This window comes from Mesorhizobium sp. B2-7-1 (assembly GCF_006440735.1).
Taxonomy (GTDB): domain Bacteria; phylum Pseudomonadota; class Alphaproteobacteria; order Rhizobiales; family Rhizobiaceae; genus Mesorhizobium.
This window is the reverse complement of sequence record NZ_VFUA01000002.1, coordinates 114,048-165,533: the sequence shown is the minus strand read 5'-3', so window position 1 is coordinate 165,533 and position 51,486 is coordinate 114,048. Positions and strand designations below refer to the sequence as shown.

Here is a 51,486-nt window from a genome sequence, read left to right as displayed (position 1 = left end):
GCCTCGCCGAAGGAATAGTTCAGGATCGAGCCGCCAGAGAGTGAGAGGTCGCCCGCTATGGCGAGCGTGCCCGGCGTACCGTCGGCCGATCCCGGCGATAGCGTGCCGCCGTCGGCGATCACGACGTTGCCGCCGATCTTCCCCTTGCCGCCGAGCGTGGCGCCGATCTGCACCGAGGTCAGTCCGGTGACAGCACTCTGGTCGCCGTCGACATAGAGGCTACCTGCCGCAACCGTGGTCGGCCCGGCATAGCTGTTGGTGCCCGTCAGCGTCAGCGCCGCGATGCCCGTCTTGGTCAAGCCGCCAGCGCCGCCGACCAGGCCGGACAGCGTGAGATCGGCGTCGGTCTGCAAGGTGCCGCCGCCCGCATTGAGCGTGACGTCGCGTGCCGAGCCGAAGGCTGCGGTGTTTTGCAGTGTGGCGCCATTGTCGAGAGACAACGCACCCGCCGCATCGCCAAGGTTGGCATCGCCCGAGACCTGCAGCGCGCCGCCCTCGATTGCCGTGCCGCCGGTGTAGGTGTTGGTGCCGGCAAGCACGAGCGTGCCGAGATCGGTCTTGACCAGTTGCGAGCTGCCCTGAAGCACGGAGGCGATCGTCGCCGTGTAGCCCGCACCCGGCAAAGTGCCGTCGCCGACCCGGATCGTCGATTGCGGTCCGAGGAGTTCGATGTTCTGTCCCTGGATGAGATAGCCGTCGGTGGCGAACTGCATGCCAGCGGCCTGGACCTGGCCGTTGGTGTTGTCGACGCTGACCATACCGGCAGCGCCAGCGAAAATAGCAAAACTGCCGTTCGAGAAGGCGGCGTTGATGTCGCCGGCCGGCCCGGTCCAGTTGTCGTCGCCCGCCGCCCGCCAGGTGCCGTTGCCGCCATTGACGGCGTTGTTGCTCTTCGGGCCGGCGTCGCCGTCCCAGAAGTTGAGCGTCATGGCGCTGATATCGACGAGGTTCACCTGGCCGGCTATCGAGGTCTGGACGACGTGACTGGGCGAGTTGCTGTCGAGCCCGTTGTCGGTCAGGGCGCCGTCATAGCTGATGACGCGATAGATGCCGGGGCCAAAATTGCCGCCAGGCGTTTCGGTGACATTGATCGAGCCGTCCAGCGTGAGAGCGCCATGCACGACCGTGAGGTCATTGTAGGCGCCGCCAACGACGCCGGCCTGGCCGAACGAATAGTCAAGGTTGGAGCCGTCGGCCAGTTCGAGGTTGCCAATGATGGTGAGCGTGCCCGGCGTGGTGCCCAGGCCACCGGGAGACAGCCGGCCGGTGGCGTCCACGAAGACGTCGCCGCCGATGGTGCCGTTGCCGCCAAGCGTGCCGAAATTGACGTTGGTCAATCCGGTCGCGGCGCTCTGGTCGCCATTGATGTAGAGCCGGCCGCCCCCGGCAACCAGCGTCGTGCCCGTGTAAGTGTTGTCGGCCGTGAGCACGGTCGCGCCGGTGCCGTCCTGGCTCACGCCGCCACTGCCGGAGATCGTGCCGTCAAACGTGTACAAGTCGGAGCGATTGAAGCTGAGCGTGCCGTTGTCGACAACGTCGCCCAGGATGGAGCCCGTCGTGCCGCCGATGCCCAGCATCAGGAGGCCGCTCGAGATCGTTGTGCCGCCGGCATAGTTGTTGTCGGCGGAGAGGATCAGCACGCCGGCGCCGGTCTTGGTGAGCGCACCCGCGCCGTCGACGGAACCTTCCCATACCACCGCGCTGTCGGTCTGGAACGTTCCGCCGCCCGCCTGAAGCGTTGCAGTGCGGCTAATGACGATGCTGGTCGGGCCTTGCTGGTAGAGCGTGCCGCCATCGAAGGTGACCTTGCCGGTCGCATTGCCGAGATTGGCATCGGCCGTGATCTGGACCGTGCCGCCATTGATGAAAGTACCGCCCTGGTAGCTGTTGGTGCCGGCCAAGGCGAGCGTCCCGCCGCCTTCCTTGGTCAAGGCCCCGGCGCCGCTTATAGTGCTGTTCAGCGCTAGGCTGGTCGCGGCGTCGGTGTCGAAAGTGCCGCCGCCCACATTGAGCGTCACGGCGCGCGCGGAATTAATGGTGGCGGTGGTGTGCAGCGTGCCGCCGTCGAGCGACAGGCCGCCGGAAGCGTTGCCGAGATTGCCGTCTGCCGAAATCTGAACCGTGCCGCCGTTGACGGCCGTGCCGCCAGAGTAGCTGTTGGTCCCAGACAGCACCAGCGTGCCGGCATCGGTCTTCACCAGTTGGCTGCTGCCCGTCAGGTTGGACGCAATGGTCGCGACATAGCCAGCGCCGGCCAGCGTGCCGTCGCCGACGCGAATGATCGACTGCGGGCCGACCAGCCCGATAGCTGCTCCCTGGATGAGGTAGCCATCGGTGACGAACTGCATGCCCGCGGCCTGCACCGCGCCATTTGTGTTGTCGACCGTAACTGTGCCCGGAGCACTCTGGAAAATGGCGAAGCTGGCATTGGCGAAGGGCGCGGCGAACAGGCCGCTGCTGTCGGTCCAGTTCTGGTCGCCGCCCGCCCGCCAGGTGCCGTTGCCGCCATTGACCGCGCCGTTGGAATGCGGGCCGTTGCCGTCCCAGTAGCTCAGCGTCAGGCCCGCCGAATTGACCAGGTTGACCTGGTTGGCGACGGACGTCTGCACGGCATAGTTCGAATCCGTGACGGCGAGCCCGTTGTCCGAAAGCGAGCCGTTGTAGTTGATGATGCGGTAGACGCCGGGCCCGAAATTGCCGCTCGCGCTTTGGCTGACGTTGAGCGTGCCGTCCAGCGTCAGGTTGCCGCCGACATTGATGAGGTCGTTGAACGCGCCGCCCGGCACATTCGCCTCGCCGAAATTGACGTTGACCGCCGAAGTGGCGCCGAGACTAAGATTGCCGTTGATGGTGAGCATCCCCGGCACGTTGCCAGTGCCGCCTGGGCTCACGGTGCCGCCGTTAGCCACGTTAACGTTGCCGCCGATGGTGCCGATACCGCCCAGCGTCGTGCCGTTCCCAACGGTGGTCTGTCCGGTGGCCGCCGACTGGTCGCCATTGATGAGCAAGGTGCCGCCAAGGATGCTGGTAGGTCCGAGGTAGCCGTTGGCGCCGGTGAGCGTCATGACGCCCGTGCCGAGCTTCATCAGTCGGCCGGCACCAGAGATTGTCGCGCCGAATGTGTAATTGCTGTTCAGGTTGAACGCTAGCGCGCCGTTATCCACCACCGTCGGGGTCGTCAGAGCGCCATCCGTAACGCCGTTGCCGACCTCCAGCGTGCCCGTGCCGATCGTCACGCCGGCGCTGTAGCTGTGATTGCCGGTCAGGAATAATGTGTTGGTGCCCTGTTTGTTGAGGCTCTCGAAGCCAGTGACGTTCGCCCCATCCAATGTACGGGGCAGATTGTTGACCACCTGCAGCGTATCCCCGGCCCCTGTCTCACCGCCGGTGCCGGCATTGACAGTTCCGGAGATCGCGGCGCCATCATTGAGAACTAGTGTATCGTTGCCCGTGCCTAGGTTGAGCGCTCCGGCACCGGTGTTCAACGTCCCTGTCAGATTAAGGATATCGCTGCCGCCGCCGAGATCTCCATTGCCGCGCAGAACTCCGCCGGAGGCGATGGTGATGGTGCTCGCTCCGGCGTCGCCGGTCATGGCCACCGGCGTCGCCCCGACCGCTTGCACGGTGCCACTGACAGTCAATGTCGAGCCGGCGTTCATCGCAATCGTCGGCGTCGTCAGCGTCTTGCCAGCGTCGACCTGCAGCGTGCCCCCGTTCACGGTCGTCGCCCCGCTGGTAAGGTTGCTGGCAAGCTCTAGCATGCCGGCATCGACCCGGGTCGTGCCGCCGATGGTGCTGTCGATCGCCGAGGTGAGCCGCGTGGTTCCAGTACCGATCTGGGCGATGTTGCCCGCGCCGCTCAGATTGCCCGCGAAGGCGAACGTGTCGCTGCGGTTGAACGACAATGTCGAGGTCGCGTTGGCGACAATGACATTGCCGGCGCCGGCATTGCCCGACGTGCCGCCATTGCCGATCATCAGGTTGCCATCATTGATGACGGTGTTGCCGGTGAAGCTGTTGTTGCCGGTGAGCACCCAGGTACCGGAGTCATTCTTGGCGAGCGTGGTCGTACCGCCGGGACCATCGATGATGGTGCCGCCCATCGTATTGAGGTCGGTGTTGGTGCCACCCAGCGCGAGCGTGCGGTTGCCAACTCCGGTGTAGGCGGCCGACCCCGTATTGCTGAAAACGACCGCGCCGGTGCCGGACGATTCGATGAAGCTGACGCCGGTCTGCAAGGTGAAGAGACGGTCAGTCGTGTCGCCGCCGCCCGTATAGCGCAGCGTCGAGCCGCTGCCGATCACGAGATTGGAGGCCAAGTTCGTCGACTGGCCGATCGAACTCGCATGGCCGCCATCGGCGAGCTTGTCGACGGCGAGCACGCCGCCGGTGATCGTCGTAACGCCGGTATAAGTGCTCCCCGCATTCTGCAGTACCCAGGTGCCGGTGCCGCTCTTGGTCAGCGCAGTGGCTGCGCCGGCCGGGTTGTCGATGCGGGCCGCAAGCGTATTGTTGGCCGTATTGGTGCCGGTCAGCGTCAGCGTGCGACTGCCAGCGCCCGAGAGGGTGACGGCCGCCGTGCTGGTGAAATTGATCGCGCCGCTGCCCGAAGCGTCAAGGCTGCCACCGCCGCTGCCCAGCGTGAACTGCCGGTTCGTGCTGCCGACCGCCCCGATATATTGCAGCGTGCCACCGTCGAGCACCAAGTTGGTTGCCGCAGCGCTGGAATCACCGATTGAGCTCGCGACGCCGCCATTGTTCAGGCAGGTGACCGCAAGCACGCCCCCGTTGATCGTTGTACTGCCGTCATAGCTGCTGCTACAGCCCGACAACGTCTGCGTGCCAAGCCCGCTCTTGACCAGGCCGCCGCCGCCAGCGATCGAGCCGCTGAAGCTCAAGCCATTGCTAAGGGTGAGCGTGCCAGACCCAAGAGCCACGCTCCCGGCACCCGCGAGGCCGCCAACAGTATTGCTCCGGTCATTAAGATCCAGAGTTGCGCCGGCGTTTACAGTCATGCCGCCCGTGCCAAATGCGCTGGTCGAGCCGGCGCGCAGGGCGCCCGCAGTCACGATTGTTCCACCGGTATAGATATTGTTGCCGGACAGAACCAACGTCCCCGCACCATCCTTGCGCAGGACGCCGCCCCCGATGACCTGGCCGCCAAACGTCAACGTCGTCGCCGCATTCGCCACGCCGACGGCCCCGGTACCGCCCAAAAGCTGGAATCCGCGATCGGTCGTCACGGTGCCGCCAGTGTAGTTCAGTGCGCCGGTGTTAAAGACAAGATTGGTCGAGGCGTTGTTTGAGGTGCCGATGTCGCTTGGCTGCCCGCCATTGGCCAAGCAACCGACGTTCAATACGCTGCTGCCTTGCAGGACTGTGGAACCACTATAGGTGTTGTTGCATCCGCTGAACGTCTGCGTCCCCGCGGTCAACGTCACGCCGCCTGCAGAGGCGCCGCTGATTATACCGCTAAACGTGGCGCCATTGCCGATGATCGTAAGCCGCGCCGTGCCCAAGGTCACATTGCCCGTGCCACCGAGCGCGCCGACGGTGTTGCTGAAGTTGTTAAGGTCGAGCGTTGCGCCGGTGGCCACGTCCACAGGGCCGGAGCCGAAAGCGCTGGTCGAGCCCGCCCGCAGGATGCCGGCGGTAACGGAGTTGCCGCCGGTGTAGTCGTTGGTGCCTGCAAGGACCAGCGTGCCTGCACCCGTCTTCGTGAGACGGCCGGGACCTGTAGCCGCGCCCCCTAGCGTCAGCGTGGTGGAGGCATTGCTTACCCCGATCCCCCCCGCAGAAGCCAGCGTGAAGCCTCGATTGCTTGTCGCTGTCGCACCGAGATAATCCAGCTTGCCGCCGTTCTGCAGGACAAGGTTCGCGGAGGCACTGGTGGAGGCGCCGATGGAGCTGTTGACGCCGCCGTTGGCGAGCGAGGTGACGCCAAGTGTGCCACTGTTGACTGTGGTAGTGCCGGTATAGCTGCTGTTGCTTCCAGCAAGCGTCAGTGTGCCCGCGCCGTCCTTGACGAAGTTGGCGCCGTCGGGGCTCACCACCTGTCCGGAGAAGGTCAAGTTGCTGGCAGCGTTGGTGACCGAGATCGTGCCCGAGGTAGCAGCGCCCGATCGGGCGATAGTGAAGCCGCTGTCGGTGGAGGTCGTCCCGCCGGTATATTCCAGCGTCGCGCCCTGGATTACCAGGTTGGACGAATTTGCCGAGGCAGCGCCGATCGCGCTGGCAGATCCGGCATTGGCAACCGAATTAATCGAGAGTGTGCCCTGACTAACGGTGGTGGCGCCGGTATAGGTGTTGCTGCCAGTGAGCGCCACTTTGCCGGTCCCAGCCTTGCTGAATCCGACAGCACCCGTGTTGTCGACAATGGTGGAGGCGATGGTGAAGGTGCCGCCACCGTTCTGCTGGATACCCAGCACGCCGCCGCCAAGCGTACCTGTCATCGATCCGCCGGTGATCGTCTGGCTTCCGCCGGTTACAGAAGGGGCGACGATGATCGTGCCGTCTATCCCAAGGGTCTGGCCGGCCGCTACGGTGACCGTGGAATTCGCCGCTGCCGTATACTGCAGGCCGCCGATCTGGATGCTGGACCCTACGGTGTTGAAGAAGGGCGTGTTTGCGCCGTCGGCATCACTCAGGATCTGATTGGCCTGCCATTGGCTCGCATCATCCTGATTGACATAGTCGCCGGCCGTGAACGCCACGATGTTGCCGCCGACCACCTTGGCGTAATCCGACCCGTTGACGGTCGCCCAGCCGCCGAGCGCTCGATCCGGTCCGGCCGCGGTGATCGCACCCGCATTGGGCAGCACGAAATTGGCAAGGCCGCCCGTGCGGGTGATGGCACCGAGATTGACGGTCATGCTGCCGCCGGATCCGGAAGTGGCGCTCACCGTATTGTTGCCCGTCGTAACCGTGACGCCATTGAAACTCTGGACGTTGTTTTCGCCCGCCGCGCCCGTGATCTTGACCGTTCCGCCGTTCATGACCAGGGCTGAAGAAGCCGAGATGATGTTGCTGGTCGGCCCTGCCGCCGGTGAGAAGTCGAGAGCCAGCGTGCCACCGCCGACTGTCGTCGCGCCCGTATAGCTGCTGGCTCCGGTCAGGGTTAGCGTGCCGGCGCCCATTTTGGTCAGGCTGGCGCCGGTACCAGCGATGCTGCCGCCGTAGCTGTTGTTGACGCCCGAGCCCAGATTGAGGGTGAGATTGGCGTTCCCCATCGCCACCGTGCCGCCGGTGCCGCTGAGCGAGACGGGCGCCAGGTTGTTCCCGTTGAGATCCAAAGTGCCGCCGTTGACCGTGACGTTGGTCACTGTGCCGAAGGCCGAAGCACTGCCCGCGCGCAGCGTGCCGCCATTCACGGTGATGGCGCCGCTGCGGGTATTCGCGCCGGTCAGCACCCAGGTGGCATCGCCGCTGCTGACCAAGGTGCCGCTGCCGGAGACAGTTCCGGAGATCGTGTTGTCCGCACCGGTATAGCTGCCGCCGAACGTCAAGGTGCCCGCGAGGGACGTAGCTCCGCTGAACGCCAGTGCTCCGGAGCCATCGTTGCGGATCGCGCTTGTCGTGCCGCCGATGGACAAAGTGCGGTTGCTGGTTGCGCCCGTACCCGTATAGCTCAGGGTTCCGTTCGAGAACGCAATGCTGGTACCTGCGCCAAGGGAACTGTTCGCCCCTCCAGCGGCCAAAGTGCCGACCTTGACGGTGCCGCCTTCGATCGAAGCAGCACCGGTGAAGCTGTTGGCATCGCCGAGCGTTATCGTGCCATTGCTGCTGGCGATGAACCTGAATGTGTTGGTCGTCGAGCTGCTGAGAACACCCAGCGCCTGCAAATCAGCGTTGGCGGCCGACAACGCGACAGAAACATTCCCCGTCGCGGCCATATTGCCGGTCAGCGTCAAAGTCCCGCTACCGAGGTTCTGGATCAAGGCAGTCGGCGATCCGATGCCCGTGGTAATCTGCCAGTTCCGGTTGGAAGTATCCCCGGTTCCGGTGTAATTGAGCGCCGATACACCCGAGTTGGCCTGGAGACTGATCGTATCCCCGGCACCCAGCGCGCTGGCTTCTCCGATGTTGCCTATCGACGTGAACGAGGCCGCCGCTGCACTATTTACTCCAAAGCTTACAGCACCGGTAAAATTGTTGGTGTTGTCGCTCAGAGTGATCGAGCCGGTGCTGCCCACGGCGGCGACGCTGAGGCCGCCGCTTCCGGTGAAGTGGGCGGAGCCCGTGCCGGCAACACTCACAGCTCCTTGACCGCCATTGAGATTGACCGTGCGTCCGGTCAGCGATCCGCTGGAACTCAGAGATGCTCCGTTGGCCAGGTTGACGACGTTGCTCGTATCGCCCAGCGCCGCATTCGCGTTGACGGATAGCGATCCAGAATTGATGTTGACGTTGCCAGTGAAGGTGTTGCTCCCGGACAAGGTCAATGTACCTCCACCAGCCTTGGTGAGGCCCGCCGTGCCGGCGATGATCGCGCTGACCGTGGCAGCGCCGGTAATGGTGGGAGACGCACCGGCCAGGGTGAGCGTGTTACCGCCGGTTCCGGCAATGGTGTAGCCGGCGGTATTAAAGGTGAGGTTGTGCACCATGATCGGCGCACCGAGCGTCACCGTACCGCCGACTGTTCCTTGGAAGATGGCGTCGTCTAGTGCCGCGTTGTTCCAGATCGTGAATGGCCCGGCCACGCCATTGCCGGTCGTGTTCCATGAGGAAGAGGTCGTGTCCCACGTTCCGGGCCCGCCGAGGCCGACGCCGGTATTGTTGAAGTCCCAATAGAGGTCCGCGGCCGCCGCTTGACCTGTAGCCATCCCCAGAAGCACTGTAGACAAGAGCACTATGGCAGAGACGAGGTGCACCAAATTTGGCGCAAAGCTCGCCGCTTGGCCCTTCCACTTGGTCATGCGGCCGCCGCGCAGGAAATGCGAGAAGGCGGCCGCCGGCCGACAGTCTGGCGCTTTGCCGTCCCCTTCACTTTTCTTCGACTGGCGCTGGTTTCCGCTTGCCTCGTGCCGGGTTGCCTGCTGCATGATCAATCGCCCCCGCTGGCCTCAAGGTCCAATCGGGCTCCACGTGAGAATGATGTTTGCTGACTCGTCATCACCGGGACGGCATTCTGTCCGGATGAGGCAAGGGTTGAGCGATGGATGATAGAACATGAGGTGCTGCGGGACGCTTGTCCCACTTGCAACGGCAGATTCGCCCTGTCGCATGCGCCCCCCGATTCAACCCTGAAGACAGGGTTACCGTAAGGAAACTAAATATCAATGAAAAAAATGCTGGCAGGCGACGTGTTTAGTAAGCGTATCCATAACGCCACAGTATCCCTTTTAGCTAATTCACGCTCTGACCACAGGGAGCAACTAAAGCTCCTGCAGCCGGTTGGCGGCGACGCGCTCAAACGGAATACTTCGCCCATAATATTTCAACTCGCTAATATACATGAAGGCGGGCTTGGTGCCACGGGACGATCAGAAATGCCGAATTAGGGTTGCTTCGACAGCCTCGGGTGCCATACTCGACACGGATTTGCTTGCCGCATCCATCCGAATGGCATGCGAGCGCGGCTGTGATCATTCTGCCAGTTTTATATGCCACGCCAATGCGTCCGATCCTTTGAATAATTGAGTTCACGGACAGCCTTCATGAAAGGGCAGGCAACAGCGGGTTGCCGACGCGGAAGCAGTCAGGAAAAACATTGCGCGGCTTGAACAAGAGCTGATTGCGACGGGCACCAACAAACGCGCAAAGCTCCATGAGATCGGCCTTCAACTGCGGTCTCGCAAGTCCCGGTTCCGGCAGCCACCTTTCGGTGGCGAATATCGGAAGACTTCGAAGGTACCTCCTCATGCTCTCGCTTCGAAAATAGCGTCGCGTCAGCATTCGCTTCTCTTCGTCGTCCAGCTTCTCGGGCATTGCGTTGCTTACTCGCTCGGTGCTGCATCGAAAACAACCGGCCTACGGACTGGTTCCTTCCGACGGAGAGTTTCGCCGATCGCTCGGAACCACGACCAAGTCGCGGCATTGAGGACTCATCAACCTCACTTCCAAATGCCGAGGGCAAGCCGATGACCACGAGTCAAAACAATCGCGAGACTGGCGCCATGAAATATCCAGCCCGCCAAGGCAGAGACCCATCCGCCGATTTTTCGCAGGATGCTGCTGAAAACAAGAAGCCGAAGGGTGGAACCGGGCTGTCGAGGCCGCCCGGCGAGGTCGACGACAGAACTCATCAGTCGGACGGTCAAAACCCGAGCCGTACGACCAAGTCATCGCCTGCCACTCAAATGACGGCAGGCGCCGGCCCGGCCATCGCCGATCGTTCGAAGGACGCGAGGGCGCCGAAGGACGGCCGCCAGTCTGACCGGGCAGCCAAGGACTGAACCATGTCATTCATGCCGGCTTATCCGATCCTGGAGCTAGCAGCCCTCGAACCCGAGGCGATGCCTGGTCGCTCACCGCCATCAGAACCACAACCGGCGCCCGTCGCCGATGACGTGGTCGACCGAAATTGGTGTATGGAGATGCTGGAGTCACGCGCTCGCAAGTTCGAGAAGCAGAAGCTCTTCCACATAGCCCGGGCGTTGTCGTCAATCGCTGCCGAAATCTCGAGCCATTGAAAATCTTCCGGGCTTCCGGGTAGCGACGAAGGATTTGGGGCTCGGAACAAACACCGCAGTCATGGAGGTCATCGCGCCGAAGGTCAGCGGTGTGGAGGCCGCATTCCGCTGAAGGTCCTGGTCATCAAGAACAACATGCTGAACCAGATCGCTTGGGACCAGATGATGTTCCTCGGCAACCCGCAATTCGGCTGCGAATTGCAGCCGATCGATTTCGCCAAGGCAGCGGAGGCTATGGGTGGGAAAGGCTTCAGCATCGAGCGGGCCGACGAGCTAGAGCATGTCCTCGACCAGGCTTTCGCTACCGACAGACCGGTCATCATCGAGGCGTTCGTCGATGCCTATGAGCCGATGATGCCCCCCAAAATGCCGCCCGACTACGCGAAGAATTTCTGTAAAGCGCTGCCCCAGACGCCCGGACACGAGCAGATCGAGGAAAACGTATCGCGAAATCCCGCTAAGATGATGATGGATGCGGGCGAGTAGAACAAGGGCCGGATATTGCACGGCGCTCGATAGTGAACGTCGAATAACTTTGGCATTTAGTTAGGCTTCCCATTTAGTTAGGCTTCCAATGAACACGCGGAGAAATCCCTGGTTCGGGTCGCATCGCAACGAAGCGACCACAGGGAGATTTTCTTCTCATGATCAAACTGATTTCGGCATCCGCCATCGTGCTGGCTTTGGCCACATCGGCATGGCTCAGTCCAGCGGTTCCCGCAACGGTAGCGGCAATAACGGCACAGGCGCCGCCACTGGCACCGACAATGGCGCTGGGACAAACAGCGGTAACACTGGAACAATCAGAACGGCAGAATGCCACGACGCAGCAGCCCACAAGCGCGGGCGGCGCCGGCGACCGTGCAAGGATGCCGCCGGCAACGACACCGACAATACGGCAAGCGGCAACACCACTTCCAACATGCAGAACTGCAACAATAAATCCTCCCCTCGATAACAAGGCCCGCCTTGGAAGAGGCGGGCCAACGGATTCGCACGGGGCTGCTCTTTTCGCTCGCTCATCCCGGGGAACCAACGCCAAGGCACCCGGTTAGGCGCGGGCAAAGTGCCAGCCGGCGCAAGAGGAGACCAGCATGGACAGGGAAGAGCGCATCAAGCAACGCGCTCCCGAAATCTGGGAGCGGGAAGGCCGTCCGGACGGACGCCAGCAGGAGCATTGGGATCAGGCCGTGAAGGAGATCGAGTCGGAAGGTTCGGAAGCCGAACGCGGGCCTGTGACGCCGGATCCCTTGGTGGGAGCAGGCCTCAGATCCGGCCTCCAACATGCCAGGTGGGTAGCAGCCTCGAAATGTTCGAGATATGGCCCGTCTGTGGCGGGCCGTGTCATCGGGATTTCAATGCATAAGACTGCTTCTGAGCCAGGCTAGGATCTTGTTGCCGGTCATGATCCGGCGCACACGTCCGGCAACCCAGCTTGCCTGCATGATCGTGCCGGCATGACAGCTGCAGACGACTTCGTGCAACTGCCAATCCGATAGTTCGAATGAGCGCTTGGCCTCCCTGTAGGTGTCCGACTGCAATTCGGCCGCACGCAACAGCGGGTCCTCGAACGCGACCGTAAGCGGGGGTCCTGCCGCCCGTGCTCCCTGTCGAACTTCGGGATCGACATATTCGGTGCCTGTGAGTGCAGCCAGCCACCGAAGGCGTGTTCTTTCGAGCGGTTCCGCCCACCGCTCTATCGCTGCTTTCTCGTCGCAGAGGGATCAATCCAAGCCGATCAATGACGGCAACCGGTTCGAGTTCATATGGTGTCTGATGCTTCATTGCTGTTCCTGTTGTTGTCGCGGCGGCACAACGGCCGTGGCCGAGCCGGAAGCCCGCACCTGTGAGGGACGGGCCGGGCCGATCAGGTGTTGCTCACCGATCTTCGACAGACGCTCGGCACGTCTGAAACCAATCCGAACTGCCAGCGATGAGCTATATTCCAGCGACTCTCGCCAAGGGATTCGATAACGAGGTCCAGGCCAAGCGGGTTAGCCCTTCCCGAGCAGCCGCGCCTCGCGAAGGAGCGGGCTTGCATCTTTCCGGATCATGTCGATTATCGGCTCATCGAGGCGCCAGGCATTGCGCTTGGGAAGTATCTGACAAATTCCTGACTTTAGTCCACGCCGGCTCTCGGCGCCTGAAGCGGCAATTGATCTAAGCCCCGTTCGAACGTTGGAGCGGTGCGACCGCTGCCTTGCTCGGGCAAAGCCCCAGCTCGGGATCGATCTTATGACAACGGCCTGACCGACATGTCGCTATGTAGGGCGATCTGAACCTCGTCGAAGAAGCGACGGACTTCTGCGCGCGCGTCGTTAGCGTTCTGCCCGCGTTCGATTGCGACTGAAAGCAGGTGCGTAGCAGTCTCTCGCCAAAGCTGAGCAGCCGCCTCGTTCGGAAGCCGTGCGATCGCGTCGGCCACGATCCGAATGGCGAGAAGCTCTCCACTGATTGGATAGGCGTGCACTGACATGGACGGGCAACCTGAAACGCTCCATGCCATACCTACCGCTTGAAAAGGAAATAGAGGCTTAAGGAGAACCAAGCGGACCGGCTAGGAAAAAGGACACACCTCAGTTTGAGCGAAGTGGCCCGTCGGCCTTGGCCGGCGTGTTTCTTTTTGACGATTCGGAACAAGCAATCGTCCGCGATGTTGAACCTCGTCTGCGATTGTCCCCCTCAAACGGTCGCAGAAATGGTGGAAACACCGGCCCGCGTCCTTGCCGAGGGGCGCGGGTTTCCGTTTGGCAATCATCGGAAACCAGCGGAGAACGAATATGCTTAGATTATTGATTGGCCTCGGGGCAATTTATGCTGCGTTCAAGTTTGGCAGGGACGTCGGTCAGGTGAGGCAGACTTTGCTCAATGGCCCGGTCGATTACGAGCGCCGCCCGCTAGCACCGGACTACAAGGATTTCGGCCTTGAGCCACCCGGGGAATGACCCACCGGACGGCGTCCTTACCCGATAAACGCAGCAACAGAGACCGGACGGCCGAACACCTGTTGTCTGTCAGGCCAGCGTTCCGATGGAAGAGACAGCAAAGCCCGCCCGGATTAGAGCGGGCTGTCAGGTGCTACCCCAACGGCGGCACGCTAAGTAATTTGTTCCAGTCCTACCCATGTGCCGCGAACTTCAACGATGACGCTCTGCTGATGTTTCTCTGTGAATCTCCGACCAAGGTCCGGGCGGCGCTGACCAGAAGAGAGCGTCTCTTACCGACCACCTTCAATCTAACGGCGCAGACCGAAGAAGCTCAAGACTGCGAGAATCACGACTACAAGGCCTACAATGTAGATGATACTGTGCATTGCAAATATCCTTCCATTGAAACACTCCCGCCGGCTCGGCAGGCAGGAATGGTCACTCAAAGGTCAATCCAGGACCTTGACGATCGTGTGGGTATCGGGATCGACAACGACGGTTCGATTGTCAATGACGGTGTAGCGATACTTGACGTTCGGAACCTGATGAAGCTCGACCTTCTCGGACAGCTTGGATCCGACATTGAGCTCGACGCCAGGCAGCTTAACCGACGCTAGAGGTTCCTTCTTCACGTATGTGCGAATGGTAGTTTCCTGGTCGGGCGAGAGGACAATTTCGTCGGCGGCTGCCGCGCCGATGCCGGCCAGCAGGACCAGTGCAGCTAGCGAATTGCTGATGATGGTTTTCATAAGATGACTCCGCATTGTTTCCGATGACCGCTCGATGCCACAAAAGCTGGCGGTGGAATTGCAATGCGTTTCGTCGTTGAATGTTTCGTAGAAACCACGCGGTAGGCCTTAATTACCAAGTGGCGCGGCTCTAAAGTCGTAAGCCCTCGTCAGACTTTTGCTGCAGCCGGCCGTGATCGAGAGAGAGCTCTCGCGTCATCAGCAAAAAGGGCGGCCGGCGCCTTCCGTTGGGTGGAATTGCCTGAAAGCGGGCGCCGGCCTTGCGAATCAAAAGTCCGCCGCACATCCTAATTAGCTAAAATAAGCCTCCGGGACATAGCGTGATCACACAAGATCGAAATTCGATGAGGGGAACCTAGATCGGTTATCTGCCTTAAGCAGGATGAGCACGCGCGGGCTGAACTTCTTCGACAAATGGATGGCGGAGCATCTGCCCAACGCGATGACGAATGATCCCCTCGCCGTCAGTGATCTAGCCGATGAATTGATGAAAGCCGCCGCGGCCGAAAGAATCTCAGCCGACGAGATCAACGAGGAGGTCGCGAGTGTTTATGCGGTGATCTTCGAGGCGATGCATCATCGCGAAGGCAATTTAGCCGATGACGATTTAAGCGAATTCGATCTTCTGGCAGGGAGGCTAGCGCGAGAGGGAAACATCACCGAGACCCAGGCCCGTGATCTGGTCGAGCGGATCGGCACTGACTGGGAAACGCTTCTCAACGAAGCTCATTTCGTGAAAGAGCTCGAGGGTAAGCTTGGCAAGGTGTAGTTCCCGAAATTCAGCCTCCCGGCCACGTTTGCCGCGCCATGGGTTTGAACCCACTCGTAAGGAGGCTCTATTGGAGTGAAGTCTATGGTTGGAGCAAAGCGCCGCCGAATTGGGCCCAGAGGCGAATCGCAGTCCCATTTCTTCAGGCTTGGCGTTCCCGGCAACAGAAGTGAGCTACCAACTTCGACGTGCGGAATTTGTCCCGCGTAATCCGGCTCTCATTTGATATCGCGCCTTAGATCGGCCGTAGGGTAAGCAGGCGGCACGCACACCGCCTTATTCAGGCATATCAGTGCGAATTGGATCGGCGGCTCGGTAACTTAACATTCGTTAAGTGCAGGCCTCGCGCGGCGCACAATATCGCTCATCCCGTCAGCCGCCGACAGCGAGTCAATTATCAGGTCGTTTTGTCGATGTGCGACGTCTTCCGCTTAGGTAGCGCCACTAGCTCGATCGGCTGCCCGTTCGCCACTTGAGCCATCTCGCGGATCGAGTGGTGATTGTAGGTCGGGACCGAAACGCTCAGCCGGTACGCCGTGACGCGCCGGCGCACAGTCGGCGGATGGCGACTTCCTCGCCAATTCTGGAGCGAGCGCCGGATTAGTCAAGCAATCGCTAATGGAATATCGACCAAGGGTGAAGTTGATCAAACAGGCGGCGCGCGGGCTGAGCTGCTTTTAGCCGCGCGCCACGTCGGGCGGGTGTCTTCGCAACCACACTGGAAATGCGAATCCGCAGAGAGGCCGGATAAAGAGCCCGTCTGGCACCCATGGCAGGCGGCCTCTTTCACAACGGCTCAATAGATCATCGCAGGTAGTGCAATCGCGGTGGTAGACTGCTGAGCAAGCCGGATCGCCGTTGCCCGCTCGTCAGCTTCAATCACGACCATATCAAGTAGATAGGTCAGAAGTGCCTCGCCCGATGCGTCCAACCTACTGCGGACCTCCTTCAGCATTGAGCGGGCAAACTGCAGGTTCTCAAGCCTAGTGGGGTGATGCATCTCGGCCTCCCGTAAACAGCGGCTGAGGCTAGGTTATTAGCTGAAGCTTGTGCGAACGTTAATCCTGGAACTTGTGGTGTCGGGGTGGGCTGACTGTCGACGGGCTGCGGCCGCGAGTGCTTCGAGCGCTTTTACATCTTCCGTATAGGACGGTGCATGCGCGGGATACCGCTGCATTTGCTGGCTATAGAAATTCAGCCACTTCGGCAAGTGGGTCAGCGGGAACGCCCCCTTGCAGATACCTTTCTCGATCGTGAATGTGCCCTCTACCGAATCGTAAGTCGCTTTCGCCTGCATGGTTGCCTGATCGCATTGGTTGGATAGGGAACCATGCTCAGCGCCAACTGTTCCTTGTGATTGGATCGATGAGGAACAACATATGGCGGCGCCACGCGCGGTTTGGAAGGGTTTCCTCAAGGTGGGGTCGGTCGCTTGCGTGGTCAAGCCGGTGGGCGCGACCACAGAGGCCGGGAAGGCCCATTTCAAGATACTCCACCGCGACGACGGCCTGCCAGTCAAAAGCGCCAATATCCATGAAGAGACTGGGTTGGTCCCTCTCGGAGGACCAGATCAAGGGCTACGGGGCGGAGCAGGGCGACTCCTCGAGATCGAACCGGACGAGATCAAGAAGCTGAAGCTCACGTCGCGACATACGCTGGACGTGGAAGGCTTCGTCGCCATCGACTAAATCGGCACGCGCTATCTCGAAAAGCCCTATTACGTCATTCCCCACGGCGCGCTGTCGAGGCGTTTTCGGTGTTGCGCGGAGCCATGGCCAAGAAGCCGGTCGCGGCGCCATCCTGCGTTGTTCTTTACCAGAGCGGCCGGGAGGTTATCATCCAGCCTTTCGGCAAAGGGATGCTGTTGACCGAGTTGCGCACCCAGAACGAGATGGTCTCGGAGCGCAGCGATTTAACGACCTGAAAAACCCGAAATGCGACAAGGATCTGCTCGAAATTGCGGGGCCTGCTTATCGACAAAAAGGTTAAAGGCAGAAGCTTCTCGCTCTGTCGCAAACTGGTGAGCTGTTGCAGACCCATCTGGTTTTAAGATGACGGCAAGGAACGGGAGATCCTTCGAAGGCGGGGGATAGATCACGAACGCAGGCTTTTTGCTTATCCATTTTTCTAGCATGCTCTGTTCGGCACCGCCTACCGGGGCGAGCTGCGAGGACCGAGCAAACTGAAAGCAGAACAGCGCTGCGGCCGGCGGGGCCGTCGCCATTGAGCCGACCTCTAGCCCCGACACCGGTGATCACACCAAGCGAATTCGAGCAGCTTCGTTGAGGTGCTAATCGCTGGCAAAGGAGGAGGCGAGATCGGCTTACGCAGCGCGAAGATCCTGCCTCGCCAAGTTGGCTTTAGCCGGCTTTCCGGCTTCAACCCACCTGGGGCGCTCGAAAAGACGGTCGTCTTTCCGGTGATGCCGTCCGGCCTCATGCAAAGGTGGCGGAATCCACCTGCCGAGCGCGTTGTACGACGAAGAACAAATAGCCGCTGCCACCACAATCAGCGGCACGAAAGAGCGGTTCAGCAGACGAACGGCGGCGCTTCATCCGGTTCCATTCGATTGGGACCGAAAAGCCGAGGTCGGTGCGGCCAGAAAGTTCCGTTGGCTCCGGCACTCTGAGACCGGACCCATTCGGCTTGCGCCGCGTTATGCCGCAGAACCAGGAAGGGTACGCGTGGACGCCATCAAGAGAGAAGTTAACGCTGATGAACGCCGCGACCGTCGTAAGCTGCGCAGGGAGAAGCAGCGGACCGAAAACATCGGGCGCGCCAAGAAAATGCATCTCGCGCGGTTGGAGGCTGTGACGGAAAGCGGGTTTGCCCCACCGCCCCTCGAGCACTCTGTCTATGTTGGCTGCTCTGGATGGTTCTACTGGAAATGGCGAGGGCAGTTTTATCCGGGCGAGCTGCCAACCGCTGCCTGGTTCACCCACTACACCGACCATTTCGACACTGTCGAGATAAACGCTTCCTTCTATTCGTGGCCAACTCTGTCGAACGTCAAAGCGTGGCGCCGTCAGCCCATCGATCGCAAGTTCATTTACACGGTCAAAGTCTGCGAACTGATAACCCACATCAAGAAGTTCAGCGGCACGGCAACCCTCGTCAAAGATTTCGGGCTGATCGCCGATATCCTCGGCGATCGGATGGGATGCTTTCTGTTTCAGCTACCTCCCAGCTACCATTTCACGAAGGCAAGACTGAAGGGCATTCTAGGTCAGCTTGATCCAGCCCGACGTAACGTTGTGGAGTTTCGTCACGCCAGCTGGTGGAATGAGACGGTATACGCGGCATTTCGCGATAGCGGCGCAATCTTCTGCTCGTGCAGTGGGCCTCGTCTCCCTGATGTCTTGGTGCACACTGCCGATGAGATCTACGTGCGATTTCATGGCCCGAAGCGATGGTACCGGCATGACTATTCGCATAGCGAGCTGGCGGTTTGGGCGGACAGAATTCGCGGCAGCGGTGCAAGCAGAGCGTGGCTCTATTTCAACAACGACTATAACAGCTTTGCGCCGAAGAATGCCTTGACAATGCGGCAGTTACTGGAGCCACGCGCAGGCCATACGTCGATGGCCGGCCCCAGGAGGGTGGCTAGCAGTTGAGGCCGGCAGTTCCTAAGGGCCCGAAACTTGCCGTTCGCCCGTTGGTCGCAACCGCGACGATTCGCTTGGCAGTTCAATGGCCCGCGAATCTGACCTGGGTCCTTACGGGCGCCTGTGCCGTCTTTCCGAATTTCACAGCGGCGTCACATCATCTTACGCCGATCGCCTTCCCTGATCGGATGGATCGACCGGATTGAAGGTGAAAACGGACTGTCGACCGGGAACTTGCACGGGGGTCGCACATTCTTGGGGTTAGTATTTGCCAGAACCGGCGGCAGGGCGAGAAACGTGAAGTCCCCAGACTTTAAAACGCTATGGGCCGACAGCGAGTCGCTTGTGGCCAAGCGCAGGTTCGGACTTTGGCTCCGCATCCTCACACACGCCGCAGTCGCCATTGCGGCAGCCGCCGTCACTCTGGCCGCGGTGAATCTGGCCCCAGAGCCGGGCCTAATCCGCTCGATCGTTCCACACCGGTTCGACGCGACCGATCCACAATTCGCGCGCAGCATGAGCAACTACTCGCAGGGCCAGATGTTCAGCCAAAACGCCGTGCAGACCTTGGTCAACGGCGACGAAATTTTCCCGGCCATGTTGCAAGCGATCGGCTCGGCCCAATCCAGCATTGATATGGAAACCTATATCTATTGGTCTGGATCTGTCGGCTACAAGTTCGCCAATGCGTTGGCAGCGAAGGCCCGCCAAGGCGTAGAGGTTCGCGTGCTGGTCGACTGGCTCGGCAGCCTGCCTTTCGATGAAGACCTATTCCACATCATGACCGGTGCCGGGGTGCGGTTCCAACGTTATCGGCCGATCCATTGGTACACGCTCGATCGGGTCAACAACCGGACGCACCGCAAGCTGCTCATCGTGGACGGACAAGTCGCATTTACAGGCGGTGTTGGCATAGCGGACAACTGGTTAGGAGACGCCCGCAATCCGAGTGAGTGGCGGGATACCCACTACCAGATTGAAGGGCCTTCGGTCAGCGCCTTTCAGGCGGCGTTCGCCAAAAACTGGCTGGAGACAACGGGCGAGACCTTGCAGGGTGAGAAGTTTTATCCTCCCCTCAAGGGCGCTGGGCAGCTCGATGCTCAACTGATCATTTCATCACACCCGAACGGCTCCGAGGATATGGAGTTGATGATGCTGGCCGCAATCGCCGCGGCTAAGGACCACTTGCGCATCGGCATGGCCTATTTCGTGCCGGATGAAATCGCGCTGCAGCAGATCCTCGACGCCAGGAAGCGAGGGGTAGCAGTCGACATCATCGTGCCCAATTCGCTAACCGATGTCCCAACCGTTCGCAAAGCCTCACGCCACTTCTGGGGCCAGTTGCTCGAAGCCGGCGTGCGCATCTATGAGTTCCAGCCGACGATGTATCATCCCAAGCTTCTGATCGTCGACGACGTTTGGGCGAGCTTCGGGTCCACCAATCTCGACGAGCGATCTTTGCGGTTGAACGACGAAGCCTCACTGAACGTTTACGGCAGGGATTTTGCGCTGACGCAAATCGACTTGTTCAACCATGATCTTGAGCGGTCCAGACAGATCAGCCTGGCAGAGTGGCAGGCGCCCCCGCTGAGCGAGAAGATTACCGACTGGCTGGCCAGCAGGCTTCACACGCAGCTATAGCGTGGCAAGCGCTCGACGCTGGCAGCGCACCTTCGCGCCATATGGGCCGCCGGTCGACGCGATCCATGCGTTGAAGCTGGATCAGCGCCGTGCCACTAGCAAAGGCCGTTGAACGTTCAGGGCCGAGCTACCGCAACAAGGCGGCGGGCTTGGTTCGCCCGAGGACCTGGTGAAATGCCAACTCATCGGCATGAACCAAACCTGGGAATGTTGGTATTCCATGGAGCTGTCGTACGCTAGAAACGCGTGGCGCCGGCTACAATCTGGGTAGCGTGTAGAATCGAGGCAGCGATCCGGCCACGCCATGATCCTCATGGGCCGCGGCAGATCGGACTGCTCGTTTTATGGACACAAAATCAGCACAAACATTAAACGTCTCTCACGCTGAATGCTCGCTGGCCCAGCAAAACATTGCGGAGCGCCAGTTAAAAAACACCGGCCGAGTCCGCCGCAGGTAACGATTCATCCTTCGTTCACCATATGAGCGCACGCTAACGTAAGGTCATGCCGGTACAGCGTTCATGCCTAGGCCCCGGTGCCGTTTCACCCCCGCGCCCGGGGCCGCTTCTCCAGTTGGTTCTGAGCGGTAGCTCCGATTTGTCAGGCGGCAAATCCCCTTGACGACGAAAATCGACCAGCTTCACGCCGCAGGAGACCGATCCAACCTTCAGGAAGCCCTTCCAAACCGCACGTGGCGCCGCCATGTCACCTTCATGCAAACTCCGATCAACATGAACACCGTGGAGGCAACTGGAGTTCCAGATTGCCGCTCCTCTCGTGGAACACAAAATGAAGGCCGCCGTTTCCATGGGCCAATCAGGAGCGATTCGATGTTCAACCCGTGGATCGATCTGTCCCTTTCCGTGCTGGAGGCCCAGCAGGTCATTTTGCTTCGAACCATACGACTTGCCGAAGGTGGCAAGCGAGCCGAGCTGGAGGCAAAGCGCATGATGAGCGAAAAAATTGAAGCTGCGGGTCGTGCCGGAGCCATGATCGCCATCGGGGCTTCCGCAGACCGGATTGCTCGCTTCTATGGAAACAAAATCCGCGCAAACAGGAGGCGTCTATCGCGCTGACCGACAAGGGGTCGATCAGCAACCCAGTGGAACCTTGTCGACCGGCACCGCATTGATGAGCGTTTTCAACCGAGGGCAACCCCATGTCTATCATCGATAGCATCACCGGTTTTTTTCCTCGAAAGAGGAGCCCAAGAAGACTCCTGCAAACAAGGCGGCTTCCAGCAAGGCGCAGCCGAAGAAGGCGACCCACCGCCGTCAAGAAGACTGGCGCTGCTCCCGCGATGGCATCTCAATCAAGGGATAGCGCTGCAAAGGGAAAATCGGGGCAGCCCAAGGGCCCGGCGAAGAAGAAAGCATCTCGCTAACGCAGACTGTTTTTCTGCTCGGCGCAAACCCAAATCCCCGACGAGCCTCCTAAACAATACCAGTCCCGCCATTGGCTCCGAAACCGCTGCCATGGGTGAAGCTGAGATCGTTTGAGGCCAAGGCAACGTAGATCGGGCCAAGCTCCGCAGGCTGTCCCGCCCGGCCAAGCGGGGTATCCTGGCCGAACTGTCGAGCTTGCCGGGGAGTTGGCCGGCCGCGACCTGGAGCGGCGTCCAGACCGGACCGGGCGCGACGGCGTTCAGGCGAATTCCCTTCTTGGCCAGTTTGCTTCGCCAATCCCTTCGTGAAGATCGCTATGCCGCCCTTGGTCGTGGCATAGTCGAGCAGCTCCTCGCCAGGATTGAAGGAGTTGACCGAGGCGGTGTTGAAAATGGCTGCTCCAGACTTCATGTAGCCAAGTGCCGCCTTGGTGATCCAGAACATCGCATAAAGATTGGTTTTGACCGTCCTGTCGAACTGTTCGGGTGTAATTTCGTCGATCGATTTCTTAGACTGCTGATAGGCAGCGTTGTTGACGAGTATGTCGAGCCCGCCGAGCTCGCCCGCCGCCGTCTCAACGAGTTCGTTGCAAAAGTCCTGCTCGGTGATATCGCCTGGTATCAGGACCAGCTTGCTCCCGTCGTTTTTCGCCAGTTTCGCCAGGTCCTCGGCATCGGGCTCTTCTGTCGGGAAGTAATTGATCGCGACATCCGCGCCTTCACGCAGAAAGGCAATCATCGCCGCCCGGCCGATCCGGAATCACCGCCCGTCACGAGCGCTTTGCGGCCGTTGAGCTTGCCGGACCCGCGATAGCTTTCTTCGCCACAGTCAGGCACGGGCTTCATCTCCCGCTGCAGCGCCGGCCAGGCCTGCTTCTGTTCCGGGAAAGGGTTGCTGGTGCTGTGTGGCGACTATAATGTCGTTCCAGCCGAGGTTGACGCCGTAGTTCCGCGGCGTTGGTTAGGCGATGCAGTCTTCTTCCCGGAAAGCAGGACAGCTTACGCGAACATGCTGTCGCTGGGTTGGGTCGACGCGGTGCGACGGATGCATCCCGGCAAGGGCATCTACACCTACTGGAATTTTTCGTACCGCGGAGGCTACGACCGAAGTCCGGCTTGCGCATGGATCACTTGCTTGCAAGCCCATTGCTGGCCGCCAACAGTCGAGATGCCGGTGTTGATGTCGAAACCCGAGGCTGGGAGAAGCCGAGTGATCACGCACCGGCCTGGGTTGACTTCGGCGAATAGGGTTTTCCGCGATCGACAGCGCCGGCGAAGGCAAGCAATTTAAAGCGCTGATCTCCGTTCGAGATGCCCAAATCTGTTTCGCGACGGAACAAAGAGTTCACGCTCATGTTAGCCGCTAGCACGATTTGTTGCTCGCGAGGATCTGAACCATGAAAATCCGTTTGATATCCGCAGCGCTGTGGGCCTCCGTAGCGCTTGGCTTCACCTACCCCGCAATCAGCGCCGAGACGGCGCAGGATTTCGTCAACAAGGCCGCGGCAGGTGGCATCTTCGAAGTCGAATCTAGCAAGGCCGTTCAGGGCAAAGCGCAGGACAAGGCGATCAATGAATTCGCCCAGAAGATGATCGACGATCACGGCGCAGCCAACGCCAAGCTGCAGACGATCGCCGGTGAGCAAAAACTGCAGGTCCCAACAGAGACGGACGCGAAACACAAGAGTGACCTTGAGGCTTTGAAGAGCGCGAACGGGTCGGTCGACCAGCCGTACGTGAAGATGCAGCAAGAGGCGCACACTGAGGCCGTCAAGCTGTTTCAGGATTATGCGGCCGACGGGGACAACGCGGAACTGAAGACGTTTGCTCAGCAGACGCTGCCGACACTCAAGATGCACCAGGAGATGATCGAGAAGATCGCTTCAACCAAGACTGACGGCTCCGCCACAACCAGTACCGCTCCTGCGGCGACGAGCAGTGATCAGTCGAGTGCATCGGCACCGGTTCCGGGAGCCAACAGCTTCACGGAAGCGCAAGCCAAAAGCCGGATCGAGGACGCCGGCTTCTCGAACGTGAGCGCGTTGACGAAGGACGCCAAGGGCATCTGGCGCGGGACCGCCGACAAGGACGGCAAGCAGACGGCCGTCGCTCTGGACTTACAAGGCAACGTGGTTGCCGGCGCACAGTAACCCGAACCCAAACAATTGGAGTTGAAAATGACAACCGTGACCGGACTTTTCGATGATTATCAGGACGCCGCCGACGCCGTCAGTGAGTTGGAAGCGATTGGCGTGCCACGGGATGATATCAGCATCGTGGCGAACAATTCCGCCAATTGGTATCAGGCGGATGCGGCTTCGGAAACGGGCGAAGACGCAGCGGCCGGCGCGGGCGCGGGGGCTCTTGTCGGCGGCGCCGGTGGCCTTCTCGCCGGCTTGGGCATTATGGCGATACCCGGCATTGGGCCTGTGGTGGCAGCGGGCTGGCTTGCGGCCACGGCAGTCGGCGCCGTTGGGGGCGCAGCTGTAGGCGGAGCCGCCGGCGGAATTGTCGGTGCGCTGACGGAGTCCGGCGTCTCGGAACGAGATGCCCACACATATGCTGAGGGCGTCCGCCGCGGCAGCACTTTGGTAACTGCCAAAGTCGACGATCGGATCACCGGCGAGGCTGAACGCATCCTGCACGGAACACATTCGGTGAACCTCGACGAACGGCGTAGCGCTTATGAGGGAAGCGGATGGACAGGTTTCGACGCAAATGCCGAGCCTTATGACGATATCGAAGCTGAACGGGATCGCGTTCGTCGAACTACTCCCCTCTAACTAATTTGGCCCCGTCGAACTCCAGTCGGCGGGGCCGAAGCTAAAATATCTGACGTTCCACTATCGCCATGGTATTCTCTCTTCTGGGCGCTGTCCCTGTTTGGGATCCCGCCACGTGGTGGCGCCTGCCCGGCGTAGGAGTCCGCAAAAAATGGCCTTCACTGTCATATGGTACGGACGCAATGGCATCATCGACAAGGTAACGTTCGACGCCGAAAAGAGTGCTAAGGAACACGTAGTTGCTATGTTCCAGACCCGCAAGGGTGACGATGGTATCGTCTCAGTGGAGGTTCGCAAGGACAGCGGCGCCGTAGTCTTCAGCCATGCCGAAAACTAGAACGACCACGCGTCGCCCGGCCTCCTGGTCCTAGGCCTTCCAGACACAAGGCACGCGATCCAGCGCAACTTTCGGGGAAACCCTTGATCCTGCTTTTTCCACAAGGCAGCCGCGATCGGCTGCCGGTGCGCATCTTCATTCACGGCGGCTACTAGCGCATGTTCTCGAGAAAGGATTATTCCTACGTCGCCGAGACTGTAACCAAGGCAGGAGCCATTGCGGTCATCCTAGGCTACGCGCAGATGCCGGCGGTGAGGATGGCTACCATCGTCGACCAGTACGCCGGGCCAGGCTCTGGGTGATGAAAATATCGCAAGCCACGGCGGCGATCCCGGCATGTTGACCGTCAGCGGCCATTCCCGGCGCGCATCTCGCGACGTCGCTTTTCGACGATAACAGCCGACCATCAGGCATCAAGGGCGCGCTCCTGCTCGGCGGCATCTACGATCTGAGGCCGTTGCAGACATCGTTCCTGACCCGTGAGATCGCGATCACTGACGAAGAGGTGGAGCGATTCCCCGATCAATCATAGCTTCGATCCAACGGTGTACGTCGCGCTTGCGGTCGGGCGAAAGAAACGCCCCCTTCACGACCAAGCCAACTTTCGAAGATAAGCTCGAACAACAGGGGCTAGTCGTCTCTCGCACCAATCTCGCGGCGACCAATCATATGAGCAGCGTCCGTGACCTTGGTGTGGTTGGCAGCGAGGCTGAGGCGTTGCTGGGTAGTTTGCGGGGTATCCGCCAAGGTCTAAAATGAATCTTGGAGCGGCAGCTTTCGATGAGGGCTACGCCCACGGGCAAAGAGCGCACGCAACACTTGCTCGATATGACAACCGGCCCGCCGTGAGGTCGGACTCGACGCGGACCGACACATAGGCAGGCGGACGACCCGATAGCAGCAGGCGAACAGGCTACCATTTGCGATGACTGCTGCAGTTGAGCGATCACAAACAGTGGCAAGTCCTCACTAGGAAAAACACGCCCACTCCATAAAGGACGACGAGAATTCCGAGGGCGATCCAATAGCCCGGCTGCGCCATAGCCGCTAAATCTGAACGAAGCTGTTCCATTCCTACCAAACCATGCGCAAATATCGTTGTTCCAAGGGGCAACACTCCGCGCGGCACATGGCCTTCGGGAGTTCGAGCCTGGTGGTGACGGCGACGCGCTACTGTCGCTGGCAAACACGTCGCCGACGAGAATTGCAGCGAGTTTCATTTGCTCGCGTTCGTCGAGAGTAGGCGGTGCAGACGAAGGCTGACCGTAGGGTGACTCAGTTCCGGTACTTGCCAAACGACACCCGTCAAGATTTCGCAAATCCTCCCCATGCTTTGTGAGGGCCAGTCGATCCGCGCCATCACGGCCGTCATGGCATGAGCAAGAATACAGTCGCCAAGCTCCTTTCGGACGCTGGCGCTGTGTGTGCCGAGGATCAGGACAACGCCCTTCGCAACTTGACCAGCAAGCGGGTTCAGGTAGATGAAATCTGGAGCTTCACCTACGCCAAGGAAAAGAACGTGCGGGCCGCCAAGGCTGCGCCGGAATGGGCCGACGACACTTGGACCTGGACCGCTATCGATGCCGATACCACGCTTGTCATGTCTTGGCTGGTCGGCGGCCGTGACAGTGAATATGCGATGGCGTTCATGGATGATCTTTTCCGCCGCCTCGCCAATCGCGTCCAGCTGACCAGCGACGGCCACAGGGCTTACCTCGAAGCGGTTGAAGGCGCTTTCGGCGCAGATGTCGATTACGCGATGCTGATCAAGATTTATGGCACGTCGCCGGACAGCGCCAAAGGCCGCTATAGCCCCGCCGAATGCACCGGTGCCAGGAAAGAGCGGATCGAAGGAAACCCCGACATCAAGCATGTCAGCACGTCATTTGCGGAACGCCAGAACCTGACCATGCGGATGCACATGCGCCGCTTCACACGCCTCACCAACGGCTTTTCCAAAAAGGTAGAGGCCCACGCCAACGCGGTGGCGCTGCATTTCATGTACTACAATTCGTGCGCATCCATGCTTCACTGCGCATGACCCCGGCGATGGCCGCAGGCGTCACTGACAAGCTTTGGGAGATCGCGGATATCGTTGCCCTGATCGAAGCCGAGGAAGCCGAAAAGTCTATGGTTCGCGGCCCCTATAGAAGCAAGCCTATGGTGTCAGAAGATCCCCGTGGCAATGACTAGGATAATCCCGATAACCGCCAAGGCCATGACCACGACCATGGCGATCTCGAACTGACCGCCGCCGTTCCTCACGTGTTCAGTCATTTTCGCGCTCCCCAGTGCGCCCCGCCTCGTTCCCGATCAAGACCACATTCGCCTCCAGCGGAATCACCAATGTTAACGGCGAGTAAATAAATCCTCCTAAGAGCCTGGCTGAGGCGTATGCTCTCCCGGGAGGACGGCGGGTACGCTCGGGCCATAATCGCTGGCGCTGACAAAGACAGAGCGCGCCGGGAAGCGATGCTTTGCAGCATTCAATCGTAACAAGTCGGCGCGCGCTTGAGGAGACCCGGAAGCTCCTACGGCGGGTAAGGGAGCGTCAAGGGTCTCGAGAAGTTTAACGCGGCTAAGGGGCTGGCCGGTGCAGTGGTGATTTGGGGATGCGCCGCACCGGCCAATGCGGGGATAGGCGACAACAATCCGGTCCCGCGCTGATTGATTTATGGCGTGTTAGAAATTTCTCAATTAGGACTGAGTGTCCTAGATCGCTCGGGCCTAAAGACGCTTAAGACCGCGCCCTGTCCCTGGAAATTTCAAACTGACCCGCTACCCAAGATCGTCATCTTTGAAGTCAGGACCGATGAGATCAACCTACTCGAGTGGCGTGACCGCCGCATGGCTCTGCGCGATGAACGGACACCCGGGTGTTTTGAGGGCGAATCGTGATTTACCCGTCGGAGTCGTCATAGTGGAAGAGCCCGCCGGAGGGGACTGGCGGGCTCTTCGTCGGGACATGGACATCCCGACCGCGGCGGGAGCGCAGCAGCCAAGATTTTAGCCCGCCGCGCTCTGAACTGCGTTGGTGACGCGAAGTTCCAAATCTTCAGTTCGCTTCGTCTGGGAATCCTCGGGCGAGCGCGCTGTAGCTTTTCCTCGCCGCGATAAATCTCACAGGCCCACAGACTGGCTTGAGCCACTCGACCTACCCTGCAGCGATCCCATAGCGCCTGTGGTTGTGTGTATCGCCGTCCCACCGCCAGCGCGTTTGCAGTGCTCGGCTGGGCCACCCGTGGGCAGTGTAGAGCTTGGCTGAGACGACGCCCGACGTGGGACGGTCCTCGCCAATCGCATAGCGGCAGGTGCGCAGGATGCGGCGCTCACTTACAAGGAGGAACAAAGAACCCGACTGTCAGTTGGGAGTCATCCAACAGAATGTGTCGAGACCATGCGCCGTTGTCAGCTTACGTCACCAGCCCTTGGATTCCTTGTCTTGGTGTTCGGCTCGATGCAACAGGGTGCCGCTCACGCGCAAGCGCCCTGCCCGGCCAATCACGACAAGCTGCTCTCGGCATTGAAGTCCAATGTCAAGGCGAGCGGCGGTCCGCCGAATGGCGGCTTCGAGACCAATGAATGGGCGGCCGTCGTCGCCCGCGACGGCGCTGTCTGCGCCGTTGCCTTCAGTGGGCCGACGCCCGATGCGCAGTGGCCCGGCAGCCGGCTGATCGCGGCCGAGAAGGCCAACACGGCCAATGGGCTCAGCCTGGCGAACATGGCGCTTTCGACAGCCAATCTTTATGCCGGAGCGCAGCCGGGCGGTTCGCTGTTCGGCCTGCAGGCTACCAACCCCGTCAACCAGGCCGCAGCTTACGCAGGCGATCCCAGGACGTTTGGCAGCGCCAACGATCCGCTGATCGGCAAGCCGATCGGAGGCGTCGTCGTCTTCGGCGGAGGCTTGGCCCTTTACGACGGCAAGGCAATTGTCGGTGGCCTCGGCATCAGCGGCGATTCCTCCTGCGCCGACCACAATGTCGCCTGGCGTGTTCGCGCAGCCCTCGGCCTTGACAAGGTTCCGGCGGGTGTCAATCCCAACCGCAAGGATGCCATCATCTACGATCTCGATCCCGGCGGGAAAAGCGCCTCCGGCTGGGGTCACCCGCTTTGTGCCGGGCACGAGGCCGACATTGCGGCGGAACTCGGTTCCGGTGTCGAAGGCGTGGTGCCAAAATGAAGCAAGCAACGCAACCCGCAGCATCCAGTAGTGACCCGGCACGTACCGTCCGGCCGGCGGCATCGCGAAAACATTTTGTGGGCGTTCTCACAGCGATGCTGGTCTGCGCCCCCTTGATGGCAGCCGCCTCGGAAGCTCCGCCGGCGCCCGCGATCTCTCCGCCTGCCGCAGCCGCGCCGCCCGATGACGGGCAATGGACGATGCCGGCCAAGAACTATGCGTCGACGCGCTATAGCGAACTTGCGGAAATCAACGAAGGCAACGTCAAGAACCTGCAGATCGCCTTCACCTTTTCGACCGGGGTGAACAAGGGCCAGGAAGCAGCGCCGCTGGTGGTCGGCAGCACGATGTACATCGTGACGCCGTTTCCCAACATTGTCTACGCGCTCGACCTCTCCAAGCCCGGCGCGCCGATGAAATGGAAATACGAGCCCAACCCCGAGCCGGCCGCGCAAGGGGTTGCCTGCTGTGACGTGGTCACCCGTGGCGCGGCTTTCGCGGACGGGCGCATCTTCTTCAACACGCTCGACGGCCACACCATCGCGCTCGATGCGAACAGCGGCCAGCCGATCTGGAACGCCCATATCGGCAACATCAATATCGGCGAGACCATCACCATGGCGCCGCTGGTCGTGAAAGGCAAAGTTCTGGTCGGCAATTCCGGCGGCGAGATGGGCGTTCGCGGCTGGGTGAAGGCGCTCGACGCCGGTGACGGTCATGTGGTTTGGACCGCCTACGGCACCGGGCCAGATAAGGACGTGCTGATCGGTCCCGACTTCAAGCCGCATTACGATGTGGACAAGGGCAAGGATCTCGGCGTGACGACATGGCCGCCCGAAGCCTGGAAGACTGGCGGCGGCAACATGTGGGGCTGGATTTCCTATGATCCGGATCTCAACCTGATCTATCACGGCACCGGAAATCCCGGGCCATGGAACCCGGACTTGCGGCCCGGCGACAACAAATGGACCTCCGGCATCTTTGCCCGCGACCCCGATACTGGAGCGGCAAAATGGTTCTATCAATGGAGTCCGCACGACCTCCACGACTATGACGGAATCAACGAGCAGATCCTGCTCGACATGGACTGGCAAGGCAAGCAGCGCAAGGTCCTGGTCCGCCCCGAGCGCAACGGTTACCTCTACGTTCTCGATCGGACCACCGGCGAAGTTCTGTCCGCCAAGCCGTTCGGTCCCGTCAATTCCAGCAAGGGTGTCGACCTCAAGACCGGTCGGCTGATCGAAAACCCGGACAAGCAGACGGGCACCGGCAAGGTCGTGCGCGACATCTGTCCGACAGCGTCGGGTCTCAAGGACTGGCAACCTTCGGCGTTCTCGCCGAAAACCGGCCTTCTTTACATCCCGCACAACAATCTGTGCATGGATGAAGAAGGCGTCGAGGTGAACTACATCGCCGGCACCCCCTATGTCGGGATGAATGTCCGCATGATCCCCGGGCCGGGCGGCAACCGAGGCGCCTTCACCGCCTGGGATATCGCCGCCGAGAAACCCGCCTGGAGCCTCAAGGAGAACTTCCCCGTGTGGAGCGGCGCGGTGGTGACCGCCGGCGACGTGGTTTTCTATGGAACGATGGAAGGCTGGTTCAAGGCGGTGAGCGCGAAGACCGGCGACTTGCTTTGGCAGTTCAAGACCTCATCCGGCATCATCGGCCAGCCGATCACCTATCGTGGCCCGGACGGTCACCAATATGTCGCTATATTGTCCGGCGTCGGCGGCTGGGCCGGCGCCATCGTCTCGGGCGATCTTGACCCGCGCGATGCCACCGCCGCGCTCGGTTTCGTCAATGCGATGAAAGACCTGAAGAACGCGACCACGGCGGGAGGCACGCTTTATGTGTTCCGTCTGCCCTGATGTATTCGGCTTGATCCAACGTCTGGCACGGAAGGTGTTCGCGCGGACCGCGCTCGCCTTCGCCGCGCTCGTCTTGCTGCTCCTGTCGGCGACCGCCGGCGCCCGTGAACTCAGGGTCTGCGCCGACCCGAACAACCTGCCCTTTTCCAATGCGGCCGGTCAGGGTTTCGAAAACAGGATCGCCGAAATCATCGCCGGCGATCTCGGCGCCAAGCTGACCTACACCTGGTGGGCGCAACGCCGCGGCTTCGTGCGCAACACGCTGAAGGCGGGACTTTGCGATCTCGTGCCAGGCACGCCGGCCAATCTGGAAATGCTGCGCACCACAAAGCCCTACTACCGCTCCTCTTATGTCTTCGTGACCCGCCAGAACAGTCCGGATGTGACCTCTTTCAACGACCCGCGCCTGCGCGATCTGCGGATCGGCGTTCAGCTCATCGGCGACGACGGCGCCAACTCGCCGCCTGTCCAGGCGCTCGGCCGCCGCGGCATCGTCGGGCATCTCATCGGCTACCCCGTCTATGGCGATTACTCCGCTCCCAATCCTCCGGCGCGCATCGTCGAGGCGGTGGCGAGCGGCGAGATCGACCTCGCGGTGGTCTGGGGTCCCCTCGCCGGCTACTTCGCCCAGAAGCAGAAGGTGCCGCTGCGGATCACGCCGGTCACGCCTCGTATCGATGGACCGCAATTGCCGCTGATGTACGACATCTCGATGGGCGTTCGGCGCGAGGATGATGCGCTGCGCAGCGAAGTGAACAGCGCGCTTGCCAAACACAGGGCCGAGATCGACGCGGTTCTGACGCAATATGGCGTGCCGCGTCTCGACATGGCCGGGAGTCCGGTGCGATGAGACCGGCGGTCGTCATGCTTCTCTTGGCGGGTTTGGCGCTGGCGGCATGCCAGCGCGAGGAGCGGGACACGCGCCCGCAGTCGGCGCTCGGCTCCGGCGAGCAGCCGACGCCGGTGACAACCCTGGAACCCGGCGGGCAGCGGCCGTCCCCCTCGGACAACAAGGCGGCGAGCTTCGAGGCCAATGCTTTTCATCTGAGCGAAGGCAAGCGCCTGTTCGGCTGGTTCAACTGTTCGGGATGCCATGCCAATGGCGGCGGCGGCATGGGCCCGGCTCTGATGGACGAAAAGTGGATCTATGGCAGCTCCATGGAAAGCATTCACGCCACGATCCGCGACGGCCGTCCGAACGGCATGCCGAGCTTCCGCGACATGATTCCCGACGACCAGATCTGGGAGCTTGCGGCTTTCGTTCGCTCGTTGAGCGGCAATGCGCCCTCGGCCGCCGCGCCGTCGCGCGACGACGACATGATGGCGCATCCGTCGGAAAACCGCATGCCGAATGCCGCCACGCTGGGGAAGTCGCCGTGAAACGCTTCGCCTCGATTGCATTCGGTACGGCAACCGCCCTGTTTCTCCAGGGTTGCGCAGGCTGGCAATCGGCTCTCGACCCGAAAGGCCCGGCCGCTAGCGAGCTCGCATGGCTGATCTGGTTCTTCGCCGGGCTGTGCGCAGTGGTCTGGGTGCTGGTGATGATCGCCCTTGCAATGCCATTGATGATGCGGCCGCGCGAGCCCGCTGAACCGCTCGTGCTCGACGCCGGCGCCGACAATCGCAAGCTGCGCGTGGTGATGACCGCCGTCGGGCTGACCGCCGTGATCCTGATCGGGCTCACCTTGCTCAGCTTCTTCGCCAACAGGACCCTTGCCGCGATCGGCTCGGATGCCGCGCTGACCATTCGCGTCACAGGCCATCAGTGGTGGTGGGAGGTGCGATATGAGGACGCCACGCCGAGCCGCATCTTGACCACGGCGAACGAGATCCATATTCCCGCCGGCGAACCTGTGCGGCTTCTTCTCACCTCGACCGACGTTATCCACTCCTTCTGGGTTCCAAGTCTTTCCGGCAAGCTCGATCTCATTCCCGGCCACATGAACGTGCTCGATATCAAGGCGGACAAGCCCGGCGTCTATCGCGGGCAATGCGCCGAGTTCTGCGGCGCGCAGCATGCCAACATGGGCACCTTCATCATCGCCGAGCCGCGCGCAAAGTTCGACGCCTGGTGGAACGACCAGTTGCAGCCGGCCGCCGCGCCAATGAGCGGCGAGGCCAAGGCCGGCGAGGACCTCTTCCTGAATCGTCCCTGCGTGATGTGCCATAAGATCGGCGGCACGCCCGCGGGCGGAACGGTCGCGCCCGATCTCACCCATGTTGCCAGCCGGCAGACGCTGGCGGCCGGAACATTGACGATGAGCCGCGGCAATCTCGCAGCCTGGATAGCCGACCCGCAAGGCGTGAAACCTGGTTCGCATATGCCGGTGGTCGATCTGAGCGGCGACGAGCTCAACGCCATCGTCGCTTACCTCGAGGGGCTGAAATGAGCAGCGCGGATCTCACCAGCGAACGCGATCTGCCGCCGGAGCGCGAGGCGACGACCAGAGGCGATCTCGTACCGGAGCGTGACGGACCGCGCGACACCGGCATGGACGATGCCAGCCTGCATCGTTGGCTGGCGCGGACATGGCGCACGCCGCCTGGTATCATCGGCGCTCTGTCAAGCGTCGACCACAAGGTGATCGCACGCCGCTACCTGATCACTGCCTTCCTGTTTCTGTGTCTGGGTGGGCTGAACGCCGTCGTCATGCGCATCCAGCTCTCGGGCCCGCAACGCGGCCTGATCGGCCCGGATCTCTACAACCAGCTGTTCACGATGCACGGCGTCACCATGATGTTCCTGTTCGCCGTTCCCATCGTGCAGGCGACCGGCATCTATCTGGTGCCGTTGATGGTGGGCACCCGCAACATCGCCTTTCCCCGCCTCAATGCCTTCAGCTATTGGGTCTATGTCTCAGGAGGCCTCTTCGCCTGGGTGTCCTTTGCCCTCTCGATGGCGCCGGATGTCGGCTGGTTCGCCTATGTGCCGCTGTCCGGACCGGAATACGGTCCAGGTAAGCGTGCCGACGTTTGGGCGCAGATGATCACCTATACCGAAGTGTCCTCGCTGGCGGTGGCTGTTGCGACCATCGTGACCGTGCTGAAGCAGCGCGCACCCGGCATGTCGCTCGACAAGATCCCGCTCTATGTCTGGGCGCTCCTGGTCACTTCCTTCGTCGTCGTCTTCGCCATGCCTGCGGTGATGATCACCTCGACTTTCCTGATCCTCGACCGGCTCGTCGGCACGCATATCTTCAACCCGGCCGAAGGCGGCGACGCGCTGCTGTTCCAGCATCTGTTCTGGTTCTTCGGTCATCCCGAAGTCTACATCATCTTCCTGCCGGCGACCGGCATGGTCTCGGCCATCATTCCGGCCTTCGCCCGCCGTCCCGCCTTCGGCCATCTTGGCCTGGTCCTGTCGCTCATCGCGGTCGGCTTCCTGTCGTTCGGCCTCTGGGTCCACCACATGTTCGCAACCGGGCTGCCAAAGCTCGGCGCCAGCTTCTTCACCGCCTCCAGCATGTTGATCGCCATCCCCAACGGAGTGCAGATCTTCTGCTGGCTGGCGACCTTGTGGGACGGCAGACCGGTGATCCGCACGCCGCTGCTCTTCGTCCTCGGCTTCTTCTTCACCTTTGTCATCGGCGGTCTCACCGGCGTCATGCTCGCCTCCGTACCGCTCGACCTGCAGGTGCACGACACCTATTTCGTCGTCGCCCATTTTCACTATGTGCTGATCGGCGGCTCGGTCTTCCCGCTGCTGGGAGCTGCCTATTTCTGGTTTCCGAAAATCACCGGCCGCATGATGAGCGAGCGCCTCGGGCGCTGGCACTTCTGGTTGGCGATGATCGGCTTCAACGCCGCATTCTTTCCCATGCACATCGTCGGCCTATGGGGCATGCCGCGCAGGGTCTACACCTATCCGGCCGAGCTCGGCTGGGGGAACATCAATCTCTTCATCAGCGCCGGCGCGGTGCTCTTCTTCCTGAGCTTCGTGCTGTTCGCCTTCAACCTCGTGCATGGCGCATTGAGAGGTGCGCCCGCCGGCGACAATCCCTGGGACGCCGGCACGCTCGAATGGGCGACCTCCTCGCCGCCGCCCAGCTACAATTTTGCGCGCATTCCGGTCGTGACGAATGTTGAGCCGCTTTGGGCCGAACGCGAGGCGCTCGCCGTCGCGACCGGGCTTCGCGTCGATGCTCGCGAACTCATCATCTCGACGGTGGCGGAAGCCCATCCGGACATACGCGAGAAATCGGCGACGCCATCGATCTGGCCGCTGCTGGCGGCGATCGCCGTCGGCGGCACCTTCCTCTACTCGATCTTCACCCCCTGGGCGATCGTCTGGGGTGCCGCGCCGATCGCCATCACCCTGATCGGCTGGTTCTGGCCCAAGGGCGATCCGGAGGACGAGGAATGAACCAGCGTCCCGCCTTAGATATTTCCGACCTCCCGACCTTTGGACATGGCCCGCGCAGCCCGACCTGGTGGGGTACGCTCGGCTTCATGGCGTTGGAAGGCACGGGCTTTGCGCTGGCCGCCGGCGCCTATCTCTATCTGGCGACCTTATGGCCCAACTGGCGCCTAAGCGCTCCGGAGCCCAATCATTGGCCGGGGACTATCGTGACGCTGCTTCTCATCGTCAGCCTGGTGCCCAACCACATCCTCAACGGCTACGCCAAGCAATGCGCCATCGGACCGGTGCGGATCGGCATGGTGGTGATGTCGCTGCTCGGCATTGCGCCGCTCATCGTGCGCTGGTTCGAGTTTCCGGCGTTGAACATCTACTGGGATACGAACGCCTACGGTTCGATGCTCTGGGTGCTGCTCGGTCTGCACTCCACGCATCTGATCACCGACGTCGGCGACACGATCGTTCTGACGGTTCTTATGTTCACGCGTCATGGCTATAGCGGCCGGCGCTTCGGCGATGTCGGCGACAACGTCTTCTACTGGGATTTCGTGGTCCTCACCTGGATCCCGATCTACCTGCTCATCTACTGGGTACCGAGGTTAGGCTGATGGGCACGCTGCGGCTCGGCATGTCCTGGGGAGGTTTGTTGTCGGGGCCCCTGGCTTGGGCAATATCGACACAGTTGAACTACGCACTTGTTCACTGGCAATGCAATCGCCAGGTGCAGGTCGTGCTCCCGGTGGCGCTGTTGCTCGCGGTGTTTTCGCTGCTCGGCGGCGCGCTGTCATGGCGGGCAAAGCGGCAAGGCGCCGCCGCCTCCAAGCCGGAGCGCACCCGCAGCACCGAGGGTTTCGTCGCCGATCTTGGCATTCTCGCCGCATTGCTGTTCGCCCTCGTCATCATCATGCAGGGCAGCGCCGCGCTCATCCTCGACGAGTGCCTGCGATGAGCTTTGAGGCGTTCTTCTCGACCTCGATCTGCTATGGCGCCGGCGCGCCCGAGGGAGGATGGACGTTGGCGTTTCCCATCACGCTCCCCTTGGCGGCGATCGCGCTTATCTATGCGCTCGGCGCAAGCCGTCTATGGCGTCGCAGCAGCCGAGGCCGCCCGGAGCGGCTGCGACACGCTCTGTTGTTCGCGGCGGGCTGGGGTGTGTTGACGGGAGCGCTGGTCAGCCCGATCCATGCGCTCGGCGAGCGGGTGTTCTCAGCCCACATGATCGAGCATGAGCTGCTAATGGCAGTGGCGGCACCGCTCCTTGTCGCCGCCTGCCCCGGGGCGGCTTTGATGTGGGCATTGCCGGCCACATTTCGCCGAGGGACGGGAAAGCTCACCCACGGCAACGCGCTGCAGGCAGGCTGGGCCATCGCGACGCGCCCGCTCACTGCGACGGTCATCCATGGCATAGCGATTTGGATCTGGCACATTCCCGTCCTGTTTGAGGCAGCGCTGCAGCAGGGCGTGCTGCATTATGCGCAACATGCGAGCTTCCTCGGCACTGCCTTGCTGTTCTGGTGGGTGCTTCTGCCGCGCCCCGGGCGACAGCAGACCTATGGCACCTCCGTCATGCATCTTTTCTTCACCTCGCTTCACACTGGCCTGCTCGGTGTCCTGCTTCTGGTCTCGCCAAGACTTTGGTACCCGGAGAATGCCTCGGGCGCCGCGCTGTGGGGGCTTAGCCCAATCGAGGACCAGCAGCTTGCGGGGCTGGTGATGTGGATTCCGGCCGGGCTGATCTACGGCGGAGCCGCCCTGCTGCTCGCCGGTCTCTGGATAAGCAACAGCGGAACGAGGGAGGCGGCCCATGCGCTCCGACCAGGCTAGGCTGCTCGGCGGCGTCATCGTCGGGATCGTTCTTCTGACCATCGCAATTGCGGGGGCGACCTTGTGGACTGACCGGCGCGAGCGCGTTCAGCACGAGTCGGATGTGGCGACCGGCGGCGTGGGGGACCGCGCCATTCCAATCATGACCGCGAATGGCTGCTCCGGCTGCCACACGATCCCCGGCGTGCCCGGCGCGCAAGGCCAGGTCGGGCCGCGCCTCGATGGCAGCCTTGCCGACCGCATCTATATCGGCGGCGTGCTGGCGAACAACCCGGAGAACCTGATCCGCTGGATCCGTTCGGCAAGGGAAATCAACCCGCACACCGCAATGCCATCGACGAGGATCACCGAGCAGCAGGCGCGCGACATCGCGGCCTATCTCTACGGGTTGAGATAATCAGCAAGGCTGGACCCCCAAGCCGCGTCCGGAAACGCTTCGGAGCCAAGATGGAAAAACAAATGCGACCACCGGGCCGCTCGCCTGGGCAGTTACAGGAAATGTAAGCATTCCGCCTGGAATTGCATGAAGACAGAGCGGTTGCTACGACCGTGAACAGCGAACCGCTCCAATCGATCGCTCCTTTAGCGCTTAGCGCTGTCGCTGTCTGCCTCCGCGCGTGTCAGGAACGTCTGGGTGACCTGTGGCAGGTTGCTCTCCAGCCACTCGGCCATAGCTTCCTCTTCGCGCAGGTTCTGTTCGCACACACGGGCAATCTCAGCCTCGCCGACGGAATTGGCCGCGGCGATGAGGATCGTATAGGACGCAATTTCCATATGTTCGAACGTGTAGCTCGCCAGCAAGCCTTTCATGACTCGTCGCCGGCGAACACGCCGCTGATCGACTGCGCCGTGGCGGTCAGCTTGCCGCCCGCGTCTTTCAGCATGGATGACCCTTCGTCAAGGCCATCCAGGCAGGTCTCAGGCGCCTGGCCTGTTCCTTCGTCTCCTCCAGATGGCTGCGAATTCGCTCGCTGAGTTCCGGGTAGCTGTCTATCCGGCTCAATTGGCCCGACAGCATGGTCTCGGCCTGTTCCTCCGTTGCGTGGGCGTCCCTACCATTGCACGAGCCACTCGCGCGATTCAGCCATTTCAGTGTCTCCATCGGTTTGACGCCGACCGAACCGCCGGTGGCGTGGATTGTTCCTGAACGTGAGATCCGTTACGATGTCAGCGGCGAGGACGGATCGGAATCGGAGAGCTTCTCGCGCACCGACTCGTCGGTCTTGTCGGCCGTGGCTTTGACGACACCGCCGACCTTATCGGCCAGCGTCCCCTCGCTTGACGCCTGCCGCACGGCTTCGTCGCTCGCCGTCTGGTAGGCCTCGGCCGCGACTTGCTTTGCAGCGTCGAGGCCTTCTTTCAAAGTCTCTTCGGCACTTTCCCGAAGGCTCTCGCGATAGGTGCCCAATCGCTCGTCCTCGAGTTCTGTGTGAGGCAGCATGGCGCCAATTGCAGCTCCGATGGCGAGGCCGACGGCGGCCGCAGCGAGAGGCTGGTCCTGCAGCAGATTGTGCGCCGACCGGCCGGCGCTTGTCGCCATATCGGCCGTAGCTGCCGCCGAACTCGCGAGCGTATCCGCAGCGCTGCTTGCCACGTTCGAGACTGTGCCGGCTGCTTCGCCTGCCATTCCCGAGACAGTTCCGGCCGCGCCGCTGGCCGCTTCGGCCAGGGAGCCTGCCGCGTCCGAGGTCCTCGAGCCCATTCCAGCGCCGAATGCTCCATGATCAAGCCCGGGGCCGCGCCGCGTCACACCATCGGCACCAGCCGAAGCGCCGCTGCCCAACATCAGCCAGGCCAGGCCAGCGCCGATCACGGTCAGCGGCAATGGATTGTCCCGCACCTGGGCCTTCAGGTTGTGGACCATGTCGGACCCCGCGCCATCCCTGAAAAGCCCGGTGAACTCGTCGAAGAGCTGGCCGGGGGTCATCTTGTCGCGAATGGAGTCGGCGGTCGCCACCACCCTTGCGCGCGTGGCTTCGGCCTCCCGTTCGAGCTCGGCTGCGGATTTCTCGGTCATCTCGCTTGTTCCTTGATCACGTTCACGTCGCGCTTGAGCTGTTCCTGTGTGCGGTCCGGCGAGAGCTCGGAGGGCGCCATGCTTGCCATGCCGGTCCGCAACAGGATCACCCCCAGCACGGCAACCACCACACCGACGAGCAAGGCGGACCACCCGGCGCCCAGGCCAAGGCGGGCCAGGGCAATGACAAGCGCCTGCAACAAAACCAGCAGCGCCGCGAGCAGGCATATCGCGCCACCCAGCACCTCGACGGCGCCCGCGCCGGCCTTGGTCGCGCTCTCCGAGATTTCCGCCCTTAGGAGCCTGGCCTCCGTTTGCACGAGCGTGCTCACCTGTTGCGCCAGATCGGCGACCAATGTGCCGAGACTTGGGTTGTCCTGAGTGCTCATTTCTTCAGCTCCGCTGCCTTCCCCGGTGTGCCGCCGTCGGAACCCCAGTTGGCCGGCTCGTTATTCCGGCGGGTGCTTGTTCCCACGCCGGTTTGGCGGGGGCGTTCAGCCGTGACTGCGTCCTGGGCCGGGCGACGCGTGCCCGGCGGCGAAGCCTTTATGAAGCGGCCAAGTGCCAGTCCCGCCAGAACCGAACCAGCAAGAAGCGTTCCAGGATTCTGGCGGCCAAAGGACTGGACGTCTTCAAGCACCTGTCCGAACGGCTTCTCCTTCAACGAGGAGGACAGCCGTTCCAGGCCGTTCGCCGCATCCTGCATGAATTGCGAGGCCGCGCTCTGGTCGCTGTTGGCCAGGTGATCGCTCGCGGCGCGCAAGGCCCCGCCGAAAGCGGACAGGCTCGATCCGATATCGCGCTGCGTCTGCTCGGCCTTTTCGGTGACGGCCTGCTGGGCTTCGGCCGCATAGGCTCCGGCCCTGCGCGCGACTTCGTCGCGGGCATCGTGCAGCGCTTCGCCGGCGCTTTGGGTTTCTTGCTGGATCCGGTCGGTAACTTCGTCCTTGGCCCTGGCAAAGTCGGCGGGCTCGCGGCCCCGATCATTCTCGCGCTGCATGGTGCCTCCTAGTGGAAACCGAGGAAGGAAAGCACCGCGAGCACAACGACGATCAGACCGATGAGATAGATGACACTGTTCATGGCGCAGCCTCCTCGATGCCAGTCCGAACTTCGCGCCGGCTGCTATGTTCCGCTGCACGAGCAGCTTTTTAGCAAATTGTCATTTACCCTCAGGCCGCGCCTTGAAAGCGGCAAGCTCCTCGTCAGGGCAGAGCAGCCTGGGGTGTGTCGGATCGGAAATATCGAGCTTGTCCCAGGGAATGCGATAAAGGCCTTCACGCCGCCGCAACGCGAAGACGTCGAGCAAGGCGGTGCCGATGGTCGAGGCGGACAGGCGCTCGAACGCGGCGAATATCCCGACATGGAATTCGGTGACGACGAGGTCGTCACCATGCCGCTCTGCGATGATCTCCTCGATATAGCCGATGCTCCTGCCGTGCTCGGAGAGCACGCGCCTGCCGGCAAGATGGTCGAGATGCACAGTCGCCATAATCAGGCTCCCGGGATTCGACCGACCACATGTTCGCGCAGCCAGTCCTGCCAGGAGAAGATTCTGGTCCGGCGCACGTCGATATCGAATTCGATGTCGACGCCGATGTCGCGCACCTTGTTCCACCCGATCCGATGCGGCCGTGCCTGACGCTTGCCGCTCAGTCTTGCCGCAAGCCGGGCGGTCCATCGTCCGGGCACTACGCCAAGCCGGCGTGCCAACGAAATCGAGCCAAGCTCGATCGCAACAACCTTGGGCGGCTTGCCTCGTCTCAGCTCAGCCACCAAACCATCCACCTTGCCGATCTTGACCTGCTCGCGGTCGACGACCTGCTTGTCCAGGATATCGCGCAGCAACTGCATCAGGTGCCTCCGAATATCTGCAGCGGAACGGTCACTACCGCCAGCACGAAGCCGAGCGCGGTGACGAAGATCACGGCCGCGTTCGAAATGAGGCCGTTGCGGTGCTCGCCGACATAGCGTTCGTCATTCAGCAGGAAAAGGAACGGCACGACTGTCAGCGGCAGGCTGGCCGCGGTCAGCGCCATCGAGAAGATGGTGAGCTTCAACGGATCGAGACCAAGCACAATCGGAATGGCGGCAAGGAAGAGCGTCAGTGTGTAGGCGAGGCTGAATCCGGGATCGTCGCGGGGCTTGAGATCCTCGCCCCAGTTCCAGCCGAATCCCTGCGCGACGAGATAGGCCTGCTGCAAAGCCACCTCGAGCGCGGCGCCGAAGCAGGCGATGGCCAGCGAAGCAACGAAAAGGACAAAGCCCCAGAAACCGAATATTGGGATCAGCATCAACGGGAGCTGGTTGTAGTCGTCCACTTCGGCAACGCCATGAGCGCCAAGCACGAGCGCCGCCACGATCAGAACGCCCACGGAAATCGTGCCACCGAAACTCATGCCGAGGCCCGCAATCGCCCGATTGGTGCCGAGATAGCTCTTGTCCCACTGATCCTCGATCGCGCCCGAGGAATAGAACATGAAAAGGTACGGCGAGATCGAGGCGCCGAGAATGCTGACGGCCATGAACCAGTATTTTGCCGTGTCGTGATGCGGCAGGCTGGGCACGGCGCCGACAGCCACCTCTTTCCATTCGGGGCGGAGCATCACGGCCCCGACGACGAAGCAGAGCGTGACGAGGCCAAGCATCGACACGCCTTTCTCGATGAGGCCGAATGTGCCTTTCCACAACAGCAGCCATGCCAGGAAAGCCACCGGCAAGGCCCACCACTGGAAGCTGATTCCCGTGGCCAGTTCGGCGGCGATCGCAACACCGCCTATCTCGGCGGAAAGAACCAGGAAGTTGACCAGCAGCGTCGCCAGCAGCGGCAAGATGAACGCATTGAAGCCGAACCGTTCGCGGATCCCGTCGGCGATGGTGTGATGACTGACCGCTGCAAAGCGGCCGGCCATCTCGACCAGGAAGATGATGCAGATGGTGCCGAGCACGACTGCCCAGATGAGCTGGAAGCCGAACAGCGCGCCGGCCTGCGCCGCCGTCGCCATCGAACCGACCTCCAGGAAGCCCCCGACGCTGGTGACGACACCAAGTGAGATCTCCAGCAGCTTCTTCATCGTTCCGGCGAAAAATAGTTTCGATAGGCGGTGGCGAGATCTCCTTGGGCCGCCCGAAGCTCCTGTTGCGCCTGACCGGCCTGCGCATGCTGTTCGGCCTCGACCGCGCTCTTGGCCCGCTCTGCCGCGTTCGACAGCCGGCTGATAGCCGCTGCCAGCGCATCTCGCTTCGCGTGGTCCGACGGAGATGCCGATTCCACTTGCCGGCCGGCAACGGCGAGTGTCTCGGCGAAAGACCGCAGGGCAGAGGATGCGTAGCGGGACGGCGCGGCGCCGGAGAGCCAAACGTCGCTCACCAGCACCGCTGCCTGCGCCGTCGAGGCAGCAAGCTTTGATTGCTGGTCGACGGTTTCAGACGAAGAGCAGGAAGCAAGCGCCAGCGCCAGCAGGGGCAGGAAGGCCCAGCTCGGCCGGGCAAGGGTGCGCAACATCTCCCCCTCGTTGCAATCGCTTGAAATCACGAGGATAAAGCTACAGCCTCGGGAAAGTTCCTCCGTGCTCGGGTTTTGCGGTGGTATTGAGGCTGGCCGGCTTCCATGCCCGCCTTAGCTTCACCAATGTTTCCAACTCTATCGGGACGATCATGAACGGCGACCTTGCCAAAACATTGCCTGAGCGCGCCCGAAGCTGGGCAATCGCGCTCACGGACCAGAAGAGCGTCACCGGCACGCAGGGCGAGGCCGCCTTCGGTCCATGGCTGGCGGCGCAGTTGCGGGAGGACCCCGCCTTTCGCCACGCCGACGTCCGGACAATCGAGGTAGGACCCGGGGACGGCCGGCATTGCGTGGCGATGCTGCTTCGTGGGACGGGCCGCTCGACCGTCCTTCTGACCGGTCACTACGATACGGTCGCAACGCGAGACTACGGCGAGCTGGAAGAGCTGGCCACGCGGCCTGAAGCTTTGACGCGCGCCTTGCGTAATTCCCGGGGGACGCCGATACGCCTGCCGCCGACTAGCCCGCGCCGACCTGGAGAGCGGCCAGTATTTGGCCGGACGCGGCTTGCTGGATATGAAGGCCGGTCTTGCCGCCGGGTTGGCGATATGCGCGGATTTCGCCGAAACCGCCAATGCCGCAGGCAATCTGTTGTTCATCGCGGTGCCGGATGAAGAGAACAATTCGGCAGGCGCCCGCAAGGCGGCCCACTCGCTGACCGACATCAATGAGCAGCACGGTCTCGATCTTGTCGCGGCAGTCAATCTCGACGCGATCGCCGATGACGGCGACGGCTCGAAAGGGCGCATCATCGCGCTCGGGACAGTCGGCAAGCTGCTTCCGACCGCCTATGTGGTTGGCGTCCCAACCCATAGCGGCTTTCCGCTGAACGGCATCAATGCGGCAGCGCTCACCGCTTCCATCGCCGCGCGCGTCGAATGGGCAACCGAGCTGACGGAACATTGCGGTTCTTCGCCCGGCACCCCGCCTAGCCTGCTCGGAATCCGCGACGGAAAGCCTGGATATGACGTCACGACGCCGGCAACCGCCTTCGCCACATTCAATGTGCTCAGCTATCGCCGCACACCGGATGAAGTGCTCGACCGCTTCGACCGGCTTTGCGCGGAAGCCGCATCGAACTTTCAGCGCGAACTCACGCGCCGAAGTCAGCCTCAGGACGGCATTGCAAATCTTGCAAGACCCGTCCCGCTCTACCGGTTCGAGACGCTCGTCAGGCGTCTTGGCCCGCAGGAAAAGGACAGGCTCGATGTATACTCCGCCTTGATCGCTGACGGCGATCTTACGCTGCCGGAGAAATGCCGGTTGATCACCGAGGAAGCTTGGGGTTTGAGCCGCCTGACCGGCCCGGGGATCGTCACCGGCTTCGGCTCGATACCCTATCTTCCGACGAACCTTTCCGACGCGCCGGGGGCGATGCGGCTCAAAGCGATCGCCATGCAGATCGCGCGCGAATCGGCCGAACGCTATGGCAGCGCCATCGCCTGCGCCGATTACTTCGCCGGAATCTCGGATATGAGCTTTTTCGGCGAAGCAGCCGAATCCTCGCTCGATATCGTCGCCCGCAACACGCCTGCGTGGAAAGACAGCGTGCGCTGGCCGCTCCGGCATGGCCTGGCAAATGTGCCGACAGTCAACATCGGTCCGTGGGGACGCGACTATCACACGCCGCTTGAACGACTGCACACGCACTACGCGTTCAATGTTCTGCCTCACGTCATTCGGGATCTGTGCGCGAGCCTGCTGCTTCCGTCCGGTTCTTGACCGATGGTTCATGGCAGAGCGGACGCAGGCGTGTCTTAAATAGAGGTCCATGAGACCGGGGCCCGAAACGTTGCCAAGAGCGGTAACCTTGTCGATCATGGCCAAGATCGCCTGCGGACTGCTTTGATACACCATATGTCCGGCATCCGACACGATATCCCGAAGTGAGCGGCTTATCTCGGCATGCAGCCGCAGCGCCTCGCCCTCGGCGTCAAACAGCTGATCGCCGGCGCCGGCAATGATCCCGACAGGGACGGCGATGTCGGCGTATCGACGGTTTGGGAACAGTGCCGACGCCAGCATCAGGAAGGACTCAGCAGCGATGGACCGCAGTTGTGAGGGGCGGCTCGCCAACTCTCTTGTCATTGCGCGAAAGGCGCCGCGATCGCTGCGGGCTGGAATATCTTTTTCATCGCCCAGCGCCAGCTCAGCCTGACCAGCGGCGGCAGCACGGTATGGCGCAACACCGTCCCGATCAGCGGAACCGCCGGCAGCGCGGAGATGGCATGGGCCAGCCTTGGTGGCGGGTAATGATAGCCGGCGACCACCACAACGTCGGCGACGGATCGGGGATGCCGAAGCGCCATCTCGAGCGCCACGGCGGCCCCCGCGAATGGCCGACAACGATATAGCGCTCAATGCCAAGTGTTTCGGCGGCGGTCTGGATGAGATCGGCCTGGGCGCCGGCGGTCCAGGGTCTGCCTGCCGGGCGTGGGCTCAGGCCAAAGCCCGGTCTGTCGAAGGCAAGCACATGATAGGTGGCGGCGGCTTTGTCGAAGATACCGCTTGTTGTGAAGTCTTCCGCCGAGGCACCATTGCCGTGCAAGACTAGCAAGGATTGCCCATGGCCCGCCTCCAGGAAATGCAGCTTCGTTCCGCGATGATGGATGAAGCTCCAGCGCGGGCACGCAGCCAGGGCTCGGCTGGCAAGCAGACCGTTATACAGGCCTAGGCCAACCGTCGCCGCCGCAAGCAACAAAAACAGGTTTCGCCTCGGCTTTGCTGTCATGGTTGGAAATCAGGGTGGCGGAAGCAGGCGGCATTTGCGGCGGCGCTGCTCGCGATCAGGCCGACCCTTTCTGAGGCAGCTCCGTCTCTTCCTCGACCTGGTCCCGCAGGGCCTGTCGTGCAGGCTTTTGGTCGTCGGACTCAGGCGAGCGCTTCTGCCGCTCCAACTCGTGATCCACTGTTTTGCGCGAGCCTTCAGCAGGGTCCTGTTCAGGCAATGCCCTTGCTTGGCGGTTCGCCTGACCGCTCCTCGATCCCGACCCGATGGGACTGCTCTTTCCGGGAGACTTCGTCATTCTATGCGCCTTCGTTCGATCGGAATGTCTACGTCGCTGCCGTGCCTGAGTCGGAGTAGCGCTGAAACCTCTGGCGTCCGCCTTTTGTTCCACAACTGCGGACAACTACCGCAAGCCCTCGCTATCGTCCGATGCCTCTTGGCCAGGCTCGGCAGCTTCCAGGGCATCGATAATCGGCGTCAGCGAATTCGCCTCATCGGAATTCGATTCCGTCTCTACATTTTTCTCGTCGGTTTTTTATCGAGCGCGCATTGGATGGCATCTTCAATGTTGCCAACCTCCTGCTCCCGCACCTCGCGACCATAGCCGGCGGCATCGGCGTCCTGCTCGAACTGCTGCGCCAGCATCGGAACGCTGACCTCGGTGTCGGCCGGCAAGTTGCCGACATTCTCCTCTAGCCAGCTGCGCAGGAATTCCTTGGTCGCATTCATGGAGCACCTCCTCGACGCGAGATAACCGGACGATGGCATAGAGGTTCCCGCAACCGCGAAACCCCGCGGAACGAACGGGGCGATGGGCGGTTGGGAGTTGGAACATTCCGGTGAGGCATTCCATGGCTTTCCACGACGACAGCGTCTCACATGACCAGGACGGTCGGGTCCCGAGCCGGGAAAAGCTTCTGTTCCAGCCCAATATCTCCATCAACGGCCTGATCGATGATGAGACGGTAAGCTTCTTCCTCGGTCGCCTGGAGTCCGTCCGCAAAGACGATCAGGACATGGTCATGGAGTTGAACACGGGCGGCGGCGATGCGGATGCCGCTCGCCGCATGGCACTCGAGGTTCGGCTTTTCCGCCGGCATTCCGGCCGGGACGCTTTCTGTGTCGGGAAGACGAAGGTCTATTCAGCGGGGGTGACGGTCTTCGCTGCCTTTCCGAAACGCTACCGCTTCATGACTGAAGATGCTGTCCTTCTCGTGCATGAGCGGCGCATGGAAACGAGCATCGCGCTGAACGGCCCGATGCGATCCTGCATCCAGATCGTCCGCGAGCAGCTTGCGATGCTGGAGACGTCAGAAAAGCTAGAGATGGAAGGCTTCAGGGAGCTTGTCGAAGGCAGCTCGCTCAGTGCGGATGAACTTTATCAACGGGCCACGCAGAACTGTTACATCCATGCCGCAGACGCGCTCGGCCTCGGGCTGGTGCGCGACGTTCTGCGCTAGCGATAAGCGACACGAAGGCCCGCGCCGCTCGGTGTCAGACAACAGGGAGCCGCCGGCAACCGACCGGTTGCGGTGAGATGTTCCGAACGGAAAGAACAATCGCGGCGCCGACCAACGAGCGACGGCGAGCCGTCGTCAAATATGGCGCCGGAGGCAGCCTGAGCGTTGACTAGCCGCCTTAGAACTTAGCCGATCGATTCACGAACGCGCAGGCGACAACGGCGGGTTTTCATTTGTCAGTCTAAACGCGAGTCTGTGCGGGAACAAAGGCAGCGAACAATGGTTCGGTCCCAAGGAGCAAAGGAGCCTGGAGCCATGAGCATGCGGATATTCTTATTCCATCGGCGACCGCCGCGTTGATGATTGCCCTTCCGGCCTTCGCGGCTGACGACGTGCAGACCTTCGTCAACAAGGCTGCGATCGACGGGATGTTCGAAGTTGATTCGAGCAAGATCGCGCAGGACAACGCGAAGGATCAGCAGATCAAGGTTTTCGCCAAGCGAATGATCGCCGATCACGGTGCGGCGAATGCCAAGCTGCAGAAGATCGCCGGCGAGCAGAAATTGCAGATGCCGACGCAATCCAATGCCGAGCATAAGGGTGATCTGGAACGATTGCAGAGCACGACGGCCTCGCTGGATCAGCCTTACGTAGAGATGCAGCGCAAGGCGCATGCCGACACGATCGGCCTGTTCAAAGGCGTACAAATGCCGGCCATGATTGTTCCGGATCGGGACGATCAGAACGTCGTCGGTTGAACGTCAATTCGGGCGAGCTTTGCGCGCACGCAACGCGATCGCTGCGTCGAGCTTCCGCGCCAACTCCAACATCCGAGTAGGCGCATCCTCATATCTCAACGCGTCCAACGCGACGCTCATCTCGCGTTCCGGCCTCGTCGTCTCCGAAGACTCCTCCTCCGACCTGAGCACTTGACGAACCTTGCGTGCCATGCCGCTCCCTAACATGGGTTAATGCCTTGCCACTAACCCACTGGCGGAAAAAAGGTTCCTGTTCCGCTAATCGGGCTGGGCGACAAGCTTCTTGACGTGACGCGCCGAGATGATCGAAAACAGTGTCGCCTTCAGCCCCTGGCATGGTGTCGAAGCGCATTGGCCAATCGGCGCTTTGATGCGGATGCGGCCAGAGCGCCTACGCCAATTCCCAGAAATTCTGCTCCGAACGCAATCGCTGCCCGGTGCACGAGCCGAAATCGGCTTCATTGCCCTAGCCCAAGCCGAGGGTTGCTTCGCGCCAATCACCTAGTTTTGGCGAAGTCAACTAGGAACGGCTCCGCCGCCTCGCGGACCTGCTCAGGCGCCTCCCGGGTCTGGAAATGGGCGACGCCCGGCAGAAGCCCACGCTGGTAGCTCGCCGTAAAATGGCGCTCCTTGTCTTTCGGACGAAACCGGCAGAACGACGCGATTGTCCTCGCCATGAAGGACCAAGGTCGGCACCGAGATGAGCTTCGCTTCGATCTGCTTGCGCGCGAGTTCAGCGTAGCACGGATCGGGATCCGGCCTCGCCCCAGCGCGCGCGATAGGAATGCAGCGTCACGTCCGGCAGTCCGGATTTGCGAAAGACTTGGCCACCTGCTCGAACAGCGCGTCGTCGAACCAGCCTGGCGGGCTCCAACTGTACCACTGGAAACGCGCGAGGAGTGATCGTGCCATCGCACGAACTCCCTCCGCGCTCGGTCGCCATGAACCACTGATACCAGAAGGCCTTCGCCTGTTCCAAAGGCGGGGTCTGCGGCGGGCCGGGTTGCCATCCCAGCGAAAGCGCCGCGCGGCATGTTATCCTCCGCGGAAAGACCGAGGCGAGCAGATAGGCTATGCGCGCGCCAATCTGGGCCGACAATCGCGAACCGTTCGAGGTCGATAGCGTCGGCAAAGTCCAGCGTGTCCTGGGCCATGGCGGCGATCTCGCCCGAGCGCATCGTCGCGCCGGAGTGGAACGGGGCCCTTCCAAATCCGCGCAGCCACGCGTGAAGGTACGGAGCCCCGCGGCGTGAAGGAATGGCCCCACGTCCGCGCAAGGGCCGACGATATCGCAACCCGAGATCACTGCTGAAGGCGTGCGCTATTCGTTCGTCGCCCGACGCCGGAACATACGGCGCCCCTTGGGGTGCGGAAGCCCAGCGAGGAACGGCCATGAGCGGAAACCAGCACCCGAAATCGAAAAAGCCGAGCGACGCCGATATGAGTAACGATCCTGGCATCGGGACCTTCAAGGGCACCATCAAGGAGGGCGACGACCTGGAGCAGGGCGAGAACACGGTCGAGGGACATGTCGAGCACGACACGAACTCGGCAGACGGGATCAATCCGCGCCAGAAAACCCACGCGTCACATGTTGTTTCATTGACAAAATAGCAATTAAACTCTCTCGCGTTGCCAGACAGGAACATCAACGGGAGTCTCTTGTTTGACTGATATCGCAATCAGGCGATCAAACAGGAGACCTCCCATGATTAGACTCATCGCGGCTTCCGCTGTCGCAATCGTCCTGGCCACATCCGCCATGGCACAATCCAACGGATCCGGCGGCAACGGGACCGGCTCTACGACCGGCACCAACGGCGCAGGCGCCACCACCGGCACCAATGGCATGAACAACAACGGCAATGGCGGCACGCTTGATCCTAACGCCACAAACAGCACCACTAATAATCCCTCCGGCGGTATCGGCGACCGGTGCAAGGGCGCGGCCGGCAACGACATCCAGAACAACACGGCCAGCGGGACCACCACGTCCGACATGCAGAACTGCAATAAGTAGGCCCCTCGCTATCGCGCAATGAAGGCCCGCCAGGAAGGCGGGCCTTTCTTCGCTCACGATCTGGCGGCCGGACCGCCCGGCTCACATCCCATGATCGGGAACATAAAGGCAGAAGGAGTGCAGGGACTTATTATCGCCTCCAGGCTTGCGCTCGTGAAGATATTCGCGCGATCGTTTGATGCGGTGGTCGCTGTAGGGGATCAATTCTCCGGTCGAGAGCTGGTAGCCATATTTCGTCTCCTTCACGTCCGACGGCGGCGCCTGATAGCAGTCCACTCCGGCGCAGCAGGACGGCTCGTAGCGCCAGCCCGCCGGCGCCTGGTGCGCCGATCCGAAACGCAAAGAAAACTCGCAAGAACGCTTGCCGGCAACGCCAGCCGTACCCTTAACCGCGCCTGCGGACTTGGCAGGGCGAGACCGTGCCTGCCCGTCTCTGAAGCTGTCCATTTCTTCATTTCCGGCCGGCCGTTGTTGTGGCAGCCCGGAGGGACTATCCGTCGCGATGCCGGGATCAGTAGCCGAGGGGTGGCCCCGAACTTAGAAGTCACGCTATGTTTCATGGGCGTGGCTGCTCACTCGTTCACATAGGCGCCGGGCTGACGACCGCTCTTGGGCGCCTTGGCGTCCTTGCAGTGCTCCGCGACTGCCGGGCCAGCGCCCGAACTCTTTTCCGTCGACGGGCTTGGTGTCGGCTGCCGCCGCGGATTGCGGCCCTCCGATTGATGGGTCTTGTCCTCGACCTCGTCCTGTTTGGGGCTCAGGCCCGGTTCGACATGGGGCTTTTCGTTGCCCGCGGCATCCTGGGAAAGCTGGTCGCTCGGGTCCGGACCGGAGCTGGCGGGATGTTTCCTGGCGCCGGTCTCGCGGCGGTTCTGGCTGTCCCTCATGACGCTATCTCCGGTTGGATGAAGGATAACATCGGCCCGAGCACGGCGTTCCCATTGCCGATCAGCCGCCTCACCGCTTAGCGGTATCGCCGGGCTCATGCCGTCTGGCCTTGGCTGGCACGACCGGCCTGAGTTGGCGCAAGCCTCTGAAGAACTCCTCCGCATAGGGCAGCAGTTCGAACGGCGCTATCACAATCATCACGACGGCAATGTATGCCACCAGCAGTTGCTGTTCCTTCCAGGAGAGATCGAAGCGAGCCTTCTCAGATCCAGCTCCGAACAGCGCAAGGAACTGGCCCCAATGCAGCGCCACCACGATGATCAGGCCATCAGTGGGATCATCTCTAGGAAGCTGTGCACATGCTGTTCGATAGGGCTCACCGTGCGCGCTGTGGTCGCATAGCGCACGTCCTAAAGTGCTATCGCTTCGTGGACGAAGGAGGTGGCGATCATTGTGGCGATGACCAGGGCATTCACCTCGAGGAACATCGCTGCAAGCAACTCAACCAGACCGGAAAGACGAATACATCAGGATGAGGACCCATTGGGTCGTTCAGCACGACGCAGTTCCTATCCCGCGTCGCGCTTCAGCTTTGCCGCCTCGCGATCGAGCACGTCTGGATCGTTGCCGTATTTCAAAATCAGCGCGAGCGCCAACCCGCTTGGAATTCCTGCTCGTTCGGCAAGATTGCGAACACGTTCGGCATTCTCGCGCTCGTTGTGGTCTCTGGAGGCCTCGCCGTCCAACGTCATGGTTCATGGTTCCCGGCCGACACCCCGCCTCGTGCCGAACCGCAGGCTGGGGAGATGGTTCCATGTAGTCATCTGCCGTATCGATATCGGACGTGCGCCGCGAGCGGCCGGAACGGTTCACCCGTCACCGCGTTCTACGATCTGGCTTCCCAGCGACCTCATTTTCACGCGCGCCGGTGTTGGCGCAGCATGCCCTAGGGCCGAGGTCTCATCACGTCGAAATGCGAGTTGAAGGAG

General features: G+C 61.6%; 47 protein-coding genes and 4 pseudogenes. 29 read left to right on the top strand and 22 right to left on the bottom strand.

The window, feature by feature from the left end:
* On the bottom strand, positions 1-9,041 hold a 9,041-nt coding region (locus FJ471_RS01880; RefSeq protein WP_140801472.1), incomplete at its 3' end, for an autotransporter-associated beta strand repeat-containing protein.
* A gap of 613 nt (positions 9,042-9,654) precedes the next feature.
* Complete coding sequence (locus tag FJ471_RS34685; protein WP_181179091.1) at positions 9,655-9,927, bottom strand: hypothetical protein; 273 nt, start codon at positions 9,925-9,927, stop codon at positions 9,655-9,657.
* An 806-nt stretch (positions 9,928-10,733) separates the two neighbouring features.
* On the opposite strand from FJ471_RS34685, the pseudogene FJ471_RS01870 reads away from it, so the two are divergent.
* Both FJ471_RS01870 and FJ471_RS01860 read left to right on the top strand, forming a co-directional pair.
* Positions 10,734-11,117, top strand: a pseudogene (locus FJ471_RS01870) (thiamine pyrophosphate-dependent enzyme); the annotation flags it as partial.
* A 608-nt stretch (positions 11,118-11,725) separates the two neighbouring features.
* Positions 11,726-12,019, top strand: a complete 294-nt coding sequence (locus tag FJ471_RS01860) for a DUF2934 domain-containing protein (protein WP_140801469.1) — start codon at positions 11,726-11,728, stop codon at positions 12,017-12,019.
* Here the strand turns inward: FJ471_RS01860 and FJ471_RS35640 are convergent.
* From FJ471_RS35640 to FJ471_RS01845, 3 genes are all read right to left on the bottom strand, one after another.
* On the bottom strand, positions 11,987-12,187 hold the full coding sequence (locus FJ471_RS35640) for a hypothetical protein (protein ID WP_348643322.1): 201 nt from the start codon (positions 12,185-12,187) through the stop codon (positions 11,987-11,989). The two genes, FJ471_RS01860 and FJ471_RS35640, sit on opposite strands and share 33 nt — an antisense overlap.
* Positions 12,188-12,864: 677 nt before the next feature.
* Entirely contained in the window at positions 12,865-13,107 is a 243-nt protein-coding gene (locus tag FJ471_RS35175; protein WP_140801468.1) for a DUF6074 family protein, read from the bottom strand.
* 900 nt (positions 13,108-14,007) lie between these two features.
* On the bottom strand, positions 14,008-14,307 hold the full coding sequence (locus FJ471_RS01845; protein WP_140801467.1) for a DUF1236 domain-containing protein: 300 nt from the start codon (positions 14,305-14,307) through the stop codon (positions 14,008-14,010).
* A 382-nt stretch (positions 14,308-14,689) separates the two neighbouring features.
* On the opposite strand from FJ471_RS01845, the gene FJ471_RS01840 reads away from it, so the two are divergent.
* Positions 14,690-15,076 (top strand): DUF768 domain-containing protein, encoded by a 387-nt coding sequence (locus tag FJ471_RS01840; protein WP_140801465.1) that lies wholly within the window; start codon positions 14,690-14,692, stop codon positions 15,074-15,076.
* A 796-nt stretch (positions 15,077-15,872) separates the two neighbouring features.
* On the opposite strand, the gene FJ471_RS01835 is transcribed toward FJ471_RS01840, so the two are convergent.
* The gene (locus FJ471_RS01835) at positions 15,873-16,076 is read right to left on the bottom strand and encodes a hypothetical protein (protein WP_140801464.1); all 204 of its coding nucleotides are present in this window, start codon (positions 16,074-16,076) and stop codon (positions 15,873-15,875) included.
* Between the two features lie 379 nt (positions 16,077-16,455).
* On the opposite strand from FJ471_RS01835, the gene FJ471_RS34680 reads away from it, so the two are divergent.
* The 5 genes from FJ471_RS34680 (at position 16,456) to FJ471_RS35045 (ending at position 21,398) form a co-directional block, all read left to right on the top strand.
* Entirely contained in the window at positions 16,456-16,764 is a 309-nt protein-coding gene (locus FJ471_RS34680) for a Ku protein (RefSeq protein WP_181179089.1), read from the top strand.
* Positions 16,765-16,847: 83 nt separating this feature from the next.
* Positions 16,848-17,000: a hypothetical protein gene (locus FJ471_RS34675; protein ID WP_181179087.1), complete on the top strand. Its 153-nt coding sequence runs from the start codon at positions 16,848-16,850 to the stop codon at positions 16,998-17,000.
* A gap of 760 nt (positions 17,001-17,760) precedes the next feature.
* Positions 17,761-18,690, top strand: a complete 930-nt coding sequence (locus FJ471_RS01825) for a DUF72 domain-containing protein (RefSeq protein ID WP_224670168.1) — start codon at positions 17,761-17,763, stop codon at positions 18,688-18,690.
* Positions 18,691-18,978: 288 nt separating this feature from the next.
* A complete protein-coding gene (locus tag FJ471_RS01820; RefSeq protein ID WP_181179086.1) occupies positions 18,979-20,322 on the top strand; it encodes a phospholipase D-like domain-containing protein in 1,344 nt (447 codons plus the stop codon).
* 617 nt (positions 20,323-20,939) lie between these two features.
* On the top strand, positions 20,940-21,398 hold the full coding sequence (locus FJ471_RS35045; protein WP_210241989.1) for a hypothetical protein: 459 nt from the start codon (positions 20,940-20,942) through the stop codon (positions 21,396-21,398).
* Positions 21,399-21,755: 357 nt separating this feature from the next.
* Here FJ471_RS35045 and FJ471_RS01810 read toward each other — a convergent pair whose 3' ends face one another.
* On the bottom strand, positions 21,756-22,445 hold the full coding sequence (locus FJ471_RS01810) for an SDR family oxidoreductase (protein ID WP_224670170.1): 690 nt from the start codon (positions 22,443-22,445) through the stop codon (positions 21,756-21,758).
* A 658-nt stretch (positions 22,446-23,103) separates the two neighbouring features.
* On the opposite strand from FJ471_RS01810, the gene FJ471_RS01800 reads away from it, so the two are divergent.
* The 15 genes and pseudogenes from FJ471_RS01800 to FJ471_RS01730 all read left to right on the top strand — a co-directional run bounded on the left by FJ471_RS01800 (position 23,104) and on the right by FJ471_RS01730 (position 37,455).
* A complete protein-coding gene (locus tag FJ471_RS01800; protein ID WP_140801461.1) occupies positions 23,104-23,856 on the top strand; it encodes a DUF4142 domain-containing protein in 753 nt (250 codons plus the stop codon).
* 27 nt (positions 23,857-23,883) lie between these two features.
* Positions 23,884-24,489 carry a general stress protein gene (locus FJ471_RS01795; protein WP_140801460.1) on the top strand — a complete coding sequence of 202 codons (606 nt, stop codon included), beginning with the start codon at positions 23,884-23,886 and terminating at the stop codon, positions 24,487-24,489.
* Positions 24,490-24,640: 151 nt separating this feature from the next.
* The gene (locus tag FJ471_RS01790) at positions 24,641-24,826 is read left to right on the top strand and encodes a hypothetical protein (protein WP_140801458.1); all 186 of its coding nucleotides are present in this window, start codon (positions 24,641-24,643) and stop codon (positions 24,824-24,826) included.
* Positions 24,827-24,984: 158 nt separating this feature from the next.
* Positions 24,985-25,128, top strand: a complete 144-nt coding sequence (locus FJ471_RS35170; protein ID WP_224670172.1) for a hypothetical protein — start codon at positions 24,985-24,987, stop codon at positions 25,126-25,128.
* 1,026 nt (positions 25,129-26,154) lie between these two features.
* Positions 26,155-27,019: pseudogene (locus FJ471_RS01780) on the top strand (IS1 family transposase).
* A 1,264-nt stretch (positions 27,020-28,283) separates the two neighbouring features.
* Entirely contained in the window at positions 28,284-29,006 is a 723-nt protein-coding gene (locus FJ471_RS01775; RefSeq protein ID WP_140801456.1) for a heme-binding protein, read from the top strand.
* Positions 29,007-29,122: 116 nt separating this feature from the next.
* Complete coding sequence (locus tag FJ471_RS01770; protein WP_246684571.1) at positions 29,123-30,877, top strand: methanol/ethanol family PQQ-dependent dehydrogenase; 1,755 nt, start codon at positions 29,123-29,125, stop codon at positions 30,875-30,877.
* Between the two features lie 34 nt (positions 30,878-30,911).
* Positions 30,912-31,727 (top strand): substrate-binding domain-containing protein, encoded by an 816-nt coding sequence (locus FJ471_RS01765; RefSeq protein WP_224670174.1) that lies wholly within the window; start codon positions 30,912-30,914, stop codon positions 31,725-31,727.
* Entirely contained in the window at positions 31,724-32,257 is a 534-nt protein-coding gene (locus FJ471_RS01760; protein WP_140801452.1) for a c-type cytochrome, read from the top strand. The genes FJ471_RS01765 and FJ471_RS01760 overlap by 4 nt, the downstream gene beginning before the upstream one ends.
* Complete coding sequence (coxB, locus tag FJ471_RS01755) at positions 32,254-33,267, top strand: cytochrome c oxidase subunit II (RefSeq protein WP_181179082.1); 1,014 nt, start codon at positions 32,254-32,256, stop codon at positions 33,265-33,267. Before FJ471_RS01760 ends, coxB begins: the two co-directional genes overlap by 4 nt.
* The gene (gene ctaD, locus FJ471_RS01750) at positions 33,264-35,240 is read left to right on the top strand and encodes a cytochrome c oxidase subunit I (protein ID WP_140801451.1); all 1,977 of its coding nucleotides are present in this window, start codon (positions 33,264-33,266) and stop codon (positions 35,238-35,240) included. Before coxB ends, ctaD begins: the two co-directional genes overlap by 4 nt.
* Positions 35,237-35,842 carry a cytochrome c oxidase subunit 3 gene (locus FJ471_RS01745; protein ID WP_140801450.1) on the top strand — a complete coding sequence of 202 codons (606 nt, stop codon included), beginning with the start codon at positions 35,237-35,239 and terminating at the stop codon, positions 35,840-35,842. The genes ctaD and FJ471_RS01745 overlap by 4 nt, the downstream gene beginning before the upstream one ends.
* Positions 35,842-36,183 (top strand): hypothetical protein, encoded by a 342-nt coding sequence (locus FJ471_RS01740; RefSeq protein ID WP_140801449.1) that lies wholly within the window; start codon positions 35,842-35,844, stop codon positions 36,181-36,183. Before FJ471_RS01745 ends, FJ471_RS01740 begins: the two co-directional genes overlap by 1 nt.
* Positions 36,180-37,058, top strand: coding sequence for a cytochrome c oxidase assembly protein (locus FJ471_RS01735; protein WP_140801448.1), 879 nt, complete (start codon positions 36,180-36,182; stop codon positions 37,056-37,058). The genes FJ471_RS01740 and FJ471_RS01735 overlap by 4 nt, the downstream gene beginning before the upstream one ends.
* Positions 37,039-37,455, top strand: a complete 417-nt coding sequence (locus FJ471_RS01730) for a c-type cytochrome (protein WP_140801447.1) — start codon at positions 37,039-37,041, stop codon at positions 37,453-37,455. Before FJ471_RS01735 ends, FJ471_RS01730 begins: the two co-directional genes overlap by 20 nt.
* 185 nt (positions 37,456-37,640) lie before the next feature.
* Here FJ471_RS01730 and FJ471_RS01725 read toward each other — a convergent pair.
* The 8 genes and pseudogenes from FJ471_RS01725 to FJ471_RS01690 form a co-directional block, all read right to left on the bottom strand.
* Positions 37,641-38,146, bottom strand: a pseudogene (locus tag FJ471_RS01725) (DUF892 family protein).
* Positions 38,147-38,217: 71 nt separating this feature from the next.
* The gene (locus tag FJ471_RS01720; RefSeq protein ID WP_140801446.1) at positions 38,218-39,075 is read right to left on the bottom strand and encodes a DUF3618 domain-containing protein; all 858 of its coding nucleotides are present in this window, start codon (positions 39,073-39,075) and stop codon (positions 38,218-38,220) included.
* Positions 39,072-39,464 carry a phage holin family protein gene (locus tag FJ471_RS01715; protein WP_140801445.1) on the bottom strand — a complete coding sequence of 131 codons (393 nt, stop codon included), beginning with the start codon at positions 39,462-39,464 and terminating at the stop codon, positions 39,072-39,074. Before FJ471_RS01715 ends, FJ471_RS01720 begins: the two co-directional genes overlap by 4 nt.
* The gene (locus tag FJ471_RS01710) at positions 39,461-40,075 is read right to left on the bottom strand and encodes a hypothetical protein (protein WP_181179080.1); all 615 of its coding nucleotides are present in this window, start codon (positions 40,073-40,075) and stop codon (positions 39,461-39,463) included. The genes FJ471_RS01715 and FJ471_RS01710 overlap by 4 nt, the downstream gene beginning before the upstream one ends.
* Before the next feature lie 162 nt (positions 40,076-40,237).
* On the bottom strand, positions 40,238-40,567 hold the full coding sequence (locus FJ471_RS01705) for a hypothetical protein (protein WP_140801444.1): 330 nt from the start codon (positions 40,565-40,567) through the stop codon (positions 40,238-40,240).
* Positions 40,568-40,569: 2 nt separating this feature from the next.
* Positions 40,570-40,929, bottom strand: a complete 360-nt coding sequence (locus FJ471_RS01700) for a hypothetical protein (RefSeq protein ID WP_140801443.1) — start codon at positions 40,927-40,929, stop codon at positions 40,570-40,572.
* Positions 40,929-42,149, bottom strand: coding sequence for a divalent metal cation transporter (locus FJ471_RS01695; RefSeq protein WP_140801442.1), 1,221 nt, complete (start codon positions 42,147-42,149; stop codon positions 40,929-40,931). Before FJ471_RS01695 ends, FJ471_RS01700 begins: the two co-directional genes overlap by 1 nt.
* Positions 42,146-42,580 (bottom strand): hypothetical protein, encoded by a 435-nt coding sequence (locus FJ471_RS01690; RefSeq protein ID WP_140801441.1) that lies wholly within the window; start codon positions 42,578-42,580, stop codon positions 42,146-42,148. The genes FJ471_RS01695 and FJ471_RS01690 overlap by 4 nt, the downstream gene beginning before the upstream one ends.
* Before the next feature lie 555 nt (positions 42,581-43,135).
* On the opposite strand from FJ471_RS01690, the gene FJ471_RS01685 reads away from it, so the two are divergent.
* Both FJ471_RS01685 and FJ471_RS35165 read left to right on the top strand, forming a co-directional pair.
* A complete protein-coding gene (locus FJ471_RS01685) occupies positions 43,136-44,365 on the top strand; it encodes a M20/M25/M40 family metallo-hydrolase (RefSeq protein WP_281408497.1) in 1,230 nt (409 codons plus the stop codon).
* A gap of 183 nt (positions 44,366-44,548) precedes the next feature.
* Positions 44,549-44,704, top strand: coding sequence for a hypothetical protein (locus FJ471_RS35165; protein ID WP_246684567.1), 156 nt, complete (start codon positions 44,549-44,551; stop codon positions 44,702-44,704).
* 23 nt (positions 44,705-44,727) lie between these two features.
* Here the strand turns inward: FJ471_RS35165 and FJ471_RS35160 are convergent, their stop codons facing one another.
* The 3 genes and pseudogenes from FJ471_RS35160 to FJ471_RS01675 all read right to left on the bottom strand — a co-directional run bounded on the left by FJ471_RS35160 (position 44,728) and on the right by FJ471_RS01675 (position 46,100).
* A complete protein-coding gene (locus FJ471_RS35160; protein WP_246684572.1) occupies positions 44,728-44,964 on the bottom strand; it encodes a hypothetical protein in 237 nt (78 codons plus the stop codon).
* Positions 44,965-45,029: 65 nt separating this feature from the next.
* Positions 45,030-45,374, bottom strand: a pseudogene (locus tag FJ471_RS35155) (alpha/beta fold hydrolase); the annotation flags it as partial.
* Positions 45,375-45,884: 510 nt separating this feature from the next.
* Positions 45,885-46,100 (bottom strand): DUF768 domain-containing protein, encoded by a 216-nt coding sequence (locus FJ471_RS01675; protein WP_181179077.1) that lies wholly within the window; start codon positions 46,098-46,100, stop codon positions 45,885-45,887.
* A gap of 122 nt (positions 46,101-46,222) precedes the next feature.
* On the opposite strand from FJ471_RS01675, the gene FJ471_RS01670 reads away from it, so the two are divergent.
* The 4 genes from FJ471_RS01670 to FJ471_RS01655 all read left to right on the top strand — a co-directional run bounded on the left by FJ471_RS01670 (position 46,223) and on the right by FJ471_RS01655 (position 49,609).
* Positions 46,223-46,831, top strand: a complete 609-nt coding sequence (locus FJ471_RS01670) for an ATP-dependent Clp protease proteolytic subunit (RefSeq protein WP_140801440.1) — start codon at positions 46,223-46,225, stop codon at positions 46,829-46,831.
* A gap of 392 nt (positions 46,832-47,223) precedes the next feature.
* Positions 47,224-47,589, top strand: coding sequence for a DUF4142 domain-containing protein (locus FJ471_RS01665; protein WP_246684566.1), 366 nt, complete (start codon positions 47,224-47,226; stop codon positions 47,587-47,589).
* Positions 47,590-48,981: 1,392 nt separating this feature from the next.
* Positions 48,982-49,203, top strand: coding sequence for a hypothetical protein (locus FJ471_RS01660; protein WP_140801438.1), 222 nt, complete (start codon positions 48,982-48,984; stop codon positions 49,201-49,203).
* A 94-nt stretch (positions 49,204-49,297) separates the two neighbouring features.
* Positions 49,298-49,609 (top strand): hypothetical protein, encoded by a 312-nt coding sequence (locus tag FJ471_RS01655; RefSeq protein ID WP_140801437.1) that lies wholly within the window; start codon positions 49,298-49,300, stop codon positions 49,607-49,609.
* 81 nt (positions 49,610-49,690) lie between these two features.
* On the opposite strand, the gene FJ471_RS01650 is transcribed toward FJ471_RS01655, so the two are convergent.
* The 4 genes from FJ471_RS01650 to FJ471_RS01635 form a co-directional block, all read right to left on the bottom strand.
* Positions 49,691-50,056, bottom strand: a complete 366-nt coding sequence (locus tag FJ471_RS01650; protein ID WP_140801436.1) for a hypothetical protein — start codon at positions 50,054-50,056, stop codon at positions 49,691-49,693.
* Between the two features lie 125 nt (positions 50,057-50,181).
* Positions 50,182-50,496, bottom strand: a complete 315-nt coding sequence (locus FJ471_RS01645; RefSeq protein ID WP_140801435.1) for a hypothetical protein — start codon at positions 50,494-50,496, stop codon at positions 50,182-50,184.
* Between the two features lie 70 nt (positions 50,497-50,566).
* Positions 50,567-50,812, bottom strand: coding sequence for a hypothetical protein (locus FJ471_RS34670; protein WP_181179075.1), 246 nt, complete (start codon positions 50,810-50,812; stop codon positions 50,567-50,569).
* A 254-nt stretch (positions 50,813-51,066) separates the two neighbouring features.
* Positions 51,067-51,243 carry an iron-containing alcohol dehydrogenase gene (locus tag FJ471_RS01635; protein ID WP_140801434.1) on the bottom strand — a complete coding sequence of 59 codons (177 nt, stop codon included), beginning with the start codon at positions 51,241-51,243 and terminating at the stop codon, positions 51,067-51,069.
* Between the last annotated feature and the right edge of the window lie 243 nt (positions 51,244-51,486).

Coding starts and splice junctions, on each gene's coding strand:
- FJ471_RS34685 (WP_181179091.1), bottom strand. CDS start 9,927: ATGCCCGAGAAGCTGGACGACGAAGAGAAGCGAATGCTGACGCGACGC.
- FJ471_RS01860 (WP_140801469.1), top strand. CDS start 11,726: ATGGACAGGGAAGAGCGCATCAAGCAACGCGCTCCCGAAATCTGGGAG.
- FJ471_RS35175 (WP_140801468.1), bottom strand. CDS start 13,107: ATGTCAGTGCACGCCTATCCAATCAGTGGAGAGCTTCTCGCCATTCGG.
- FJ471_RS01845 (WP_140801467.1), bottom strand. CDS start 14,307: ATGAAAACCATCATCAGCAATTCGCTAGCTGCACTGGTCCTGCTGGCC.
- FJ471_RS01840 (WP_140801465.1), top strand. CDS start 14,690: ATGAGCACGCGCGGGCTGAACTTCTTCGACAAATGGATGGCGGAGCAT.
- FJ471_RS01835 (WP_140801464.1), bottom strand. CDS start 16,076: ATGCATCACCCCACTAGGCTTGAGAACCTGCAGTTTGCCCGCTCAATG.
- FJ471_RS34680 (WP_181179089.1), top strand. CDS start 16,456: ATGGCGGCGCCACGCGCGGTTTGGAAGGGTTTCCTCAAGGTGGGGTCG.
- FJ471_RS34675 (WP_181179087.1), top strand. CDS start 16,848: ATGGCCAAGAAGCCGGTCGCGGCGCCATCCTGCGTTGTTCTTTACCAG.
- FJ471_RS01810 (WP_224670170.1), bottom strand. CDS start 22,445: ATGATTGCCTTTCTGCGTGAAGGCGCGGATGTCGCGATCAATTACTTC.
- FJ471_RS01800 (WP_140801461.1), top strand. CDS start 23,104: ATGAAAATCCGTTTGATATCCGCAGCGCTGTGGGCCTCCGTAGCGCTT.
- FJ471_RS01795 (WP_140801460.1), top strand. CDS start 23,884: ATGACAACCGTGACCGGACTTTTCGATGATTATCAGGACGCCGCCGAC.
- FJ471_RS01790 (WP_140801458.1), top strand. CDS start 24,641: ATGGCCTTCACTGTCATATGGTACGGACGCAATGGCATCATCGACAAG.
- FJ471_RS35170 (WP_224670172.1), top strand. CDS start 24,985: ATGTTCTCGAGAAAGGATTATTCCTACGTCGCCGAGACTGTAACCAAG.
- FJ471_RS01775 (WP_140801456.1), top strand. CDS start 28,284: ATGCAACAGGGTGCCGCTCACGCGCAAGCGCCCTGCCCGGCCAATCAC.
- FJ471_RS01770 (WP_246684571.1), top strand. CDS start 29,123: ATGGCAGCCGCCTCGGAAGCTCCGCCGGCGCCCGCGATCTCTCCGCCT.
- FJ471_RS01760 (WP_140801452.1), top strand. CDS start 31,724: ATGAGACCGGCGGTCGTCATGCTTCTCTTGGCGGGTTTGGCGCTGGCG.
- ctaD (WP_140801451.1), top strand. CDS start 33,264: ATGAGCAGCGCGGATCTCACCAGCGAACGCGATCTGCCGCCGGAGCGC.
- FJ471_RS01745 (WP_140801450.1), top strand. CDS start 35,237: ATGAACCAGCGTCCCGCCTTAGATATTTCCGACCTCCCGACCTTTGGA.
- FJ471_RS01740 (WP_140801449.1), top strand. CDS start 35,842: ATGGGCACGCTGCGGCTCGGCATGTCCTGGGGAGGTTTGTTGTCGGGG.
- FJ471_RS01735 (WP_140801448.1), top strand. CDS start 36,180: ATGAGCTTTGAGGCGTTCTTCTCGACCTCGATCTGCTATGGCGCCGGC.
- FJ471_RS01730 (WP_140801447.1), top strand. CDS start 37,039: ATGCGCTCCGACCAGGCTAGGCTGCTCGGCGGCGTCATCGTCGGGATC.
- FJ471_RS01720 (WP_140801446.1), bottom strand. CDS start 39,075: ATGACCGAGAAATCCGCAGCCGAGCTCGAACGGGAGGCCGAAGCCACG.
- FJ471_RS01715 (WP_140801445.1), bottom strand. CDS start 39,464: ATGAGCACTCAGGACAACCCAAGTCTCGGCACATTGGTCGCCGATCTG.
- FJ471_RS01710 (WP_181179080.1), bottom strand. CDS start 40,075: ATGCAGCGCGAGAATGATCGGGGCCGCGAGCCCGCCGACTTTGCCAGG.
- FJ471_RS01705 (WP_140801444.1), bottom strand. CDS start 40,567: ATGGCGACTGTGCATCTCGACCATCTTGCCGGCAGGCGCGTGCTCTCC.
- FJ471_RS01700 (WP_140801443.1), bottom strand. CDS start 40,929: ATGCAGTTGCTGCGCGATATCCTGGACAAGCAGGTCGTCGACCGCGAG.
- FJ471_RS01695 (WP_140801442.1), bottom strand. CDS start 42,149: ATGAAGAAGCTGCTGGAGATCTCACTTGGTGTCGTCACCAGCGTCGGG.
- FJ471_RS01690 (WP_140801441.1), bottom strand. CDS start 42,580: ATGTTGCGCACCCTTGCCCGGCCGAGCTGGGCCTTCCTGCCCCTGCTG.
- FJ471_RS35165 (WP_246684567.1), top strand. CDS start 44,549: ATGCAGCCGCAGCGCCTCGCCCTCGGCGTCAAACAGCTGATCGCCGGC.
- FJ471_RS01675 (WP_181179077.1), bottom strand. CDS start 46,100: ATGAATGCGACCAAGGAATTCCTGCGCAGCTGGCTAGAGGAGAATGTC.
- FJ471_RS01670 (WP_140801440.1), top strand. CDS start 46,223: ATGGCTTTCCACGACGACAGCGTCTCACATGACCAGGACGGTCGGGTC.
- FJ471_RS01660 (WP_140801438.1), top strand. CDS start 48,982: ATGAGCGGAAACCAGCACCCGAAATCGAAAAAGCCGAGCGACGCCGAT.
- FJ471_RS01655 (WP_140801437.1), top strand. CDS start 49,298: ATGATTAGACTCATCGCGGCTTCCGCTGTCGCAATCGTCCTGGCCACA.
- FJ471_RS01650 (WP_140801436.1), bottom strand. CDS start 50,056: ATGGACAGCTTCAGAGACGGGCAGGCACGGTCTCGCCCTGCCAAGTCC.
- FJ471_RS01645 (WP_140801435.1), bottom strand. CDS start 50,496: ATGAGGGACAGCCAGAACCGCCGCGAGACCGGCGCCAGGAAACATCCC.